Source organism: Phyllobacterium sp., from assembly GCF_037994405.1.
Taxonomy (GTDB): domain Bacteria; phylum Pseudomonadota; class Alphaproteobacteria; order Rhizobiales; family Rhizobiaceae; genus Phyllobacterium.
The window spans coordinates 1-48,229 of record NZ_JBBNAN010000500.1; the positions used below are offsets into that span (position 1 = coordinate 1).

At 55.2% G+C, this 48,229-nt stretch carries 46 protein-coding genes and 1 pseudogene; 16 read left to right on the forward strand and 31 right to left on the reverse strand.

The genetic code is table 11. The features are described 5' to 3' along the window. Nucleotides 1–134: 134 nt before the first annotated feature. From AAAC48_RS27410 to tpiA, 4 genes are all read right to left on the reverse strand, one after another. Complete coding sequence (locus tag AAAC48_RS27410) at nucleotides 135–1,763, reverse strand: CTP synthase (RefSeq protein ID WP_340657222.1); 1,629 nt, start codon at nucleotides 1,761–1,763, stop codon at nucleotides 135–137. 145 nt (nucleotides 1,764–1,908) lie between these two features. Next, complete coding sequence (locus AAAC48_RS27415) at nucleotides 1,909–2,595, reverse strand: L,D-transpeptidase (RefSeq protein ID WP_340657223.1); 687 nt, start codon at nucleotides 2,593–2,595, stop codon at nucleotides 1,909–1,911. A 198-nt stretch (nucleotides 2,596–2,793) separates the two neighbouring features. Further along, entirely contained in the window at nucleotides 2,794–3,291 is a 498-nt protein-coding gene (gene secG, locus AAAC48_RS27420; RefSeq protein ID WP_340657224.1) for a preprotein translocase subunit SecG, read from the reverse strand. A gap of 112 nt (nucleotides 3,292–3,403) precedes the next feature. Then, nucleotides 3,404–4,168, reverse strand: coding sequence for a triose-phosphate isomerase (gene tpiA, locus AAAC48_RS27425; RefSeq protein WP_340657225.1), 765 nt, complete (start codon nucleotides 4,166–4,168; stop codon nucleotides 3,404–3,406). Between the two features lie 153 nt (nucleotides 4,169–4,321). Here tpiA and AAAC48_RS27430 point away from each other — a divergent pair, with 153 nt between their 5' ends. The 6 genes from AAAC48_RS27430 (at nucleotide 4,322) to lexA (ending at nucleotide 10,677) form a co-directional block, all read left to right on the forward strand. Next, nucleotides 4,322–6,211, forward strand: a complete 1,890-nt coding sequence (locus AAAC48_RS27430; RefSeq protein ID WP_340657226.1) for a peptidyl-prolyl cis-trans isomerase — start codon at nucleotides 4,322–4,324, stop codon at nucleotides 6,209–6,211. A gap of 15 nt (nucleotides 6,212–6,226) precedes the next feature. Continuing rightward, nucleotides 6,227–7,246 (forward strand): anthranilate phosphoribosyltransferase, encoded by a 1,020-nt coding sequence (trpD, locus tag AAAC48_RS27435; RefSeq protein ID WP_340657227.1) that lies wholly within the window; start codon nucleotides 6,227–6,229, stop codon nucleotides 7,244–7,246. 2 nt (nucleotides 7,247–7,248) lie between these two features. Further along, complete coding sequence (gene trpC, locus AAAC48_RS27440) at nucleotides 7,249–8,067, forward strand: indole-3-glycerol phosphate synthase TrpC (RefSeq protein WP_340657228.1); 819 nt, start codon at nucleotides 7,249–7,251, stop codon at nucleotides 8,065–8,067. After that, nucleotides 8,064–8,555 carry a cyclic pyranopterin monophosphate synthase MoaC gene (gene moaC / locus AAAC48_RS27445; RefSeq protein ID WP_340657229.1) on the forward strand — a complete coding sequence of 164 codons (492 nt, stop codon included), beginning with the start codon at nucleotides 8,064–8,066 and terminating at the stop codon, nucleotides 8,553–8,555. Before trpC ends, moaC begins: the two co-directional genes overlap by 4 nt. Before the next feature lies 1 nt (nucleotide 8,556). Beyond that, the gene (gene glp / locus AAAC48_RS27450; RefSeq protein ID WP_340657230.1) at nucleotides 8,557–9,765 is read left to right on the forward strand and encodes a gephyrin-like molybdotransferase Glp; all 1,209 of its coding nucleotides are present in this window, start codon (nucleotides 8,557–8,559) and stop codon (nucleotides 9,763–9,765) included. Nucleotides 9,766–9,957: 192 nt separating this feature from the next. Continuing rightward, entirely contained in the window at nucleotides 9,958–10,677 is a 720-nt protein-coding gene (gene lexA, locus AAAC48_RS27455; RefSeq protein WP_340657231.1) for a transcriptional repressor LexA, read from the forward strand. 454 nt (nucleotides 10,678–11,131) lie between these two features. Here the strand turns inward: lexA and AAAC48_RS27460 are convergent, their stop codons facing one another. Next, entirely contained in the window at nucleotides 11,132–11,407 is a 276-nt protein-coding gene (locus tag AAAC48_RS27460; protein WP_340657232.1) for a hypothetical protein, read from the reverse strand. Nucleotides 11,408–11,739: 332 nt separating this feature from the next. Here AAAC48_RS27460 and gltX point away from each other — a divergent pair, with 332 nt between their 5' ends. Beyond that, complete coding sequence (gltX, locus tag AAAC48_RS27465) at nucleotides 11,740–13,164, forward strand: glutamate--tRNA ligase (protein ID WP_340657233.1); 1,425 nt, start codon at nucleotides 11,740–11,742, stop codon at nucleotides 13,162–13,164. 148 nt (nucleotides 13,165–13,312) lie between these two features. Beyond that, nucleotides 13,313–14,605: a citrate synthase gene (gene gltA / locus AAAC48_RS27470; RefSeq protein WP_340657234.1), complete on the forward strand. Its 1,293-nt coding sequence runs from the start codon at nucleotides 13,313–13,315 to the stop codon at nucleotides 14,603–14,605. Nucleotides 14,606–14,667: 62 nt separating this feature from the next. Here gltA and lpxB read toward each other — a convergent pair whose 3' ends face one another. From lpxB to AAAC48_RS27540, 14 genes are all read right to left on the reverse strand, one after another. Continuing rightward, nucleotides 14,668–15,837, reverse strand: a complete 1,170-nt coding sequence (gene lpxB, locus AAAC48_RS27475) for a lipid-A-disaccharide synthase (RefSeq protein ID WP_340657235.1) — start codon at nucleotides 15,835–15,837, stop codon at nucleotides 14,668–14,670. Then, nucleotides 15,827–16,726: a UDP-2,3-diacylglucosamine diphosphatase LpxI gene (gene lpxI / locus AAAC48_RS27480; RefSeq protein ID WP_340657236.1), complete on the reverse strand. Its 900-nt coding sequence runs from the start codon at nucleotides 16,724–16,726 to the stop codon at nucleotides 15,827–15,829. Before lpxI ends, lpxB begins: the two co-directional genes overlap by 11 nt. Next, on the reverse strand, nucleotides 16,710–17,543 hold the full coding sequence (gene lpxA / locus AAAC48_RS27485) for an acyl-ACP--UDP-N-acetylglucosamine O-acyltransferase (protein WP_340657237.1): 834 nt from the start codon (nucleotides 17,541–17,543) through the stop codon (nucleotides 16,710–16,712). The genes lpxI and lpxA overlap by 17 nt, the downstream gene beginning before the upstream one ends. After that, a complete protein-coding gene (gene fabZ, locus AAAC48_RS27490) occupies nucleotides 17,543–18,028 on the reverse strand; it encodes a 3-hydroxyacyl-ACP dehydratase FabZ (RefSeq protein WP_340657238.1) in 486 nt (161 codons plus the stop codon). The genes lpxA and fabZ overlap by 1 nt, the downstream gene beginning before the upstream one ends. Next, nucleotides 18,021–19,076 carry a UDP-3-O-(3-hydroxymyristoyl)glucosamine N-acyltransferase gene (gene lpxD / locus AAAC48_RS27495; protein WP_340657239.1) on the reverse strand — a complete coding sequence of 352 codons (1,056 nt, stop codon included), beginning with the start codon at nucleotides 19,074–19,076 and terminating at the stop codon, nucleotides 18,021–18,023. Before lpxD ends, fabZ begins: the two co-directional genes overlap by 8 nt. A gap of 53 nt (nucleotides 19,077–19,129) precedes the next feature. Then, the gene (gene bamA, locus AAAC48_RS27500; protein ID WP_340657240.1) at nucleotides 19,130–21,505 is read right to left on the reverse strand and encodes an outer membrane protein assembly factor BamA; all 2,376 of its coding nucleotides are present in this window, start codon (nucleotides 21,503–21,505) and stop codon (nucleotides 19,130–19,132) included. 229 nt (nucleotides 21,506–21,734) lie between these two features. Continuing rightward, nucleotides 21,735–22,865, reverse strand: a complete 1,131-nt coding sequence (gene rseP, locus AAAC48_RS27505) for an RIP metalloprotease RseP (RefSeq protein ID WP_340657241.1) — start codon at nucleotides 22,863–22,865, stop codon at nucleotides 21,735–21,737. A gap of 65 nt (nucleotides 22,866–22,930) precedes the next feature. Then, nucleotides 22,931–23,758: a phosphatidate cytidylyltransferase gene (locus AAAC48_RS27510; RefSeq protein WP_340657242.1), complete on the reverse strand. Its 828-nt coding sequence runs from the start codon at nucleotides 23,756–23,758 to the stop codon at nucleotides 22,931–22,933. Then, on the reverse strand, nucleotides 23,755–24,474 hold the full coding sequence (locus tag AAAC48_RS27515; RefSeq protein ID WP_340657243.1) for an isoprenyl transferase: 720 nt from the start codon (nucleotides 24,472–24,474) through the stop codon (nucleotides 23,755–23,757). Before AAAC48_RS27515 ends, AAAC48_RS27510 begins: the two co-directional genes overlap by 4 nt. 42 nt (nucleotides 24,475–24,516) lie before the next feature. Next, nucleotides 24,517–25,077: a ribosome recycling factor gene (gene frr, locus AAAC48_RS27520; protein WP_340657244.1), complete on the reverse strand. Its 561-nt coding sequence runs from the start codon at nucleotides 25,075–25,077 to the stop codon at nucleotides 24,517–24,519. 45 nt (nucleotides 25,078–25,122) lie between these two features. Next, nucleotides 25,123–25,845 carry a UMP kinase gene (gene pyrH, locus AAAC48_RS27525; RefSeq protein ID WP_340657245.1) on the reverse strand — a complete coding sequence of 241 codons (723 nt, stop codon included), beginning with the start codon at nucleotides 25,843–25,845 and terminating at the stop codon, nucleotides 25,123–25,125. Between the two features lie 87 nt (nucleotides 25,846–25,932). Continuing rightward, nucleotides 25,933–26,856, reverse strand: coding sequence for a translation elongation factor Ts (gene tsf, locus AAAC48_RS27530; protein WP_340657246.1), 924 nt, complete (start codon nucleotides 26,854–26,856; stop codon nucleotides 25,933–25,935). A gap of 117 nt (nucleotides 26,857–26,973) precedes the next feature. Continuing rightward, on the reverse strand, nucleotides 26,974–27,768 hold the full coding sequence (gene rpsB / locus AAAC48_RS27535; protein WP_340657247.1) for a 30S ribosomal protein S2: 795 nt from the start codon (nucleotides 27,766–27,768) through the stop codon (nucleotides 26,974–26,976). A gap of 197 nt (nucleotides 27,769–27,965) precedes the next feature. Next, the gene (locus AAAC48_RS27540) at nucleotides 27,966–28,730 is read right to left on the reverse strand and encodes a cell envelope integrity EipB family protein (RefSeq protein ID WP_340657265.1); all 765 of its coding nucleotides are present in this window, start codon (nucleotides 28,728–28,730) and stop codon (nucleotides 27,966–27,968) included. A 177-nt stretch (nucleotides 28,731–28,907) separates the two neighbouring features. Between AAAC48_RS27540 and AAAC48_RS27545 the strand changes: the two genes are divergently transcribed. The 4 genes from AAAC48_RS27545 (at nucleotide 28,908) to AAAC48_RS27560 (ending at nucleotide 31,913) form a co-directional block, all read left to right on the forward strand. After that, nucleotides 28,908–29,372 (forward strand): RidA family protein, encoded by a 465-nt coding sequence (locus tag AAAC48_RS27545; RefSeq protein WP_340657248.1) that lies wholly within the window; start codon nucleotides 28,908–28,910, stop codon nucleotides 29,370–29,372. Between the two features lie 2 nt (nucleotides 29,373–29,374). Further along, entirely contained in the window at nucleotides 29,375–30,094 is a 720-nt protein-coding gene (locus AAAC48_RS27550) for a glycerophosphodiester phosphodiesterase (protein ID WP_340657249.1), read from the forward strand. Between the two features lie 115 nt (nucleotides 30,095–30,209). Continuing rightward, nucleotides 30,210–31,394 carry a GNAT family N-acetyltransferase gene (locus AAAC48_RS27555; protein ID WP_340657250.1) on the forward strand — a complete coding sequence of 395 codons (1,185 nt, stop codon included), beginning with the start codon at nucleotides 30,210–30,212 and terminating at the stop codon, nucleotides 31,392–31,394. 84 nt (nucleotides 31,395–31,478) lie between these two features. Then, complete coding sequence (locus tag AAAC48_RS27560; protein ID WP_340657251.1) at nucleotides 31,479–31,913, forward strand: HIT family protein; 435 nt, start codon at nucleotides 31,479–31,481, stop codon at nucleotides 31,911–31,913. Here AAAC48_RS27560 and AAAC48_RS27565 read toward each other — a convergent pair. The 6 genes from AAAC48_RS27565 to AAAC48_RS27590 form a co-directional block, all read right to left on the reverse strand. Next, entirely contained in the window at nucleotides 31,910–32,848 is a 939-nt protein-coding gene (locus AAAC48_RS27565; protein WP_340657252.1) for a phosphatase PAP2 family protein, read from the reverse strand. The two genes, AAAC48_RS27560 and AAAC48_RS27565, sit on opposite strands and share 4 nt — an antisense overlap. An 81-nt stretch (nucleotides 32,849–32,929) precedes the next feature. Beyond that, nucleotides 32,930–33,280 carry an AzlD domain-containing protein gene (locus AAAC48_RS27570; RefSeq protein ID WP_340657253.1) on the reverse strand — a complete coding sequence of 117 codons (351 nt, stop codon included), beginning with the start codon at nucleotides 33,278–33,280 and terminating at the stop codon, nucleotides 32,930–32,932. After that, on the reverse strand, nucleotides 33,277–34,038 hold the full coding sequence (locus AAAC48_RS27575) for an AzlC family ABC transporter permease (protein WP_340657254.1): 762 nt from the start codon (nucleotides 34,036–34,038) through the stop codon (nucleotides 33,277–33,279). Before AAAC48_RS27575 ends, AAAC48_RS27570 begins: the two co-directional genes overlap by 4 nt. A 68-nt stretch (nucleotides 34,039–34,106) precedes the next feature. After that, the gene (gene clpA, locus AAAC48_RS27580; RefSeq protein WP_340657255.1) at nucleotides 34,107–36,575 is read right to left on the reverse strand and encodes an ATP-dependent Clp protease ATP-binding subunit ClpA; all 2,469 of its coding nucleotides are present in this window, start codon (nucleotides 36,573–36,575) and stop codon (nucleotides 34,107–34,109) included. Nucleotides 36,576–36,581: 6 nt separating this feature from the next. Further along, nucleotides 36,582–36,914: an ATP-dependent Clp protease adapter ClpS gene (gene clpS / locus AAAC48_RS27585; RefSeq protein ID WP_340657256.1), complete on the reverse strand. Its 333-nt coding sequence runs from the start codon at nucleotides 36,912–36,914 to the stop codon at nucleotides 36,582–36,584. A gap of 222 nt (nucleotides 36,915–37,136) precedes the next feature. Beyond that, on the reverse strand, nucleotides 37,137–37,469 hold the full coding sequence (locus AAAC48_RS27590) for a phasin family protein (protein WP_340657257.1): 333 nt from the start codon (nucleotides 37,467–37,469) through the stop codon (nucleotides 37,137–37,139). 288 nt (nucleotides 37,470–37,757) lie between these two features. On the opposite strand from AAAC48_RS27590, the gene AAAC48_RS27595 reads away from it, so the two are divergent. Together AAAC48_RS27595 and AAAC48_RS27600 are read left to right on the forward strand one after the other, a co-directional pair. Continuing rightward, a complete protein-coding gene (locus AAAC48_RS27595) occupies nucleotides 37,758–39,086 on the forward strand; it encodes a D-alanyl-D-alanine carboxypeptidase (RefSeq protein WP_340657266.1) in 1,329 nt (442 codons plus the stop codon). A 49-nt stretch (nucleotides 39,087–39,135) separates the two neighbouring features. Beyond that, the gene (locus AAAC48_RS27600) at nucleotides 39,136–39,405 is read left to right on the forward strand and encodes a hypothetical protein (RefSeq protein ID WP_340657258.1); all 270 of its coding nucleotides are present in this window, start codon (nucleotides 39,136–39,138) and stop codon (nucleotides 39,403–39,405) included. Nucleotides 39,406–39,409: 4 nt separating this feature from the next. Here AAAC48_RS27600 and AAAC48_RS27605 read toward each other — a convergent pair whose 3' ends face one another. The 3 genes and pseudogenes from AAAC48_RS27605 to AAAC48_RS27615 form a co-directional block, all read right to left on the reverse strand. Next, nucleotides 39,410–39,847, reverse strand: coding sequence for a DUF1489 family protein (locus tag AAAC48_RS27605; RefSeq protein WP_340657267.1), 438 nt, complete (start codon nucleotides 39,845–39,847; stop codon nucleotides 39,410–39,412). A gap of 163 nt (nucleotides 39,848–40,010) precedes the next feature. Then, nucleotides 40,011–41,453, reverse strand: a pseudogene (locus tag AAAC48_RS27610) (nucleobase:cation symporter-2 family protein); the annotation flags it as partial. Nucleotides 41,454–41,634: 181 nt separating this feature from the next. After that, a complete protein-coding gene (locus tag AAAC48_RS27615; RefSeq protein ID WP_340657259.1) occupies nucleotides 41,635–43,035 on the reverse strand; it encodes an L-serine ammonia-lyase in 1,401 nt (466 codons plus the stop codon). 251 nt (nucleotides 43,036–43,286) lie between these two features. On the opposite strand from AAAC48_RS27615, the gene AAAC48_RS27620 reads away from it, so the two are divergent. Continuing rightward, a complete protein-coding gene (locus AAAC48_RS27620) occupies nucleotides 43,287–44,006 on the forward strand; it encodes a DUF599 family protein (protein ID WP_340657260.1) in 720 nt (239 codons plus the stop codon). On the opposite strand, the gene AAAC48_RS27625 is transcribed toward AAAC48_RS27620, so the two are convergent. Next, on the reverse strand, nucleotides 44,001–45,218 hold the full coding sequence (locus tag AAAC48_RS27625) for an MFS transporter (protein ID WP_340657261.1): 1,218 nt from the start codon (nucleotides 45,216–45,218) through the stop codon (nucleotides 44,001–44,003). The two genes, AAAC48_RS27620 and AAAC48_RS27625, sit on opposite strands and share 6 nt — an antisense overlap. 196 nt (nucleotides 45,219–45,414) lie before the next feature. Between AAAC48_RS27625 and AAAC48_RS27630 the strand changes: the two genes are divergently transcribed. Beyond that, nucleotides 45,415–46,383, forward strand: coding sequence for a DUF1624 domain-containing protein (locus AAAC48_RS27630; protein ID WP_340657262.1), 969 nt, complete (start codon nucleotides 45,415–45,417; stop codon nucleotides 46,381–46,383). Between the two features lie 8 nt (nucleotides 46,384–46,391). On the opposite strand, the gene AAAC48_RS27635 is transcribed toward AAAC48_RS27630, so the two are convergent. Together AAAC48_RS27635 and mgtE are read right to left on the reverse strand one after the other, a co-directional pair. Then, nucleotides 46,392–46,778 carry a MerR family DNA-binding transcriptional regulator gene (locus AAAC48_RS27635; RefSeq protein WP_340657263.1) on the reverse strand — a complete coding sequence of 129 codons (387 nt, stop codon included), beginning with the start codon at nucleotides 46,776–46,778 and terminating at the stop codon, nucleotides 46,392–46,394. 125 nt (nucleotides 46,779–46,903) lie between these two features. Continuing rightward, nucleotides 46,904–48,229 (reverse strand): magnesium transporter (gene mgtE / locus AAAC48_RS27640; protein ID WP_340657264.1); only part of this gene is annotated, 1,326 nt, incomplete at its 5' end.

Genomic DNA, 48,229 nt, shown 5'->3' on the forward strand with positions numbered 1-48,229 from the left:
AGCCGTGCGCGGGCAACATCAAGGTCCGCCGTTGGCAGGACAAGATGATCAACAGGACGGGGGATGCGTGGCGTTGTGTTCATGGTCAAAGGGTGTGCCTTAATGCTGATCGCAATTCAAGTCACACCCGCCGATCAGACCAGTCTGCTTTGAGCCATTGCCGCATTGATAAATGAAGCAAACAGCGGATGCGGCTCGAACGGGCGCGATTTCAATTCCGGATGGTACTGAACGCCGATGAACCAGGGATGATCCGGATACTCGATGGTTTCGGGCAAAACGCCATCCGGCGACATGCCGGAGAACACCAGGCCGCAATCCTCCAGACGATCCTTGTAATCGATGTTCACTTCGTAGCGGTGGCGGTGGCGTTCCGAAATATCGGTCGAGCCATAAATATCCGCAATGCGCGTGCCGGATTTGAGCAGCGCTTCATAAGCGCCAAGGCGCATGGTTCCGCCAAGATCACCAGATTGCGCCCGCTTCTCCAGCATGTTGCCCTTGAGCCATTCCGTCATCAGACCAACAACAGGTTCGCTCGTTGGACCGAACTCGCTCGAGGATGCCTTTTCGACACCTGCAAGTGAGCGCGCCGCCTCCAGCACTGCCATCTGCATGCCAAAGCAAATGCCGAAATACGGAACCTTCTTTTCACGCGCGAACTTGGCCGCCAGGATTTTGCCTTCCGAACCGCGCTCGCCAAAACCGCCCGGCACAAGAATGCCATGCACTTTCTGCAGATAGGGTGCCGGATCTTCCTGCTCGAAGATTTCCGATTCGATCCAGTCGAGATTGACCTTCACCTTGTTGGCCATTCCGCCATGGTGCAGCGCCTCAATCAGCGACTTATAGGCATCCTTGAGGCCGGTATATTTGCCAACGATTGCAATCGTGACCTCGCCTTCCGGATTGTGGATACGCTGGCTGACTTCATCCCAACGCTCCATGCGTGGCTTGGGCGCCGGATCGATGCCGAACGCAGCAAGGACTTCCGAATCGAGGCCTTCCTTGTGGTAGGCCATCGGCACGTCATAGATCGTATCGACATCCAACGCCTGGATGACGGCGGAGGCCCGGACATTGCAGAAGAGCGAGAGCTTACGCCGCTCGGATTCCGGGATCTCGCGATCTGCCCGGATAAGAAGGATGTCCGGTGCGATGCCGATCGAACGCAGTTCCTTGACGGAATGCTGTGTCGGCTTGGTCTTAAGCTCGCCAGCAGCCGGAATATAAGGCATCAGCGTCAGGTGAATATAAACGGCGCTGCCACGCGGCAGATCATTGCCAAGCTGGCGAATTGCTTCGAGGAACGGCATGGCTTCGATATCGCCCACAGTACCGCCGATCTCGCACAGAACGAAATCGTAGTCCTCGTTGCCTTCAACGATGAAGTTCTTGATCTCGTCCGTGACATGCGGGATCACCTGAACGGTTGCGCCGAGATAATCTCCCCTGCGCTCCTTTTCGATAATATTCCGGTAGATCCGTCCGGTGGTGATATTGTCCTGCTTGTTGGCAGGACGTCCCGTAAAGCGCTCATAATGACCAAGATCAAGGTCAGTTTCAGCGCCATCGTCGGTCACAAAGACTTCGCCGTGCTGATACGGCGACATCGTACCGGGGTCGACGTTGAGATAAGGGTCGAGCTTGCGAATCCGCACGCGGTATCCACGAGCCTGCAGGAGTGCCGCCAAAGCGGCTGCAGCGATGCCTTTTCCGAGGGAAGAAACCACGCCGCCAGTGATGAAAACATATCGGGCCATGGGCTTATCTCGTTAGTCCTTTGCGATTGATTTGGCCACAAAAAAATCGGCTGACAAGCCGTTTTTCCAGTCCCAAATATTTTTCAATTCAAACAAAACGGCCAGACGCTAGGTCTGGCCGTTTCAACAAATTCAATTATTGCTCTTACAGAACAATAACTTCCGTGCCAACGCTGACGCGGTTGTACAAATCGATCACATGATCATTGACCATACGGAAACAGCCGTTCGAAGCAGAGCTACCGATTGTCCATGGCTGAATCGTACCGTGAATACGAACATGCGTATCCTTGTTACCCTGCGACAGATAAAGGGCACGTGCGCCGAGCGGATTGCCAGGTCCACCGTCCATGCCGTTTTCATACTTGGCGTAATGTGCGGGTTCCCGCTCGATCATTTCCTTGGTCGGAATCCAGCGCGGCCATTCGCGCTTGGTCTGGATTGTCGCAGTTCCCTTGAATTCCAGCCCTTCCTTGCCTACAGCAATGCCGTAGCGGCGTGCGGTGAAAGGCGATTCAACGAGATAGAGGAACTTTGCCTTTGGATCGATAACGATGGTGCCCGGCTTGTAGCCTGAGAATGCGACGTCCTGCGGCATGTATTTCGGATCGATGCCGTATTTCGTCTTGGCCTTACTCTGGCCTGCAGGCTTACGGATCTCGGCTACCTCGATCGGCTTGGCCGCAGCACCCGTGTCCGGAATGGCCGCAACTGGCTCAGCTCTATCACCAGCAAACGGGTTCAGAATCTTCTTGAGAATAGGTTCTGCCGAGGCCGGGCCGGTCAGGGCCAGGACAGACATTCCGATGAGCAAAGAGCGACGTGACAACATAGTTTATTTTCCCGCGTAGATTGCACAACGCCATCAGCGGCGTTTGCCAGGCCCCCAAGGCCAACCTGATATCGCGATATCCGAAGACTGACCTCTTCTCAACGCAAATCGCCGTGAAGAATATACGCCACTGATTCTTCGAGACCAAAGGTTGCGGAAGCGCAACACATTTGCCGCGCCGCCGAGCCTAGTAAAGTCTTACTGCGAATTCGGAACCTGATTTGCCGGTTGGGTCGGCGTCACCGGTGCCGTTGGTGCGGCCGGCTGTGATTCGGGCGTTGCTGGCGCTGTTGCACCAGGTGCCGCCGAACCAGAAGCTGGCGCTGTAGCAGGCGCATCAGACGTGGGAGGCGTCGTCTCCTTGGATGATGGGCCACCGAGCTGATTGAGAATGCCACCGCTCGTGGGGGGCTGCTGGCCTGCAGGCTGACTACCGCTCGTGGCTGGAATCCGCTTCAGAATGTCGGTTGGATTTTCGCCATAACGAGCCATGATGCCGAGAGCCAGCGAAGTGATGAAAAAGCCCGTTGCCAGAATCGCTGTAGCCCGTGTCAGGATATTGGCCGCGCCGCGTGCCGTCATGAAGCCGGAGCCACCACCAATTCCAAGACCGCCGCCTTCGGAGCGCTGCATAAGCACGACGCCAACGAGGGCAAGTACAATCAGAAGATGAATGACAATGACAACGGTTTGCATGGGGTATTTTCTGCTTTCTAGGTATCGGACGCGGCTCTTTACACCGGATCGGTCAATAAACCAAGCCCGTCAGACCACAGTTTTCTTAATGCAATTGCGGTTTTTCTCACCGTCAAAGGGAGTGGTATGCCTCACAGATGGCGAGGAAATCGACTGCTTTCAAGCTCGCGCCTCCGACAAGCGCGCCGTCGACGTTCTCTATTCCCAGGAGCTCTGTCGCATTGGATGGTTTGACCGACCCGCCGTAGAGGATACGCATCTTTGCGCCGTCAGCACCAAAGCGAGCAAAGAGTGCATTACGAATTGAACCATGCACTTCTCTTACATCGTCCGGAGTGGGCGTTAGGCCTGTGCCGATGGCCCACACGGGTTCATAAGCAATGATGGTGTTGATTGCAGTCGCACTGTCGGGGATTGATCCGGCAAGCTGCGTGGCAATGACATCGAGCGTTGAGCCGGCCTTGCGCTGCGCTTCCGTTTCGCCGATGCAGATAATCGCAGTCAGACCAGCGTCCCAGCCTGCCCTTGCCTTTGCATTGACGACAGCATCTGTTTCACCATGATCCGTACGGCGCTCCGAATGGCCGACGATAACATGTGATGCGCCGGCATCCTTCAACATATCCGCCGAGATGTCGCCCGTATGGGCACCGGACTTCTTGAAATGACAATCCTGTCCACCGATACTCAAAGCTTCACCCTCGACAGATTGTGCGGCTCTGAATACGAGCGTCGCGGGTACGCAGATCAGCGCGTCGATTTTCTCACCAATAGCCGAATTCGGCCGGTTGACGATTATACGCAATTCGTCAAGCTGCTCCCCAGTGCCATTCATTTTCCAGTTACCAGCAACGAGTGGACGGACATCAGGGGTCATGGTGAGTTCCTCAGAGATTGGTTTTGGCGATTTTCTCAGTCATTTGATTGCCTGACTAGCAAATTCACTTGATAAAGCAATCGACACGTGACTTGCATCACGCTATTCCCCATTTGATTCAATTAAGCCTCTTGACTGATACGGTGACTTTATATGCTCGACTCTCTCCGCAACGTGGCACAGACCTGGGTGGTCAAGGTGCTCATGGGACTTCTTGTTGTCAGCTTTGCCGGGTGGGGTGTCTCCAACACGATCCTGGGTGCAATCGGCAGCAGTGCCGCCATACGCGCCGGTCATTCCGAAGTTTCACCGGTGGATTATCGTTTGGCTTATGATCGCCAGCTTGCAGCCCTTTCGCAACGTTTCGGGCAGCGCCTAACACGCGAACAGGCTGATGCGATCGGGATCGGTCATCAGGTACAAGGCCAACTGGTTGCTGGCGTTGTTCTCGACGAACAGGCGCGCACCATGTCACTCGGCCTCTCTAAGGACCGTCTGGCGCAACTGGCTGCGGAAGACCCGGCTTTCCAGGGCGCCGATGGCCGCTTCAACCCGGCGCAGTTCGATGCGGTATTGCGCAACGCTGGCATGACCGCCCAAAGCTATCTCGACAATCGTGCACAGGTCGCGCGTCGGCAGCAGATTGTTGAAGCCGTCGCCGATGGCATCAAGGCTCCGAATACACTCCTGAAGGCTGTTGCCTTGTACAAAGGCGAATCGCGCACTGTGGACTTTGTCGCAATGCCGAAGGATTTCATAAAGGATGTTGCAGACCCCAGCGATGCCGATCTGAAGACATATTTCGAGGCCAACAAGGAAGCTTATGGCGCACCGCAGTACCGCAAGGTCAGCTATGTCAAACTTGAGCCAAAAGACATTGCGAACTCCGCGACGGTAACGCCCGAAGAAATCAAGACCGAGTACGATAAGAATATCGAGCGCTATTCGACACCTGAAACGCGCACGGTTGAACAGTTGACATTTGCGAACGAGGAAGCGGCCAAGGCCGCTCGCGACAAGATCGTGGCTGGCACAAGCTTCGAGGATGTTGTCAAGTCGGAAGGCAAGACGCTGGATGACGTACGTCTTGGAACATTCCCCAAGCCTGCCCTGCCCGATCAAGCACTTGCTGATACGATCTTTGGCCTCCAAGCCAACGGTGTCAGCGATGTCGTCAAAGGAACTTTCGGCCCGGTCATTGTTCGTGTCACCGCGATAACGCCGGAAGTCGTAAAGCCGCTTTCCGAAGTCGAAAAAGACATCCGCGAAACGATCGCGCTGACGCAGGCTGCATCGTCGATCGCCGACGTTCATGATGCCTATGAGAATGCGCGTGCTGATGGAGCCAGCATGGCCGAAGCAGCAGCGAAGCAAAATTTGAAAGTCGTAACGATCGAAGCCGTTGATCAGGCCGGTCGTGGACCCGACGAAAAGAGCATCCCTAATCTCCCATTTGACGAAAATCAGCTCGCCGCAGTGTTTCAGGCAGATGTCGGTTTCGACAACGAGCCTTTCAATCTGGGGACCAACAGTTATCTTTGGTACGACGTCGTGAGCGTTACGCCCGCGCGTGAACGCCCGCTCGAAGAGGTGAAGCAGCGTGTAATCGCAAACTGGAAGAAGGCGGAAATTGAGAAGCAACTTAACGCGAAGGCTGAAGAGGTCCGCAAGCGTGTTGCCGAAGGGACATCGCTCGATGCCATCGCGGCTGAATTCAAGTTCACCAAAGACACAAAACGCGGCATCACGCGCCAGAGCAAGGACGCCGATCTGGGCGAAGGCGGCGTAGCTTCAGTGTTTGATGGTCCGGAAGGTATTGTTGGCGTTACCGAATCCGCATCCGACGGCTCGAAGCTCATTTTCAAGGTTACAGAATCGATCGAGCCGGCGAATGTCGGGCCGGAAGCTCTGACGACTGTTGAACGGGATGCCTTGGGTTCACGCCTCGCGGATGACCTGCTCGACCAGTTGGTGGCACAACTCCAGACGGTCTATCCTGTCACTATCAACCAGACCGTCATCGATCGGGCGCTTGCCCGCTAAGCCGAGAGACAAAACATGGCTGAACTGAAGCGTTTCATCGGCATTGCAGCGGCGGGAAAGGCGCTTTCTCGCAACGAGGCTATTGAGGCTTTCGACATCATGATGTCGGGACAGGCGACACCGGCGCAAATCGGTGCATTGTTGATGGCATTGCGCGTGCGTGGCGAAAACATCGACGAGATCGCCGGTGCGGTATCTGCCATGCGCTCGAAAATGCTCAGAGTCACAGCCCCTCCCGATGCCATCGATATTGTCGGCACGGGCGGTGATCAGTCGGGCTCCTACAATGTCTCGACTTGCGCGGCTTTTGTTGTTGCAGGTGCGGGTGTTCCGGTTGCGAAACATGGTAATCGCGCGCTGTCGTCTCGTTCCGGTGCCGCCGATACACTTGCGGCGCTCGGCATCAACATCGAAATCGGTGCGGACCTGATTGCGACATGTATCGAACAGGCCGGGATCGGATTCATGTTTGCTCCGATGCATCATCCGGCCATGAAACATGTCGGGCCGGCACGCGTCGAACTTGGCACGCGCACCATCTTCAATTTGCTTGGACCGCTCACCAATCCGGCAGGGGTCAAGCGCCAGCTGGTTGGTGTTTTTGCTCCCGAGTGGGTCGAGCCTGTCGCGCATGTCCTGAAGAACCTTGGATCTGAATCCGTATGGGTAGTCCATGGTGACGGACTCGATGAAATCACGACCGCAGGCGTGACCAAGGTAGCAGCCCTTGAGAACGGAACAATTCGTACATTCGAGATCGATCCGGAATCGTTCGGTCTCCGGCTCGTCGACCCACAGGATCTGAAGGGCGGCACAGCTGACGAAAACGCCGTTTCGCTGCTTTCTGTCCTTGATGGGGCGCATGGCGCCTACCGTGATATCACCTTGTTCAATGCCGGGGCTGGATTGGTCATCGCCGGCGTTGCGTTTGACCTTAAAACCGGCATCGAAATGGCCGCCCATTCGATCGACAGCAGTGCAGCCAGAAATGTGCTAAAGAAACTCGTCCACGTGTCGAACAGCGGGGCTAGCTGAGCATGGTTGATATTCTTCGTAGGATCGAAGCCTATAAGCGCGACGAGATCACTGCTGCCAAGGCGCGTGTTGCCGTCGATGATTTGAAGGCCCAGGCGAAAGACCAGGATGCACCACGCGGCTTTCTCTCTGCCCTGCAGAAGAAGCGCGATGCGGGAGACTTTGCTCTCATTGCCGAGATCAAGAAGGCTAGCCCCTCGAAGGGCCTGATCCGTCCGGATTTTGATCCGCCGGCATTGGCCAAAGCTTATGAGATGGGTGGAGCTGCATGTCTTTCGGTTCTGACGGATGGCCCGTCGTTTCAAGGTGCGCCGGAATTCCTGAAAGCGGCACGTAAAGCGACACAACTTCCCGCGCTGCGCAAGGATTTCCTGTTCGACACCTATCAGGTTTACGAGGCCCGCAGCTGGGGCGCTGATTGCATTCTCATCATCATGGCAAGCGTCAATGATGCTATGGCGAGAGCGCTCGAAGAAACCGCAATGTCACTCGGCGTGGACGTGCTCGTCGAGGTGCATGATGAAGCCGAACTGGAACGCGCTTTGAAGCTGGCTTCGCCCCTACTCGGCATCAATAATCGTGATCTGCGCACGTTTGAGGTTGATCTCGCGGTATCTGAGCGGCTCGCGAAAATGGTGCCGCCCACCAAGTTTCTGGTCAGTGAGAGCGGCGTCTTTACCCACGCTGATTGCCAGCGTCTCGCTAAATCCAACATAGGCACGTTTCTCGTCGGCGAAAGCCTGATGCGCCAGGATGACGTAGCCGCCGCAACGAAAGCGCTATTGCACGGATCCGTGGAAAAGCAGACGGACGCGGCATGAACAGTAGACTTACCCATCTCGACGAGACGGGAGCCGCACATATGGTGGACATTGGCGGCAAGGTGGAAACGGAACGCGTAGCGATCGCCGAAGGTTCTGTAAGAATGCGGGCGGAGACGCTCGACCTCATCAAATCGGGCAATGCGGCCAAAGGTGATGTAATCGGGACTGCACGGATCGCCGGTATCATGGCGGCCAAAAAGACCCATGAGCTGATCCCGCTCTGCCATCCATTACTATTGAACAAGATTTCCGTCGATATTGAATCCGACGAAGCGTTGCCTGGATTGCATGTCGTTGCAACAGTGAAGCTAACTGGCAAGACCGGTGTTGAGATGGAAGCGTTGACGGCCGTCTCTGTGGCATGCCTCACCATTTACGATATGGCAAAAGCTGTCGACAAGAGCATGATTATTCAGGACATTCGTCTCTTGCAGAAGAGCGGCGGCAAATCGGGCGATTGGTCTGTCAAAGCAAGCGAGACGTAGAATGGCAGGACTTCTTCCCGTAGACGAAGCGCTGGCACGTATTCTCGCTGACGCCGGGAAACTCGAGCCAGAAACCGTTCCGCTCAGTGCAGCCGGCGGCCGCGTTCTCGCGGCGGAATTGCATGCCAAGCGGCAGCAACCGCCCTTTGCGGCCTCGGCCATGGATGGGTACGCAGTGCGCGCTGTCGATGTCGCAAGTGTACCGACGACGTTGAAATTGATTGGGCAGTCTGCGGCCGGTCACGCTTTTTCCGGCGTGGTGAATGCGGGCGAAGCTGTGCGGATATTCACAGGTGCGCCGGTGCCGGAAGGTGCCGACAGCGTCGTGATACAGGAAAATACCATCCTTGAAAACGGACGTGTCAGCATCATCGAGACCATCGCCGCCGGTAGGAACATCCGCAAGGCAGGATTGGATTTCAATGAAGGGGATTTATTGCTCGAAGCCGGGCGCGTTCTCGATCCGGCCGCTCTCGCCCTCGCCGCCTCCGCCGATTATCCAACCGTTCACGTGATCCGGCAGCCTCGCATCGCCATCCTTGCGACCGGCGATGAACTGGTCAGCCCGGGCGAAGCTTATCGATCGGACCAGATCATCGCTTCCAATAGCTTCGGCTTGGCGGAAATTGTGCGTGAGGCGGGCGGTGTCCCGATTGATCTTGGTATCGCCGAAGACCGGCTAGAAGCTTTAAGCAATGCGCTAGATCAAGCGACTGCTGGCAAGGTGGACATTCTTGTTACTCTTGGTGGCGCTTCGGTCGGTGATCATGATCTGGTGCAGCCAGCGCTGGCAGCACGGGGAATGGAACTCGATTTCTGGAAGATAGCCCTTCGCCCCGGCAAACCACTGATGTTCGGACGTCTCGATGGGATGAAAATACTCGGTCTGCCCGGTAATCCGGTGTCCAGCCTCATATGTGCTCATATTTTTCTGACACCGCTTATCCATGCGCTGACGGGCTTATCACACCAGCCAAATCTCCGCGTCGCCGTGCTCGGAAGCGACATGGCGACGAATGACCAACGACAGGACTATGTTCGCGCCCGTGTCACAAAAAGTCCCGACGGGACCCTGACAGCGACACCATTTGCCATCCAGGATTCGTCGATGTTGAAATTCCTCGCTGATGCCAACGGTCTGATCATTCGCGAACCACATGCTCCGGCTGCCAAAGCCGGATCGACATGCAGCGTATTGATGCTGCGATAGCCAGCTTACGAACCAGTTCCGCGCGCAATTGTTGCTCTTTCGCGGCAAATGCGGGCAAAAAATACGCGCCTTGCCGTAAAAACGCATTCGGTTCAGCGGCGTAAACCACATATTAAGCCTTGTAGAACACAACTGGAACAGATAGTGTTTGTTCTGGTTTTGTTTTTCCGATTCCGTGCTGAAGGATCGCCGATGCTCACGCGCAAACAACACGAACTCCTGCTCTTCATTCATGAGCGCCTGAAGGAAACGGGCATTCCTCCATCATTCGACGAGATGAAGGATGCCTTGGATCTCGCGTCGAAGTCCGGCATACACAGGTTGATCACGGCGCTGGAAGAACGCGGCTTTATTCGCCGGCTTGCCAACCGGGCCAGAGCGTTAGAAGTCCTACGTCTGCCGGACTCCATTGCACCGGGCCTCAATACCCAGAAAAAATTCTCGCCAAGCGTCATCGAGGGCAGCCTTGGGCGAAACGGAGCTCCACCGCGGCCACAGCCGCGCTCGGCGGATGACGTTAACGCATCCACCGTTGTCAGTATTCCGGTGATGGGACGCATCGCCGCTGGTGTGCCGATTTCCGCAATCCAGAACCAGACTCACATGATTGGCCTGCCACCGGACATGATCGGCAATGGCGAGCATTATGCCCTTGAAGTTAAGGGTGATTCGATGATCGAGGCGGGTATCTTTGACGGAGATACCGTGGTCATCAAGCGCAGCGATACCGCTAATCCAGGCGAAATCGTTGTTGCGCTGGTCGATGACGAGGAAGCGACACTAAAGCGCTTTCGTCGTAAGGGTGCCTCGATCGCGCTCGAAGCTGCAAACCCTGCTTATGAAACCCGGATATTTGGACCGGATCGCGTCCAGGTTCAGGGCAAGCTGGTTGGTCTGATCAGGCGCTACTAGTCTGGTTCCTCGGCCTTCTGGGAATTGGGGACTATTCCGGGCCCGGTCTTGGCGCGTTTGCGAGGCTGGTATTCTCCAAGGTTGCGGGCGGCGCGCGAATACGTTCGATACGAATTCCACGGGCGATCGGGCGATCCGACCGCATAGGTCGCGATGGCAGCAGCAAGTCGCTCGGCCTGTGCCGTACTTGCCTCTGCGACGCCCCGTAGAGCTGAGACATTCCCTCCTGGACCGCTTGCGGGCCTAACCTGTTTGTGTTGGGCGGCCCGATTTCGGCGGCTCCTCTCAATTCAATGCGAGATCGCGTTGGGTAATCACCAGTACACTCTCTTCGTTGCAAGCTGCCTCGCTACCTGCAAAGGCCAGAATGACAATATCCGCCTCGGCGCAAGCGGTTGATCTTTGTGCAGGATCATTTGTATGCGTCACAATAAGGCCGCCTTGCTCACGCGCACTAAACAGTCCGTTCTTTGGTAACGCGCGTCGTGACCTCCGATCCGAGCATCCTGGTGCTGGCCCGGATGGTTTCAAGCTTGCCAAAGAGCATGCCGGCAACGATCGCGGCCGCAAAAAGAAGAACGGGCCTGATCGTCGGCCGGGCGTGAGCAAGCGCGTGAAGACCAACAAGCACGGTCAATCCCGGCGAGATGGCGCTGCGCCTCGGTTCCACACCAGAGTTGAAATAGACAATGGCGCCGGTACCTGCGAAAACCGGCAAGAATAAAAACACTGTGCCGCGTTCAACTTCGCTGTTGTATGCGGTGGGAATCGCAATAAGTGCTGACCGAATGTATGATCGTGCAAGTTGTCTGCGTTCGCGCAATCTTGCCGGGAAGCGATTGTCATCGAAGTTCGCTGCTACAAGTTTGAGTCGAGATCGTATTGTCAGCATTTCCGGGAGGAAGAAGAGCCGCTCGCTTGTCTTCGTTTTGGCGACAGGACCTTCCATTTACCTCCCCGTTCCGCCAATGCCCTTGCACAGCAGCGGTGCTATGCTACATGAACGCCAGATCAATTCGATTGGACGTTCGGCTAATAGGCCGGGCATTCCCTGGAGTACCTATGCCATCCTCAGTTGTTACCCGTTTCGCCCCCTCCCCAACCGGCTTCCTGCATATTGGCGGCGCCCGTACAGCGCTGTTCAACTGGCTGTATGCAAAGCATACGGGCGGCAAGATGCTGCTTCGTATCGAAGACACGGACCGCGAGCGTTCCTCGGAAGCTGCGGTGGCAGCCATTCTTGACGGTCTGAAATGGCTTGGCCTCGATTGGGATGGCGATGCCGTATCACAATATGAGCGCGCACCCCGTCACCGTGAAGTAGCAGAAGAGTTGGTCGCCAAAGGTAAGGCCTACTATTGCTATGCCTCGCCGGCCGAACTCGACGAGATGCGCGAGAAAGCCCGTGCCGAGGGACGTCCGCCGCGCTATGATGGCCGCTGGCGTGATCGTGATCCCAAGGAGGCTCCCGCAGGAATCAAACCGGTTATCCGTATCAAGGCGCCGCAGGACGGCGAAACTCTGGTGCGCGATCAGGTGCAGGGGGATGTGCGCTTTCCGAACAAGGACCTTGATGATTTCATCATCCTACGCTCGGATGGCAACCCGACCTATATGCATGCGGTTGTCGTTGACGATCATGATATGGGAGTCACCCACATCATCCGAGGCGATGACCATCTGACGAATGCAGCACGCCAGACCGTGATTTATGACGCTATGGGTTGGGATGTTCCTGTGATGGGCCATATACCGCTCATTCATGGTGCTGATGGAGCCAAACTCTCCAAGCGTCATGGTGCCCTTGGTGTCGAAGCTTATCGAGCGATGGGCTACCTGCCCGCAGCGCTGCGCAACTATCTTGTCCGCCTTGGCTGGAGCCATGGTGATGACGAGATCATGTCCGACCAACAGATGATCCAGTGGTTTGAAATCTCCGATATCAATCGCGGCGCGTCGCGCTTCGACTTCCAGAAGCTCGAGGCGATCAATGGCCATTACATGCGATTCTCCGATGACGCAGATCTGGTCAAGGCCATGATCGACATCCTGCCGGAGATTGAAGGCGGTGCCAGAATCCTGGCACGCTTGAACGACACGACGAAGGCGCAGTTGCTAGCCGCGATGCCGGGGCTGAAGGAGCGTGCAAAGACACTTGTTGAACTTGCCGATAGCGCGAACTATCTCTTTGCGCAGCGGCCACTCGTACTTGACGAAAAGGCCTCAGGCCTGCTCAACGACGAAGGTTTGAGCGTGCTTTCCGGTGTCCTGCCCGTCCTTGCGGCCGTCAAAGACTGGACAGCGGAAGCCCTCGATGCTGCGGTGCGTGTGCATGCGGAAAAGGCCGGCCTGAAGCTTGGCAAAATTGCGCAACCTCTGCGTGCCGCATTGACCGGAAGAGCAACATCTCCGGGTGTTTTTGATGTCCTGGCGGTCCTTGGAAGAGAAGAATCCATAGGGCGGATCGAGGATCAGATAAAAGGTTAACGGTATGCAGATTTGGGTGCATTTTTGCATTGCAACATCGTGCCTTTCGAGTACGGTGTCGTGCCTGACAAGATCACGGTCAGAACCTCGGTTGAGGTAAGTGCTTTTGCGCTGGTAAAGCGCAAGTTGAAGCAAGAAAGGAACGGCAATGTCTGAAAACAGCGTCAACATCGATCTGAATGGTCACCAATTCGCCTTACCCATAAAAAAGGGGACCATTGGACCGGATGTCGTGGACATTGGGACTTTATACAAGAACACGGGTGCCTTCACATACGATCCTGGTTTCACATCCACGGCATCTTGCGAGTCGCAGATCACCTATATTGACGGCGATGAAGGTATTCTGCTGCACCGCGGCTATCCGATCGAACAACTGGCCGAACACGGCGATTTTCTGGAAGCCTGCTATCTGCTGCTCTACGGCGAACTGCCGACAAAGAGCCAGAAGGCAGACTTCGACTTCCGCGTAACGCACCACACCATGGTTCACGAGCAAATGTCGCGCTTTTTCAGCGGCTTCCGCCGCGATGCGCACCCGATGGCCGTCATGGTTGGCTGTGTAGGCGCCCTATCCGCGTTCTATCACGACTCGACAGATATTTCTGACCCGCATCAGCGCATGGTCGCTTCGATCCGCATGATCGCGAAGATTCCGACCCTAGCGGCCATGGCCTACAAGTATCACATCGGTCAGCCATTTGTTTATCCGCGGAACAATCTCGATTTTGCGACAAACTTCCTGCATATGTGCTTTGCTGTTCCCTGTGAGGAATATGTTCCAAACCCTGTGCTTGCACGTGCAATGGATCGCATCTTTATCCTGCATGCCGATCATGAGCAGAACGCTTCCACCTCAACAGTTCGCCTCGCAGGTTCTTCGGGCGCAAATCCGTTTGCCTGTATCGCTGCTGGCATTGCCTGCCTCTGGGGACCTGCCCATGGTGGTGCAAATGAAGCGGCTCTCACCATGCTCGGTGAAATCGGCACTGTAGACCGCATCCCGGAATACATCGCCCGCGCCAAGGATAAGAACGATCCTTTCCGCCTGATGGGCTTTGGTCACCGCGTCTACAAGCATTATGACCCGCGTGCCAAGATTATGCAGCAGACGACACGCGAAGTTCTTGCCGAGCTCGGTATCAAGGATGATCCACTGCTCGATGTTGCGATGGAACTTGAGCGTATTGCTCTAACCGATGAATATTTCATCGAAAAGAAACTCTATCCAAACGTCGACTTCTATTCGGGTATCACTCTGAAGGCGCTCGGTTTCCCCACCACCATGTTCACCGTGCTATTTGCCGTGGCACGTACGGTTGGCTGGATTGCTCAGTGGAAAGAAATGATCGAGGATCCGCATCAGAAGATCGGCCGTCCGCGGCAGCTCTACACAGGTGCGACACGGCGGGATTATGTGAACGTCGAAGATCGCAAATAATCTTTGTCCAAAATGACAAAAAAGGCGCCCATCCGGCGCCTTTTTTGATGGAGCAGAGCGCTTCACTTCACCAGATCAAGCACCTTATCTGCTGCAATTGCACCAGCGGGCCGGTCGGTTTGCATCACTCTGGCAATCTTGTCGAAGCTTTCAAGCTGCGCGGTGCGCCGATGTCCAGGTACCAGTAACTGCTCCAGCTGGCGCGTCAGCGATCCCGCCCGCACAAACTGGTTGAAATATTCTGGGACAACGGGTTCATCCGCAATGATGTTAGGGAGCGCAGCACTCCAGATCGTAATGCGCGGAGCAAGGAAGGTTCGCGCCAGCCAATCCGGCTTGTAGGACAGGACCGTAGGAATACGGGCGAGCGCCAGCTCAAGCGACACCGTTCCAGACGCGGCTAAAGCAGCATCAGCCTCAGAAAAGGCTCGTAGCCGTTCCGCTTCGCCCACGACAATATGAGGCTGCACCTTCCAGCCCGCGGTCAACTGCCGAACGAGTGGTTCAACCTTTGGCAAGGTCGGCAAAGTGACCTGGATCCGGTTGCCGCGGCCAACAAGAAGTTCGACCGTCTCGCCGAACGGTCCAGCAAGGCTGGTGATTTCCGATCGACGTGAGCCCGGCAGAACCACCAGGTTTTTTTCTTCCCGGTCGCCCAAGCCGGCATCGCGAGCGCGGTTTCGCTTTGCTGCCTCCAGAAGCGGTGCGTGAGAAACAAGTCTGTGGCCGACATAGGTTGCAGGTGGGCCGTCGAGATCCTTCAGCGCTTGAACTTCAAAGGGCAGAATCGCCAGTACGTGGTCGATATAGGAGCGCATTGCTTTAGCGCGTTCCGGTCGCCACGCCCAAACGGACGGGCTGATATAGTTGATAATGGGGATCGAAGGGTTGGCCACCCTCACCTTGCGGGCAACACGGTGGGTGAAATCCGGGCTATCGATGATCACCAGACAGTCGGGCCTCGCCGAAACGATTGCATCGGAAAGCTGCGAAATGCGGCGGATGAGTTGTGGTAGTTTGCGGACGATAGCGCTTAAGCCCACGAGGGCGATTTCGTGCTGGTCGAACAGGCTATTGAGCCCGAGCGCCGCGAGGTGTTCTCCTCCAACGCCGGTCAACGTCACATCACCTGCATATTGCCGTCGAAGCGACTGGACCAGATCAGCTCCAAGCAGATCGCCCGACTCTTCACCTGTAACAATAGCAAGGCGCAATGGTCTTTCAGCTGCCATCTTGCACCTGCTCGAAGGTCTCGATAAACAGCCCCGCTTCGTTGGCGGCCGCGACAGTTTCTGCGTAGCCAAGGATGAGCGTGCGACCCGCCTCGACAGCAATGCCTTTTAGTCCCGCTCTCATGGCGTTTTCGACGGTACTGACGCCAATGGCGGGCAGGTCGGCGCGCACCTCCTGTTGCGGCTTGGCGCATTTGACGAGGACGCCGCCCTTGCGATTGATGCGCTTCGCCCGCCGCAGCTCCGCCACGCGCTGCAACATCGCGTCTGTGCCCTCTACACCTTCCAGTGCCACAACGCGGCCACCAACGGCGATCGCCGCTTGTCCAATGTCGAGGGCTCCAATCATGACAGCGGCCTCTCGTGCCGCGCGCATATTTGCGACGCTGCCCTGATCAGCGCGTTTGCGCGTCATAGTGCCCGGAGCCGGCGCGAGGATATCGGGAACAACCTCATGAGCACCTACAACCCGGAACCCATAGGATTCGATCGTCGCGATGACTGCGCGCAAGAGACCATCGTCACCAAGCCGAAAGGCGCGCAGAAAACGATAGAGTGCGACGAGATTGCCATTGCCAGGTCTCAGGGCCGCACGAAATTCGGGCCTATGCCGAATGCCGCCAGCCAGCACCACATTCGAAATTCCCTCGGCCTTGAGGATCTTGACGAGGCCGCCGAGTTCCACAATGGAAATTTCAGCGTGTTCGCCGTCATAAAGTGCGGGCTCTGCCTCGCCCTTGATCGCAACAATAAGTGGATTGCCGCCCTGTTTGCGCAAGCTTTCGGCGACAGCGACCGGCAGCAAGCCGTTGCCCGCGACAATCGCCGTCCGGCCCGCTATGGCGGCGGGCAAATCAGTTCTTGGCGTTTTTTTAGCTGTTGTCGTCACGGTCACTGATCTCGATTGCGGAATCGAGTGGCGGCGTGCAATAGGCGCGCTTGGTATCAGTGGTGATGAAATCGATCAAATCTGCCACGGCGGCTGACTCGGGGAATGCAGTGCGTACATCGTCTGCACGGCTTTTGATCGATTTCGTACGATCGAACAACATGCGGACTGCGTGGCGAAGATTGTGAATCTCGGGACGAGCCATGCCCGAACGCTTCATGCCAATGATATTCAATCCGCCAAGGTAGGCGTGATTGCCGATCGCCATGCCATAGGGCACGAGATCGCTTGCAAGCGCCGCAAGGCCACCGATAAAGGCGTGATGGCCGATGCGCACGAACTGATGAATGCCGGCGCCACCGCCAATGATGACATTGTTGCCAATGGTCACGTGCCCGCCAATCATCACATTGTTGGAGAACGTCACGTTGGCGCCAATGACGCAGTCGTGGGCTACGTGCGCATAGGCCAGGAACATGCAATTATCGCCAACCGTCGTGATTCCACGGCTAGCGTCGGTGCCGCGGTGCATGGTAACGCCTTCACGGATCTCGCAATTCTTGCCAATAATCAGGGTGGTGTGGCCGCCTTTGTGTTTGGTGTTCTGCGGATCGCCTCCAAGGACGGCGTTGGGATAGACCTTCGAGCCACTGCCGAGCGAGGTCGGACCCATAATGACAACGTGGCTCATCAGAATGACGTCGTCGCCAACGACTGCTTGTGAACCTACATGGCAAAATGGACCGATGCTTACTCTGTCTCCAATTTTTGCGCCTTGCTCGACGATGGCCGTCGGGTGAATGCTAGAATTGGACATCAGGCCCCAGTCTCATCTTCATCAGGAAAGCTCACCATGGCCGCAACTTCGGCCTCTGCAACCTTGACGCCGTCTACTTCCGCTACGCAGCCATATTTATGAATGTTGCCGCGCTGCTTCAACTTTGTCACACGCAACTTGAGCTGATCGCCCGGAACTACGGGCTTCCTGAACTTGGCTCCGTCGATCGTCATGAAGAAGACCTTGCCAGGCTTGCCACCGCCATTGTGGAACAGGACGATCGCACCAGCTGTCTGCGCCATAGCCTCGATGATCAATACACCTGGCATGATCGGCAATTCGGGAAAATGACCGGCGAAATGCGGTTCGTTGATCGAAACGTTCTTAATCCCGGTGGCCGACACATCGCGATCGATATCAACGATACGGTCAATTAGAAGGAAGGGATAACGATGTGGCAGATTTGCCAGGATTTTCTGGATGTCCGCGACGCCGAGGCTGTCCGCTTGCACATTGTCACTCATCGCCACTGTTCTCCTTCTTGGTTCGGGTCATCGCACGTACACTCGCGATCTCACGGAACCATTGCTTGAATGGCTGAGCAGGCGCGCCCGCCCACCTTTCGCCATCCGGAATGTCATTCATCACGCCGCTTGCAGCAGCAATCTCCACCCGCGAACCAATGTTAACGTGATCCTTGATGCCAACGCTTCCACCCAGCATCGTCATATCGCCCAGCACCACGCTACCGGAAATGCCACATTGGGCGGCAATCACGCAATGCCGCCCAATTCGAACATTGTGGGCAATCTGCACAAGGTTGTCGATTTTAGTCCCCTCGCCGATGATCGTATCGGCAAGCGCCCCGCGATCAATCGTCGTGTTGGCGCCAATCTCCACATTGTCCTGGATAATCACGCGGCCAAGTTGCGGCATTTTTTCCATTCCGGCTCTGCCGGATACGTAGCCAAAGCCGTCCTGACCTATCCGGACACCCGGATGCAACAGCACGCGGTTGCCCAGAAACGCATATTGTATGGACGAATTGGGCGCTACATAGCAGTCACGGCCAATCTTGCAACCATTGCCAATGACAACATTGGCCGCAATCACCGTACCCGAACCGATCGAAACATTGCTTCCAATGATTGCGCCAGGCTCAATGGTTACGTCATCTTCGATCTCAGCCGATGGATGAACAATCGCGTGGCTTGAAACGCCGGTCTGACCGCTCCACAAGTGCGCATTAACTGCATTGGGATAGAGTGCACGGCCGATGGCCGCAAAATCCTGCTGGGGATGGCGGGTTACAATGATGGCTACATTCTTGGGAATGCTCGACTTGACTTCGTCGGTGCATAAAACACCGGCTGCCTTCAGCCCACCAAGGTCCTGGGCGTTCTTCTTGCCTTCTATGAAAACGAGCGCATCGGGTCCAGAATCAACAATCGACGCCAGTCGTTTGACTGGCCGATTTGCCAGAGAACTGTCGACAAGAACACCATTGGTCAGATCCGCGATCTGACCAACAGTCACGTTAAGTAGTGGCTCATAAAAGATCGGATCGGCCATCGACTAACTTTCTCCCCCGGGGAAAGTTGCTCCCCCGGGAGGTCAGCAATCTATCAGAATTTGCTCGACATGCCGAAGTTGAAGTTCTGCACCTGGTCGCCCTCAACCTTCTTGACTGGTACGGCGTAATCGAAGCGCAACGGGCCGAATGGCGATGCCCACATGATACTCGCGCCGACCGATGCACGCCATTCTGATCCTGTCGTGCCTTGCGCCTCTGGAAGGTCGTTGCCATAGAGCGTCGCGGCGTCCGCGAACACGGCACCACGAATGCCAAGGCTCTCAGGAATCACCGGCATTGGGAACTGTGCTTCGGTTGAGGCATTGAAATAGGTCGTACCGCCGAGGAAGCTACCCTTTGCGTCGGCAACACTGGTATCGCGAGGACCAATACCGGCATATTTGAAGCCGCGGATCATTTCCTGGTTGTTCTTGAACATGTCGAACACACGCAAGTCGTCGTCACCGAAGCCCCTGATGTAACCCGCACCGACACCCAAGAGACCTACGATATCCATCTCGTCGGACAATGTCTTGTAGTACTGACCCTTGAAGGTGGTCTTCAGGAAGTTCGCGTCGCCACCAATGCCGGCATATTCCTGATTGAACTTCGCAAAGATACCATCGTGCGGATTCTTCGTATCATCGATCGTGTTGTAGGTCAGCGACCAGCTGATCGATGACTTGATCCAGGGACTCTCTTCTGCAGCATCGATATAGGCTTGCGAAATCTCCGTCGGATCTGGGATGTTTGTGCCCGGGATCATAGCCGCGCTACTGATATCGTACGTTTCCTGCGTGAGGTTGTAGGCGACACCAGCGGTCAAGGCTTCCGTGATCGGCAGGCCGAAGCGGATAGTTCCGCCGGTGAGGTCGGTCTCGTACTTGTCGCTGACGTTGGACTGACGCTTGAAGATATCGAAACCGGCCGCGATACGCTGACCAAGGAAATAGGGCTCGGTGAACGAAAGAGAATAGGAACGGTTGTTGTCGAGACCAGCACCTGCGGCGATACGAACATACTGGCCGCGGCCGAGGAAGTTACGCTCCGTGATCGATCCTTCCACCGTCGGACCGGGAGTTTCACCGCCAGTCGTATAACCACCGCCGATGGAGAATTCACCGGTTGACTTCTCAACGACGTCAACAACCAGAACCACCTGGTCGGGCTGAGAACCAGGCGCAGTTGAAATGTTGACAGTCTGGAAGAAATCCAGGTTTTCAAGGCGGCGCTTGGCGCGCTGAATCAAGACCTGGTTGAACGCATCGCCTTCACTGACGTCGAACTCACGACGAATAACGAAATCACGAGTCTTTTCGTTACCTCGAATTTCGATACGCTCAACATAGGCGCGCGGACCTTGATCAATCGCATAAACGACTGAAATCGTATGGTTCTCGAAATTGCGATCGCCACGGGGTTCAACTTTGGCAAAAGCATAACCCTGACCAGCGACGTTTTCGGAGAGCTTGATGATCGAATCTTCGACTTCCTTGGCGCTGTAGGTTTCGCCTTCCCTGGTCTTGACGAGACCGTTCAGCCGCGCCGTATCGACACCCTCGACCGAACTTTCGATCTGGACACCACCGAATTTATATTTCTCACCCTCTTCGACCGTGATGGTGATTGTGTATTCATTGGTGGCCGGATCGAGGTCCGCAGTCGAGGAAACGACGCGGAAATCGGCGTAGCCGCGATTGTAATAGAAACGACGCAACGCCTCTTCGTCGGCGCGGAGGCGATCTTCGCTGTAAACGTCATTGCGTGTCAGCCATGAAAGCGGATTGGATCTCTTGGTGGAAATCACATCACTCAAACGCCGATTGCCAAAGGCCTGATTGCCGACGAAATTGATCTTGGCAATCTTCGTGCGCTCGCCTTCGTTGATCTCGAAGACAACGTTAACACGCCCCTCGCCAAGGTCCATGGTGCGAGCATTTACGGTGGCGTCGCTACGGCCAACATTGCGATAGGCGGCGCGAACGGCTTCGACGTCAGAATCAAGAGTTGCCTGATCGAACGCAGCACGTGGCTTCAGCTGTACGGCGTTCTGAAGCGCAGGATCCTTGATCTTCTTATTACCCTGGAAAATCACCTGATTAACAACCTGATGTTCAGAAACCTGAACGATCAGCGTGCTGCCAGACTGGCTGATACGCACATCGCCAAACAAACCGGTACCAAACAGGCGCTTGGTCGCCGCATCAATGTCCGCGTTTGAAAAAGGCTTGCCAGGCGTGATGCCGAGGTTGTCGCGAACTGTCTGGGCATCCACACGTGTATTACCACGCACTTCAATGCGGCTTACTGTTGCTGCCTGGGCTGCTGTTACACCTGCCATCGTTGTTACGATTACACCGGAACTCACCAGAGCCGCTGATATGGCGAGCGCCGACGCTGCACCAACGAATTTTGAACTTGCCGCCATAGGCCTTCTGAACCTTCGTTTCTCGTTGTCCCCGGGCGAGATCCCGGACTAAGCACTTACTCGCACACCGTCATAGCCGGTTTTTACATACACGCAAGGCTTACGGTTAAAATCTGTTTACTTCACACGAAAGCGTGGCATCCATGCCACGCCAATCGGAGCTTATAGTAAACAGATCATATCGGTCCGCCAGCCTAAGCCTCTAATTTTCACTAATGTTTAATTGTTCCTATCGGCAGGCAAAAAGGTCATTAAACACCACAAAGCCCATGAATCCCAACACCAGCAGAAAGCCGAACCGGAAGAATATCTCCTGAATCGCTGGCTTAACCGGCCTGCCGATGATCGCTTCCGCCGCATAAAAGATGAGATGCCCTCCATCGAGTGGCGGCAATGGAAAAAGATTGAGCAAACCGATGCCGATGGACAACATCGCTGTGAGCTGAATGAGCCAGTCGATGCCCTGGCTCGCGGCTTGCCCGGCCATTGTTGCGATCTTAACCGGACCGCCCAACTGGCATTTATCCTCGCGACCGGCAAAAAACCGGCCGAAGAACTGTCCCGTACGGGCAATTATGAAGCCGCTTTCCCGCACAGCTTGAACAACTGATTCGACAGGACCGTATTCAATCCTGCGGAAGTTGCCGAGTTCCTGATTGTTTACGACACCAATGACGGCGATCTTTATCGTGTTGCCGAGCGGGTCCTTTTGTTCGGTAAGCTCAGGAGTCGCAGTCAGTTTGACTTCCTGACCGTTGCGCTCCACGACGAAATTCAGCGAATCGCCAGCTCTCGAAGAAACGATGCGCTGGACATCAGAGAAAGTTTCGACTTTATCGCCATTGACACTGACAAAGCGGTCGCCGGGTTGAAATCCGGCGAGAGCAGCTGGGCCGCCGGGTCTGACCTCTGCCACCATGGGATCGGCGACCATTTTGCCATAGAGGGCAAAAAACACCGAGAAGATGGCTACCGTCAGCAGTATGTTGAATGCCGGGCCTGCAAACACGGTTGCGGCGCGTTTCCACACGGGCTGTGTGTGAAAAGCCACAGCAAGCTCCTCCGCACTCATCGCCTCCGGCGCCGCTGCGGTTGAACTTGTCACACCCTCGTCGCCGGCAAACTTAACGTAACCACCGAGCGGAATAGCAGAGAGCTTCCAGCGCGTACCCCTGCGGTCATTGAACCCAATGAGTTCCGGACCGAAGCCAACGGAAAATGCCTTGACGCCGATTCCGCACCAGCGCCCGACAAGGTAGTGCCCCATCTCATGGACAAATACCACGACGGTCAGCACTATCAGAAACGGTAATACAGTACCAATCAACACGCTTTGAGTACCGAACAGAGTATGCAGCATATCGGTCAAGTACCTCCGGGCTGCAATCAATCGAACGACCCACTCGGGCCCCGGAAGCTAGCCGTCTAGAAAAGAATGTCGTAGGGCGTTTCTGGTGTCACCAGAATTGCTCCGATGACGTATAGCAATGCCGCAGCAGCTACAAGCCCATCGACCCGGTCCATCACGCCACCGTGACCAGGAATGAGGTGACTTGAGTCCTTTACGCCAAATTTCCGCTTCACCCAGGATTCGCCGAGGTCGCCAATCTGCGCAATGATCGAAAGCAAGAGTGCGATGAGCGGAATGGGAACGCCGCCTGCCGGGGTGATGAAGGCGGCGCAGGTGACGCCTGCCGCCACGCCTGCCGCAGCTCCACCAATTGCTCCCGCCCAAGTCTTGTTTGGTGAAAAACGCGGCGCGAGTTTAGGTCCGCCAAGGGCCCGTCCATTGAAATATGCAAAGATGTCCGTGGCCCAGACGACAGCAAAGATAAACAAGATCGTGGCAAAACCGTCACCTGTGTCGCCGCGCAACAGAGTCAGCGCAATGGCGGGGAAGCCTGAATAGATTAACCCGAATGCTGGCCAATAGCCGAATGCGCGGCCGCCAACTGCGATCACTAATGCAGCGCCGGCAAACAATATGCCGATCACCAATAAGACGTGCTGGATAAAAAGCAGAACGATTAGCACAAGTAGCAGGGATGCCCATGCGAACCCGCGCGTCAACGGCGTCGATCGCTCCGCCGTTATGAGTTGCCATTCATAAAATATGCTGAGCCCGATTGCCGATGCGAGAATACCGAAGGCAATTCCCCCAACCCAAGTAACAGCCACTGCAACAACAATGAGGACAACCGCGCTAAGAACGCGCTTTTGGAGATTCGATAGACCGTTCTTAATAATGGTCACAGAGCGATTTCCTGCGCCGTCACGCCACCGAACCGGCGTTCGCGCATCTGGAATGTTTCGATCGCCTCCACAAGATTTGATGGCCGGAAGTCTGGCCAATAGCATGGCAAGAACATGAACTCTGAGTAGGCAGCCTGCCAAAGCAAGAAATTGGAAAGGCGCATCTCGCCGCTGGTGCGAATGATCATATCCGGATCGGGAATGTCCGCGGTATCCAGCCTCGTCGTAATGGCTTCAGGTGTGATGTCGTCATTTGCTAGAACACCGGATGCAACATCGGCGACCAGACGCTTTACCGCGCGGGTAATCTCGTTGCGTGAACCATAATTGAACGCAATTACGAGAGTGAGCCCGGTATTTGTTTCGGTAAGCGCCTCGGCTTCGGTCAGAAGGCCACGAATGTCCTTGGCCAAGCCCTCACGCTCACCGATGATCCGTACCCGGACGTTTTCCCGGTGCAGGTCAGCAAGATCGCGCCGGATGAAAAGTTTAAGCAATCCCATCAGATCTGAAACTTCCGAGCGCGGTCGGGACCAGTTTTCAGATGAGAACGCAAACAGAGTCAAAAATGGGATGTCCATCTTTCCGGCAGCGCGGATGGTCTCGCGCAGCGCTTCGACACCTGCCTTATGGCCTGCTGCCCGCGGTAGGCCCCTCGCCTTTGCCCAACGGCCATTTCCATCCATAATGATGGCAATGTGGCGCGGATTGGACATGAGCTTCAACCTCCAGTAGAAATACAGGGCTATTGACCGGCCCTAAACTTGCATGATTTCTGCTTCTTTCGCGGCAACGACCTTGTCCATTTCAGTAATGGTGTCGTCAGTCAGCTTCTGCACCTTCTCGGACAACGCCCGGTTATCGTCCTGACTGATATCGCCGTCCTTTTCGAGCTTCTTCAACTCATCCATGCCATCGCGGCGCACATGACGTGCGGCAACCTTAGCATGCTCGACGTATTGGTGGGCGATCTTGACCAATTCCTTGCGACGCTGCTCGTTCAGCTCCGGCAAAGGAATACGCAAATTGGTACCGTCGGTAATTGGGTTAAGACCAAGTCCGGAGTCGCGGATCGCGCGTTCAACCTTGCCGACCATGGACTTGTCCCAGACAGACACGGTCAGCATGCGCGATTCTGGTACAGTGATATTTGCAACCTGGTTGAGCGGCATCTGGGCACCGTAGGCTTCAACCGTGATCGGCTCCAGCAAACTCGCCGAAGCGCGACCAGTGCGCAGCCCATTAAGATCATGTCTCAAGGCCTGCACGGCACCATCCATGCGGCGCTTCAGGTCGTTTAAATCGAGTGCATCACTCATACTTAATGCTCCTATATTCTAGACAGGTTCACCGGGAAGGACCGATCAACTGTCCGAAACGACCGTTGCGCGCCCTCTACCCTGCAAAACTTCCGCAAACCCACCTTTCTCGTGGATCGAGTAGACGATTATTGGGATATTGTTCTCACGTGCAAGAGCAACAGCCGTTGTATCCATTACGGCTAGTCCGCGATCAAGTACATCTTTATGGCTCAGGTGATCAAACCGCACTGCATTGGGGTCTTTTTTTGGATCAGCGGAGTAAATTCCGTCAACCTGGGTTCCCTTGAACAGCGCATCGGCGCCGATTTCCGCCGCGCGCAGCGCAGCTGCCGAGTCGGTGGTAAAGAACGGATTGCCGGTACCGCCGGCAAAGATCACTACCTTGCCCATGTCCATGTAAGCTGTTGCCTGCCGCTGTGAGAACGTTTCACACAACTCAGGCATGGCGACGGCAGAAAGTACGACGGTATCGATGCCAATTTTTACGAGGGAGGTGCGCAACGCCAGCGAGTTGATAACTGTCGCAAGCATGCCCATGTGATCGCCAGTTACCCGATCGCCACCTTTGGACGCAACGGCAACGCCGCGGAAAATATTGCCGCCGCCAATGACAACGCCCACCTGGACGCCAAGAGCGCGCGCTTCAGCAATGTCGCTGGCAATGCGATCGGCCACCGCCACATCGATTCCGAACCCCTGATCGCCCATGAGCGCTTCGCCGGAGGCCTTGAGCAGAACGCGTTTGTAGACAGCCGTACCAGTCATGGAACCTTCCTCAGAGTCGTTGCAATTCCGGATACACGAAGGGCATCGCGTTGTCACGCGATGCCCTTTGATTTCATTCGTGTAAGATTACTTCTTCACAGCTGCAGCAACTTCTGCTGCAAAGTCGCTTTCTTCCTTTTCAATACCCTCGCCCAGGGCGAAACGGACAAAAGCCGTGATCTTAGCCGGGGCGCCAATCGTCTTTTCGGCTTCCTTGAGAGCCGCTTCGACGGTCAGGTCCGGATTGATGACAAAAGCCTGCGAGAGAAGGACAACTTCCTCATAGAACTTGCGCATACGGCCATCCACCATCTTCTCGATGATGTTTTCCGGCTTGCCGGACTGGCGCGCCTGATCCGCGAAGATCGCCTTTTCACGCTCGACGGCCGCCGGATCAACGTCGGCCGAAGTCAGTGCAAGCGGATTTGTCGCAGCAACATGCATTGCCACCTGGCGACCGAATGCCTGTGCAGCGTCCACATTGCCGGTGGTTTCGATTGCAACCAGAACGCCGAGCTTGCCGAGACCATCGGAAACGCCGTTGTGGATGTACGTTGCAACAACGCCCTGGTTCACAGTCAGCGCAGCCGAACGGCGGAATGAGAGATTCTCACCGATTGTACCAACAGCATCCTTGATCGTGTCGACAACCGACTTGCCGGTTGAAGGATAAGGAGCAGCGGCAACCGCAGCCGTAGAACCGTCCGTGGTTAATGCTACATTGGCAACATTGCGCACGATGTCCTGGAAGGCATCGTTGCGGGCCACGAAGTCGGTTTCTGAATTGACTTCAACCACGACAGACTTCGTGCCGTTTGAAGCAACGCCGACCAGACCCTCGGCAGCCGTTCGGCCAGCCTTCTTGTCGGCCTTGGAGATACCCTTCTTGCGCAGCCAATCAACAGCGGCTTCCATGTCGCCATTGGTTTCGGCAAGGGCTGCCTTGCAGTCCATCATGCCAGCGCCGGTAAGGTCGCGGAGTTCTTTTACCTGTGATGCAGAAATGCTCATTGTGTCGCCTCTTCTCAAAGCGAAGGCATACTGGGGAAACCAGCATGCCAACTTTGCGGCGCATCATGCGCCAATCATTGTGTTTTTAATCACCCGATAAGACGGGTGTATGAAGCCTCAAGCGGAGGCTTCACCTTCCTGTGCAGGAGCTTCAACCGGAGCTTCGAGAGCTGGCTCGGTAGGAGCCTCTTCCTGAGCACCGATGTCGATACCCAGCGAACCCTGCTGACGGGCGATACCGTCGAGAGCTGCCTTGGCAACCAGATCGCAATAGAGCGAAATAGCGCGGGAAGCATCGTCATTGCCTGGGATCGGGAAATCGATCTGGTCGGGATCGCAGTTGGAGTCGATAACGGCAACAACCGGAATACCAAGGCGCTTGGCTTCCTGAATGGCAATTGCTTCCTTGTTGGTATCGATGATGAAGATGAGATCCGGAATCGAACCCATGTTCTTGATACCGCCAAGAGCGCGGTTGAGCTTCTCGCGTTCACGGTCGAGGTTCAAGCGCTCCTTCTTGGTGAAGCCCTGGGCTTCGCCGGAAAGAAGCTCGTCGAGCTTGCGCAAGCGCTGAATGGAATTCGAAATTGTTTTCCAGTTCGTCATCATGCCGCCGAGCCAGCGAGCATTGACGTAGTACTGGGCCGAACGGGTTGCAGCATCGGCAATGATGTCCGAGGCCTGACGCTTGGTGCCGACGAACAGAACACGGCCGCCGCGGGCAACGGTATCCGAGACCTTCTTCAGTGCAGTGTGCAGCAGCGGCACTGTCTGGGCGAGATCGAGAATGTGAATATTGTTGCGGTCACCATAAATGTATGGTGCCATTTTCGGGTTCCAGCGATGTGTCTGGTGGCCGAAGTGAACGCCAGCTTCAAGGAGCTGACGCATGCTGAAATCAGGCAATGCCATCTCTTATTTTCCTTTTCCGGTTTAACCTCCACAGGAAAGAGGCGGGAGACCCGCCACCGGAGGCCATATCGGATTTCTCCCGATATCAACCCAAATCCCGTGTGTGGAATGCAGCGGCTGTTAATGGATATTCGGCACAAACGCAAGGGGACAGACGTCAAAAGCCGGTTTTAAGCCGATATCGGCCAGCATAGCGCCTATTTCTTACATTTCGGCGTATCAAACAGCTGCAAATTGACCAATTTCCCGGTCATCGAGAAATCGCCGTAATCCATTTTAAGATCGCGTGTGACACCGTTGCGATACATCTTGAAATTGATCCTGTAGCTCGGGAGTCCCTCGGCTTTCTCGCTCTCGTCGAAATAGGCGATCGAGACCGGCCAAGTATTTTCCTTGGCGAGTGGCCCCATATTCTTGATCTCCTCATCAGAATCGGAAACGGCAGATTTACCGATGACGACTGTTGTTGCCATCACCTTGTTGGCGTCCTCCGACCCATCGAAAAGCTTCGTCTGGTAGAAGACCTCTCCTGCAAGAGCCTTCTCGATGAGTTGCTGCATGTGGCGCGTCGGGAACTGCGACAGCTCAAGATCTTCCTTGGTCGCTTCCGGTTTCGTGAGTGAAATTTCCGTCTTGTCCTTCAGCAGGGCAGCGTCGCCACGCACTTCTTTGGTCAAGCTCTGGTCGACGAATGTCTTATTGACGAACCGGAACTTGCCTCCATCTCCGGATTCGAACGTTGTCGTCTGCTGATCGGTTACCCGTTGAGGCTGCTCTTCCATATCAACGCGGGTGACAAAGCGAAAATTCGTGGTGTAGCCTTCGCAATCTGATCCATTGAATTCATAGACCATCCGGCCAGTAAGCCCAGTAATTCCGCTGCTATCCTGTGCGCTGTCCAGCTTCAGATCGTAGATGGCGCGGTGCGGAACGAGCGTCGCGGTTCCAGCGGCGTATGCCATGGTTGAGGTGGTCAGACCCAAGGCGCCGAGGCTGAAAACGAGGGCAGATAAAACGCGCATAGACAGGATTCTCCAATATTCGAATGCGCATATTAAAAAAACTCTTGGCGGAAGCGAGGCAAAAAATGCAACTTCCTACATAATTGACGCGATTCCGGCATGGAAGGAAATGCAACCATGAACAGCACGATCGAAACCCGCCTTCAGGATCTGGGCATAACACTTCCTGTCGCGGCGGCCCCAGCGGCGAACTATGTGCCGTTCGCCCAGAGCGGCTCCCTGCTCCTAACTTCCGGACAATTGCCACTAGCGGGCGGCAAGTTGATCCATACCGGTCTCTTGGGCACAGAACTCAATGTTGCGCAGGGCCAGGAAGCGGCAAAAGCCTGCGCCATCAATATTCTGGCACAAGCAAAGGCAGCACTTGGCGATCTCGAAAAAATCGCCAGGATCGTCAAAATCACAGTCTTTGTCGCATCGACGCCAGATTTCACCGAGCAACATCTTGTCGCCAACGGTGCCTCCGATCTTTTGGTTGCCGTCCTTTTAGATGCAGGCCGTCATGCACGCTCGGCCGTCGGTACGGCTGCCCTACCTTTGAACGCGCCAGTAGAAGTCGAAGCGATCATCGAGGTTCGTTGATCATGACGTCAATTGGCTGGTTGACGAAAGTGCCGATTGCGCATCGTGGCTTGCATGATCTGAACAGGATGCGTTGGGAAAACACGCTCTCAGCCTTCGATGCGGCGGCAAGTGCGGGCTTTGCCATCGAATGCGACGTGCATCTGTCGGCCGACGGTAAAGCCGTTGTATTCCACGACGGCACCCTCGACCGCGTGACAGGTCAGCAGGGTAACATTGACGAGTTGACGGCGAAACAGGCTGGCAAACTGCGCGTTGGCGGAACGGACGACCATGTTCCGACGCTCGAAGAATCCCTTAAACTCATCGCTGGACGCGTGCCGATCGTGATCGAATTAAAGGGTATACCCGGCCGTGACGACGGACTGGTGAAGGCTGTTGCTGATGACCTTGCTGGATATGGCGGTCAGGCCGCGATCATGTCTTTTGACCATCACCTCATCCGATTGTTTGACAAAGATGCGCCGGGGATACCGGCCGGCCTGACCGCCGAGGGCCTTCGCGTTCAAGAACTTGAGGCACATTTCTCGATGCTGGCGCACGGGATCGACTTTGTTTCTTACAATGTCCATCACCTCGAAAACCGCTTCGTTGAATTTGTCCGTGAAAGGCTTGGCCTGCCGGTCATCTCATGGACAGTACGGAGCTTCGACGACAAAGCGGTGAGCGATGCCCATGTCGATCAGATCACTTTTGAAGGATTTGATCCTAGAACTGCATGAAAGTAGCATCAGCGAAACTGCCTCTTGTTTCAGCGTACGGAATGCCTAGCTTTATTGCAGTGCAGCCAGGCCGGTCTCCATCCTGCCGCAAGAAGTCGGGAAGCCCATATCAAAAATGCTGAATTTTGATCGAGGCGATTTCACCTTGCGCGTTTGCGAGGGTATCGGGGCGTTCACTGTCGACGAATGGTCGGGCCTTTGCGGAACCGCGCGCGGCGCGTCAGACTATAACCCCTTCCTGTCGCACGCTTTCCTGTCATCGCTTGAGGACTCTGGTTGCGTTGCTCAGAAAGCCGGGTGGCTGCCGCAGTTCCTCCGGCTCGAAGATGACAGCGGTACTCTGATTGGTGCCGTCCCCTGTTATTTGAAAAGTCACAGCCAGGGTGAATATGTCTTTGACCATGGTTGGGCGGATGCTTTCGAGCGGGCCGGCGGACGCTACTACCCAAAATTGCAAGCCAGCGTGCCTTTTACTCCGGTGACCGGCCCTCGCCTGTTGGTCAGTCGCGACTGGGACGGCAATGCAGTTCGTTCCACCCTCACCAACGGCCTGCGACAGTTGGCCAATCAAATCGGCGTTTCATCCGCTCATTCAACCTTCGTGAACGATGATGATTTGCGGGCGTTCGCCGAGGCAGGGTTCCTGCACAGGATTGATCAGCAGTTTCATTTCTTCAATGAGGGATATGGCTGCTATGATGATTTTCTTGAAACGCTCGCGTCGCGAAAGCGCAAGGCATTGCGACGAGAGCGGCGGGAGGCGGTCGCGGATGACATCACCATTGATCGCCTGACCGGACACCAGATCACGCAACGGGTCTGGGATGACTTTTTCACATTTTATATGGACACGGGCAGCCGTAAATGGGGCCGGCCATATCTCAACCGCAAATTTTATGCCCTGATCGGCGAGCGTATGCCTAATGACATCATGCTGGTGATGGCGCGGCGCGGCGGCCACTACGTTGCAGGCGCGATCAATTTTATCGGGTCTGACCGCCTATTCGGCAGACATTGGGGCTGCATCGAGGATCACCGTTTCCTGCATTTTGAGGTTTGCTACCATCAGGCAATCGATTTCGCCATCGAAAGAAAGCTACGTGTGGTCGAGGCCGGTGCCCAGGGCGAACACAAGCTGGCGCGCGGTTATCTGCCAGTGACGACCAACTCCGTCCATTATATCGCCCATGAGGGTCTGCGGCGTGCAATTAACGATTTTTTGAGACATGAACGCAGCGACGTGGCGCTAATGAGCGGCGTTCTGAATGAACATACGCCGTTCAAGAAATCAGACCATTAGTGCCATCATTCGAGCTGGCATGCTTGACTGCATTATCAGTCGTGGCAAACATCGGGCTCAATTTCCGGAATCGACAGGTGCCACATGGGCCAGCTCTATGATGACAACAATATATTCGCAAAGATTTTGCGGGGGGAAATTCCATCCCACAAGCTCTATGAGGACGCGGACACCTATGCTTTCATGGATGTCATGCCGCAGGGCAAGGGTCATTGCCTCGCTATAACCAAATCCCCGTACCGGAACATCCTCGACGCAACACCCGATAGCCTAGCGGCAATGATTGCCACGACACAGAAGCTCGCGCGCGCCGTCAAGGCAGCCTTCGATGCTGATGGTGTAACTGTCATGCAGTTCAACGAGCCCGCTTCCGGGCAGACAGTTTTTCATCTGCACTTCCATGTTGTTCCGCGCTTTGAAGGCGTCGCGCTCAAGCCACACACAGGCCAGATGGAAGATAATGCCGTGCTAGCTGCCAATGCTGAAAAAATCAGAGTGGCGTTATCGCAGATTCGTTAGGCCGGAACAGCGGGCGTTTCAAATGCCCGCTTCGTGAGCGGCGCAGTTGGTGACTTGTAAAACAGGCCTGCAACATACCAGCTGCCGAAGGCAACCACCACGCCGGCAATGACGTCTGTCAGATGGTGCCCACCTTCGATCGGCGTGGCAAACAGGATCAGCATGTTCAACATGGAGACCGCCCAGAACCAGTAGGGTATGTCCAAAAAAGCCAAGATCAATAATCCGGAAAGGGTCCCATGATAGGATGGGAAGGCAATCACCCCCCTCATCGAGTCGAGCGAAATGAATCGAGCAAAACCGGATCTCAGGTCATAGAAAGTTTGTTTATAAGCGAGATCCACGACAGGTCTTTGTATTCCCCAAAGAGCTTCCGACGGCCGTAGCGTGGCCAGAGCACCAGCCGATGGTAGAATTGCTGAGACAAAAATGCAGACAAGTGCCCCCAGCATGACAGCCGCAACAAATTGTTGCGTGCGCTCTATCCTACCGACGAGCCCGAGAACGATGATAGCAAGTGCCACTTGCGCGAGTATTGTCAAATAAGCCACTGAATACACGAGACCCAATAGCGGCCGCTCGCTGACATATGCAACATAAGCAAGCCAATCGAAACCAATCTTGGCATCAAGTCCGATAAGTTCTGCGTCGATCAAAGGACGGTCGAGCGACGTAACAAGGTAGCTGAGCACGCTAGCAGCGGCTGTAAAGGAAAGAAGGATCGTCGTTTCTGTGCACACGACCTCGAAGGTCCGCATCGGTCGCTTGGTACGGTATATAAACGCGACAACGCTGCAAAACATGGTCACTGCGATGACCTTGAGAGCGCTCTGAACGTCGAAACGAAAGTCGGTCAACGCGATCCAGACTGCGTCGATCGCCAATAGTCCAATGACGATCAATACTTTGGAAAATGTCTGGCTATCGGATCCCATTTCGAGGGCGCTCCCCATTTAGCTTGATGAACTCTACATTGGGGGAATTTGAATCGCGTTAAGCGATTGGCTTAATTAAGACTAAAAATGAAAACTGAGTCCGCCGACCAGGATCACTTCGGCAACGATGACGCTTACAATAACGCGCCGTCCGAGAAACAGATAGGCCAGGAATCCGGCTGCAGCGGCACCGATACGCAGGAAGATGGATGACTCGGCCAGAGATCCGCTTGGATAAAGGATCAGTTGCGCGATGACACCTGCAACAAGCGCGGTCGCGACAGCACGTACAATAACAAGCGCCTCGGAGTCCTCGCGAACGCGCCCACCGATCAAGACCCCAATAAATCGCCAGATGTCTGTCGGCAGCCAGCCCGCCAGCAGGATGAAGAGATACGGCCACCACCAATCAGTCAGGCTCTGCCAGGTCATGACATCTCGTCTCTTGCCCTTACCCAGCGCACATAAACCATCGTAAACGCGCCCCCTGCAAGGCCGGTCAGCAACAGATCATAGGTAGGCGCGAACTGGTGGATAATCGGAAAGAGCAGCAATCCAGAAACCATTGCAACGTGGATCGAACGATCACGCGCAGAGCCCCAAAGCGAGGTGAGGAAATACATTGGTGTCAAGAAGAACAGCGCCGCAAAGACGATAGGAGGAAAATCCGTCGATAAAAAATAGACAATTGCGACGACGAGTGTGTTTGTCAGAGTCAGTGTCACGCCTAAACCGGCAAAATAGCTGGTCCGCATATTGCGTGGAACATGCTTGAGGCGTTCCATACCCATAACCCAAGCCGTTACAGCAATGAAATGTGAAAGGAGAAACAGGGCTATTCGGCGTGTCTTCGGTCCGCGCATTTCCGGAACGAAGGCTGCCACCATCGGCATCAGGCGTATTGAAGACAAAGCGACAGCAATAGCGGCACCGACCAAGGAATAGCCACCCGAAATCGCGCCAATCAAAACAATGTTGGCTGGCAGAGCCCAGATGGCGGCGACCATAAAGGTGGCCTGAGCGAGCGACACTCCATTCTCGCTGGCCAACCCGGCAAATCCCACATGGGCGGTCATCAAGATCAGCGCCGGGACGCTGATAATCAACGACGCACCCGACAAGAACCACGATAAGCGCGTCTTGAGGTCTTCAATATCTGCTTGTTCGGAGGGCAAACCGGAATCAGCCATGTATTCAGCGATAAACAGAAGAATAGGCGCCAGCAAGAAAAAGGCCGCTTCCAGGCGGCCTTTTTTGGCTATTTCTTGCGTGGCACTTTGGGCACGGAGGCTTTGCGCGACGGCTGAATCACCGATTGGCTGGTCGTGAAACCGACTCCGGCCCTCTCAAGCGCTGGCTTCTTCGGAACGGGCTTCTTCCGTGTCACCGGCTTCTTGTCGACTGGCATTTCCTTCTTCGGCTTCACCACCACCTCATCGGCGACATAGTCAAGCACAAGTCCTTGCGAACCGTCGGGCTTTGCGGCGACCGAAACACGGACCGTGCCACCCTTCTTCAACTTGCCAAACAACACTTCATCGGCCAACGGCTTCTTGATGTACTCCTGGATGACACGCGCCAGCGGACGGGCACCCATCCTGTCGTCATAACCCTTGTCGGCCAACCACGCGATCGCATCTTGCTGCAGGTCGAACGTGACACCGCGATCAGCAAGCTGCGCCTCCAGCTGAATGACAAACTTTTGCACTACCTGGTGGATAACCGGGACCGGCAGTGCACCGAACGGAATGATCGCGTCGAGACGATTGCGGAACTCCGGTGTGAACAACCGGTTGATCGCCTCCATATCATCACCTTCGCGCCGGGATGACCCGAAGCCGATGGCAGCTCTAGCCATATCGGAAGCGCCCGCATTGGTGGTCATGATCAAGATGACATTGCGGAAATCGATCTGTTTGCCGTTATGATCGGTCAGCTTGCCATGGTCCATAACTTGCAGAAGGATGTTGAATAGATCCGGATGCGCTTTCTCGATTTCATCGAGGAGCAGGACGCAATGCGGATGCTGATCAACGCCATCAGTCAAGAGGCCACCCTGATCGAAGCCGACATAACCGGGAGGTGCACCAAGCAGCCGTGAGACCGTATGACGCTCCATGTATTCCGACATGTCGAAACGCAAAAGCTCGACGCCAAGTGACAGGGCCAATTGCTTAGCAACTTCCGTCTTGCCTACGCCGGTTGGTCCGGAGAAAAGGTAAGAACCGATGGGCTTTTCCGGCTCGCGCAGACCAGCACGAGCCAACTTGATCGATGACGACAACGCCTCAATGGCCAAATCCTGGCCGTAGACCACGCGCTTGAGTTCCGCCTCAAGGTTGGCAAGAACAGCTTCGTCGTCTTTCGAAACGGTTTTGGGCGGAATGCGAGCCATCGTGGCGATTGTCGCCTCGATTTCCTTTACACCAATCGACTTCTTGCGTTTGCCTTCCGGCAGCAGCATCTGGCTCGCACCAGTCTCATCGATTACATCAATTGCCTTGTCCGGCAATTTGCGATCGTTGATGTAACGGGCAGAGAGTTCCACGGCGGACTTAATCGCTTCCACCGTGTATTTGACCTTGTGGAAATCTTCAAAATAGGGGCGCAGCCCTTTCATAATCTCGATTGCATCCGGGATTGACGGTTCGTTGACGTCGATCTTCTGAAAGCGACGAACCAGAGCCCTGTCCTTCTCAAAGAACTGCCGGAACTCCTTGTAAGTGGTTGAACCAATGCAGCGAATCGATCCTGACGATAGTGCTGGCTTCAACAGATTTGATGCATCCATCGCACCGCCAGACGTGGCCCCGGCACCGATTATCGTGTGTATCTCGTCGATGAACAGGATCGCGCCCGGAAATTCTTCCAGTTCCTTGATGACCTGTTTCAAGCGTTCCTCGAAATCACCACGGTAGCGGGTTCCTGCGAGCAATGTTCCCATATCCAGCGAAAATACCGTCGCATCGCGAAGAACGTTCGGAACCTTGCCTTCGACTATGCGCTTGGCGAGGCCTTCCGCGATGGCAGTTTTGCCTACACCCGGATCGCCGACATAAAGCGGATTGTTCTTCGAGCGGCGGCAAAGAATCTGAATCGTGCGGTTAATCTCTTGATCGCGGCCGATCAGCGGATCGATCTTGCCGGCCTTGGCCCGATCGTTGAGATTGTTGCAGTAGGCTGTCAGCGCGTCCTGTTTCTTCTTGGCGCCTTCCTCAGCCTCCGACGAGTGGCTCTCTTCACTACTGCTTTCGGTACCCAGCGGCGTCCGCGGTTCAGATGCGCCTGGGCGCTTCGAGATCCCATGCGAAATATAGTTGACCGCGTCGTAGCGGGTCATTTGCTGTTCTTGGAGGAAGAACGCAGCATGGCTTTCCCGCTCTGCAAAAATAGCCACAAGGACGTTGGCGCCGGTCACTTCCTCGCGGTTGGAAGACTGAACATGAATGACTGCGCGTTGAATAACACGCTGGAACGCCGCGGTCGGCTTTGAATCTTCATCATAGCCAGTGACAAGATTGTCCAGCTCATGATCGACATAGTCAGTCACGGTGCGCGTTAATTGAGCAAGGTCAACGTTGCAGGCACGCATGACGCTGCTCGCATCCTGATCATCGATCAACGCAAGGAGCAAGTGCTCCAAGGTCGCATATTCGTGATGATGCTCGTTCGCAATTGTCAGCGCTTGATGGAGGGCCCGCTCCAGACTAGGTGAGAAAGATGGCATGAAACCTCACTTTTTCTCCATCACGCATTGCAGCGGATGTTGGTTTTGTCGCGCATAGTCCATGACTTGTGTCATCTTGGACTCCGCAACCTCATAGGTAAAGACACCACATTCTCCGACCCCATGATTATGTACATGGAGCATGATGCGTGTAGCATCTTCTCTGTTCTTCTGGAAAAACCGCTCCAGAACATGAATGACGAATTCCATTGGAGTGTAGTCGTCATTGAGAAGCAACACGCGATAAAGGCTAGGCTTTTTCAGTTTCGGCTTGGTTCTGGTGATGACGGCTGTTCCCCTGCCGGGACCATTGCCACCGCCCTTGTCCTCGTCCTGCATAGTGGGTAGAAACCGCTTCATCTCATTCGATACCCGCATCCTGATAGCACCGTGTTGCCCCATGCATTCTATGTAGGTCGCAACGCGCTAATTTTAAGCCCTCTCTCGAAGCTTGCAATATCAAGTTGCGGTTGCAAAGTCCGAATTAGCCTCCGCCAATAAAAAAAGACCCGGTTGCGCGGGGAACCGGGTCTCTTCATTCGAATGGAGCAAAAGCTGGGTTTATTTCGCGACCTTCGCTACGGCAGTTTCGTAGGGTTTGTATGCCTCTTTGGCGAGATCAGCATAGAGTTCGCCGAACTTCGTCGCCTGGGCAACAAACGCCTCATAGGCCTTCTTCGAAAAAACGCTCTGAGTTTCGAACGCTTGCTCCGGCGACTTTATCGAAGCGAGTTTTTCAATCAGTACGGAGCTTTCCTCGAAAGACTTCTTCGAGTAATCCGCGGCTTCATTGGCGATGGTCTGCAAACCCTGCGTAAGGGCCGATACGCTCTTCATCGCGCTGGCGATGAATTCCTTGCTGGAATCATTCAGAGTTTCGAAGGGAGTGGCCATGATGGATCCTTCCACGCGTTGATTATTGGGAGCGGCATTGATGTAGTGTGCACTGCACAAAAAGTCAAATTTATGTTGCAATGCAATATCTTCTTAAAAATTAAGCCAAAAGCCCCAGAAAACGTAGGCGTCACAGTTACCATAAACAGTTTGGTAACGCTGATCAGGCTAAAGTTCACCGATGCGTTCTGATGCCTCAGATCGTTCGATTGAAATCCCTACACGCATATCGAGCAGGTGTTGATTGTGCTTTATCCGGCCCGCCAAAACTACAAACTTATCAAAAAGATGGCTCATGCATTTCTTGCTCTGGCGATGGTCTCAGGGATAAGCCTTGCCGGTATCAATGAAGCGTCGGCTGACACAAAAGCCGCGGCTATTGTGGTTGATGGCAATACCGGAAAGACGCTCTATTCGTTAAACGCGGATGCTCAGCGGTTTCCCGCATCGCTAACCAAAATGATGACGCTCTATATGCTGTTCGAGGCAATGGCGTCCGGTAAGGTTTCAAAATCGACGCCCATTCCGGTTTCGGCTTATGCCGCTGGCCAGCCGCCGACGAAGGTAGGATTCCGCCCAGGGCAGACCATCAGCGCCGAGGCGGCAATCCTTTCTCTCATCACCAAATCAGCGAACGACTCAGCTACCGCGATTGGTGAATACCTCGGCGGATCAGAACAGCGTTTTGCTGTCATGATGACCAACAAGGCGAGGCAACTTGGCATGCGCAACACCCAATTCCGCAATGCCAATGGCCTGCCAAATCCGCAGCAGCGGTCGTCGGCGCGAGACCTTGCCCTGCTTGGCGTCGCACTTCGGGAACATTTTCCGCAGTATTATGACTATTTCTCTACACGCAGCTTTAGTTACCGCGGCCGTCGCATCGTTGGCCATAACCGTCTTCTGGGCAAGGTGCGCGGCGTCGACGGTATCAAGACAGGCTACACCCAGGCATCTGGCTTCAATCTTGTGAGCTCGGTCAATGTGGACGGCAAAAAGCTGGTCGCAGTCGTCATGGGTGGGACTAGCGGTGGAGCACGCGACGCGCAAATGGCCAAGCTGATTGAACAATATCTTCCCGCTGCATCGCGCCGTGATGGCGGCAACCTGATCGCATCGCGCAAGAACAGCAAGGTCGACGTCGCTGCGCTCGAACTGCCGGATAATGACGAGGCGCCTGTACCGCTTCAGCGTGAAGAGGCCGCAGCACAAACGGCAGATGTCGTAACTGCCTACGCAGCTCCCACCCCTACTCCATCGCCGGCAGCTCAGGTTCTGGCAGTTCCGACACCATCGCCGAAGGTCGAGGTTGCTGAAGGCGACACAGCCGAAGTTGATCCCGTAACGACCGCATCGGCACCAGCAACAGGGTGGATGGTGCAGATTGCTTCCGTTGGGAGCGCCGAGGAAGCAAAGGCAATGCTGTCCAAGGCAGCAGCGCAGGTCGGTGGCCCAATTGCCTCGCTTTCGCCCTACACGGAAAAATTCGAGAAGGGCTCAACAACCTATCACCGCGCGCGCTTCGCCGGCATCCCATCAGCCAAGGCCGCGAACAATGCGTGTGCTGCCTTGAAACGCCAAAATTTCAACTGCTTTGCGATTGCACCGCAATCGTAAGGCACGCGAACCGAAAGACCCAGATTGTACAGTGTAGAGGGTTTTGCGAATGTCCAGTGTCACTGAAATACATGGTTCGGCCAGCCCGAGGATCAGGGAAGCCAATCCGCTCTTTGCCGGCATCCACGTGTTGCAGCAGGCGGCTCTACGCCTTGCTGATCTTCGACATGGCAATCCGGCATTCAAGACGATGGATCTGGTGAACATCCTGCTCTGTCAGGCGGCAAGAACCCGTCGCGCCGCGATGCCACCGGCACGGTTGCGAATTCGGTCAGATAGCCGCAATGGCATCACGCCGGTTAGATTGCGAATTTGCTGAGATTTTAGAGCAGACCCAACGAAGCCAGTTCGTTGCGCAATTCCGGCGGCAATTTGGCCCGGCCAGTTTTGCCCTGCCCTTCATCAACCGGCGCATCGTCGCTGGTTAGATAGCGCCAGCCTTGGAACGCCCGGCGTGGCTGCCATTCCGTCGCAATGATGCGCGGTTCAAGCACGAGATGACAGCGTGAGATCCCCTCATCGTCAGTAAATGTCCTGATGTCGGTGAGTCGCTGCCGGCACTGGATGTTGCCTTTGATCACCCAGTACAGCGATCCACCGTCAAGCAGTTCCTCAATACGTTTGGGTACCATGCGCGTTGTATGAAACTGTTCCGGCGACAGCCCGGCCCTTCTGCGCTCATCAAGGCGAAAATCAATCCATGCCGCCAGATCTTCGATCGCGGTACAGCCTACGCATAATTTTACGAGATTGAGGGTCATAGAGAAGCATTTACGCTTTCGGGTGATGACGTCAACCATAACGCTTAGCTTCTCCACACCATCAGGCGCCGCACCAGGCGGCGCCAGAGACAACTTTCTAACTCGTCTGGCCCGCTGTGGCCGCGACGGTTGACGTTCCCAAATCGTGCTTGGAAATGATTGCATGAAATTCCGGCGAAACAACCGGCACTTCAACGCCGTTCGCATCATAGAGCTTGCCATTGAGGAAATAATCCCCGTCATGCAACAAGGCGATATCCTGATAGCGCAGCGTACGTTCCGTCCCCGCCACAAAGACCGACTGTTGATCCGAGTTGCCAGCCGTCAGGTGGTTGAATACGAGGTTTAATGTAATTGCCATGATAGCCGCCGAACTGATCCCTGAATGGAAGATGGTGGCAAACCACGTTGGGAAGTGATCATAAAAATTGGGCGACGCGATTGGTATCATGCCGAAACCGATGGAAGTCGCAACGATGATCAGATTCATGTTGTTGCGGTAGTCCACTTTGGACAGCGTCCGAATACCGCTCGCGGCGACCGTGCCGAACAGGACGATACCCGCACCACCCAAAACAGCGCTTGGAACCGCGGCAACGATCCGCCCCATCACCGGTAGCAGACCGAGTGTCACCAAGAATAATCCACCGGTCGCCACAACATAGCGGCTTTTTATGCCAGTTACGGCGACCAGGCCAACGTTTTGGGCGAATGCGCTTTGAGTGAAGGAACCGAAGATCGGAGCGATCAGGCTTGAGAGCATATCCGCCCGCAGACCATCGCCGAGCCGACGCGAGTCGACCTTCGTCTCGATTATTTCGCCAACCGCCAGAATGTCCGCAGACGTTTCAACCAGGGTCACCATGATGACGATGAACATCGAAATAATCGCTGCGATCTGAAATGTTGGATAGCCAAAGTGAAACAGCGTCGGGAATGCCAGAAATGGCCCTTCACTCACCTTGGAGAAATCGGTCATTCCAAGAAATAGTGCGATGGTCGTGCCAATGATCATCGCCAACAGGATCGAAAGTCGCGAAATCGTCGCACTCCCCATCTTGCTCAGTAACAGCACGATGACCAAGGTCAAAGCTGCCAGTTCGATATTGGCCATGCTGCCAAAATCCGGTGCTTTGCTATTTCCACCCATCGCCCAACGCGCAGCGACAGGCATGAGGGTCAAACCGATCGTCGTGATTACAATACCGGTGACCAATGGCGGAAAAAATCGGGTAATCCTTGAAAAAACCGGCGTGATCAACAGCCCGATCAGCGAGGCCGCCATAACGGCTCCAAGCACTGCCTCCATCCCTCCGTTACCGGATATGGCCACCATCGTCGCCACTCCGGAAAAAGAAACTCCCTGGACAAGTGGCAGCTGGCAGCCGAAGAAGGGCAGACCCATAGTTTGCAGAATCGTGGCCAAACCGCCTGCAAATAAAGATGCAGTGATCAGCAGGCCGATTTGGCTGGATGACAGTCCCGCGGCCTGACCGAGGATGAGCGGAACCGCTATGATCCCGCCATACATCGTCAAGACGTGTTGCAGGCCATAAGCGAGGTTTGCGCCGATGCCCAGGTTTTCGTCTTCTGGTCGCTGCCGCATAGAATGCGCAAGTGAATTTGATGCCAAGGTAGTGTCCTCCCAATACCTTTATGCAGCCCAACCAGATTTTGCTGATCAGGCGGGAGGAAACTATGGCAGCTTTTTTGGGTTTGACTGTATTTGATTTATTGAAACTGTTTACGCCTACGCTAAGGGATTGCCCGCAACGTCGCGGTATTTCTCAGCACTCAACCACATTGACAGCGAGGCCACCAAGGCTGGTTTCCTTGTAGCGCTCGTTCATATCCACACCCGTCTGGCGCATCGTTTCAATGCACGCGTCCAGCGGTACGAAGTGCGTACCGTCGCCCTTGACGGCCAGCGACGCAGCCGTAACCGCCTTCACGGCACCGAGTGCGTTACGCTCGATACACGGGACCTGAACCAGTCCGGCAACCGGGTCGCATGTCATGCCAAGGTGATGCTCGAGCGCGATTTCGGCGGCATTCTCAATCTGTTCGGGTGTTCCACCGAGGACGGCAGCAAGTCCTGCGGCAGCCATAGCGGAAGCTGAGCCGACTTCGCCCTGACAACCAACTTCAGCGCCGGATATCGAGGCGTTGTGTTTGATAACGCCGCCAATTGCAGCCGACGTTAGCAGGAAGTCACGAATACCATCTGCGTCTGCATCGTCATGGAAATGCAGATAGTAGCGCAAAACCGCCGGCACAACGCCAGCGGCACCATTTGTCGGCGCCGTAACAACCCGTCCTCCGGCGGCATTTTCCTCATTCACAGCCATGGCATAGACCGACAACCAGTCGTTGGCGAGCAATGGGTTGACGCGATTCTGCCGCCATTCTTCCTGCAGGCGGTCGTGTAGATAGCGTGCGCGCCGCTTGACCTTGAGCCCGCCGGGCATGATCCCCTCCTGCTCCAGCCCGCGATCAATGCACGAGCGCATCGCCGACCAAATACGGTCGAGCCCGGCATTCAATTCGTCGCGGCTCATGAAGACTTCTTCGTTGTGCCGCTTCATCTCGGCAATGGATAATCCGCTTTCCTTGGCCATGCTCATCATCTGGGCGGCATTGATGAAGGGAAATGGGACTGGAACTTCTGCTTTGGGAGCCGTGCGCGTCTTTGCCGATTCCAGCTCTTCTTCTGTCACGACAAAACCACCGCCGATCGAATAGAAAATGCGCCGCAACAACAGGCGGTCATCGGCGTCATAGGCTTCAAACGCCATTCCATTGGCATGTCCCGGCAGTGGTGTGCGCCGATCCATAATGAGGTCGGTCGCCGGATCAAAGCGATAGGACGGATGGCCTTCTGGTGAAATACGTTTGTTCTGCTTCACTGTCTCAAGCAGTGTGTCCATCTGGTTTGGATCGACAGTCGCAGGCAACAAACCACAAAGGCCAAGGATAACGGCGCGGTCCGTGGCATGACCTATTCCGGTGAAAGCGAGGGAGCCGTGTAAATGCACCCGAAGCCTGTCAACCTTGACACCGGTCGGTCGTGGCCATTGGCCACTCTTGAGTTCCTCGAGAAACAGACCACCGGCAGTCATCGGTCCCATGGTGTGAGAACTTGAAGGACCAATGCCGATTTTATAAAGATCGAAAACCGACAGGAACATCAGGCACCTTTGTTTGGGCGAAATCGCTAGCTTCACATAATGGCTGGTTGCTCGCAATTGCTGCAGCCCGCCGCCGACTTTGCCTTGCGTTTCTACGACATAGATCTGCTGGAATAAAAGTCAAAAGAAAACGTGCATAAACGAGCTTTCCTTTCTAAACCGATTGATTGTCGATGACGGTTTAACGAGATTTGCGAACCGATCGAATTACCGTACATTCGCAGCAACAGTTGCGCTCACTGAGAAAAGAAATGGAAGCTGCTCCGAATATTTCCTATTGGCTCGACGCTGCGGCCCTTGCCTATTTCTTCATTGTCTGGGCGCTTTACTCCCACACAACGGCCAACGGTTTTGCCGGCAGGAAATCACTGACATACGAGATGAACCAGGCACGACGTCAGTGGATGGCGACCATGTCGACCCGCGAACTACGTATGATCGACACCAGCATCATGATTGGCCTGCAGCAGGGCACTGGCTTCTTTGCGTCGACATCAATTCTGGCGATCGGCGGATGCTTCGGCCTTCTGAATTCGTCTGGCCGCGTCCTGACGTTATTTCACGACCTGCCATTGTTGGGCGAGACGACGCAACAATTGTTTGAAACCAAGATTCTCGGACTTCTCGTGCTGTTTGCCTATGCCTTCTTCAAATTCGCTTGGTCGTACCGGCTCTTCAATTATTGCTCTATCCTCATTGGCGGCGTACCCATGGCCCGCGACAAGGGGCCCGAGGATCCTGTTGTTATCGCCAGTGTCAATCGTGCCGCGGGGATCAACATTCAGGCCGGCCAGCATTTCAACAGCGGGCTGCGTGGCATCTTCTTTTCCATCGGTTATCTCGGGTGGTTCCTGCACCCATTGGTGTTCATGGTCACGACGACCCTGGTGGCCATTGTCCTGTTACGCCGGCAGTTCTTTTCGACGGCGCGCGATGTCCTGATGCAGAACAGCGTGAGTGGCGATCTATAGACCGCGTGGCAGATAGCGCCAGACGAAGATCGCGGTGAACACCATTAGGCAAGCCAGCGCGATGAAGATCGCACCGAGGTCGAAAAATGTGAGGATGATCGAATAGAAGAACGCCGGTAAAATCTCGGAGAAATCGAGATAGGTTCGGTACACGGCCGTCATCTGTGCTCGCTCGTGCGGATGGACTGCACGAATGAATGTCGTCGAGCCAAGTGTGTCGATTGCCACACAGAAAAACGCCCCTACGAGGAGCATGACCGCGGCGAGCATTGGCAATGCTTCGCCCGCAAGGCCCGCGCCGATCAAGGCGGCTGCAAGTAGCACGAACACACCTGAAATTGTGCGTGACAAACCCTTTGCCATTCCCACTTTGCCCCAAAGGATGGAGCCCAGTAGGAACAGGTTACCGAGTGAGACCAGAAGCCCGCCCGCAAGGGTTCCCTGTCCGGTCGCCACCATCAGAATCGGACCATAGACGAAGAACGTACTCCAGTAGCAGGAGCGCGAAAACGCAATCAGCCATGCCAGCCGTAGCCGTGGCTGCACGACGAAGCGGCGCACATTGGCGATTGGATTGGCCGGGCGGCTCGGGCCCTTCTGTAGCGCTGGATTGTCACTGAGCCGGAAATACCAGAAAAGTGTGAGCAGCAGCAGCGAAAAGCCTATGGAGAGGAGGAATGGCGCGATCATTCCAACGCGGGTGTAGAGAAAAACGCCAAGGAATGGTCCGCCGGTCCAGGCAAACGTGGCGGTCGCCATCCGGACGGATTCTGCACGGACCAGTTCACCCTTCTTGATGTGGTCCATAATGTAAAGACTGAGTGTGATTGACAATGTTCCGGCGCCGAAGGTCCGTAAGAACAGCCCCGCCGCCTGCCCTGGCAACGTATCCAGCGCGAAGGCGCAACAACCCAACATCAAAGATGTCGCACCTGCCGTGTAAACCCACCGACGCGGGATGCGCACAATCAAAAGCGGAATCGACAGGGTCGAGATCAATCCGAGCAAGGACATGCCGGTGTATAGAATGCTGACGCTACGTTCACTTTGGAGAAGATCATAGGTCTGAATCGGAACGACGCTGGTGATGATTGCCCGCGCCATCGATTCAATGCCAAAGAGAATGGCGAACACTCGCGCCGTTGGACGCTTGGTCGTGGTAATCCAGATAGGATGGCGAACTTGATTGATCACTTGGCTGACTGTGGGCATGATTCGAGCGTCGACGAGAGTTTCGAGCGCCGCTTCAGCGATAGCAGTCAATCAAGCGACATAATATGTCTGTTTCATAGAAACCTTTGAATTGTGTAACAAAAACCTTCCAAGGCAATCACCTGCAAGGCCATGGATTTTGCTAATCATGTCGCCTAGCCTGCGGCAACTATTATCTAACGTGAGATTCTGCCCCATGGCCCAAGCCGAGACTTTGAAACCTCCTGCAAAGGCTCGCCTCGGCAAACTGGATGTGTTGCGCGGCCTAGCCCTCATCGCCATGGCGACCTATCACACGGGCTGGGATTTTGAGTTCTTCGGCTACCTCGAACCTGGCACGACGGGGCATGGAATATGGAAGATATATGCCCGCGTCATAGCCTCGACGTTTCTGGTCCTGGTTGGCTTCAGCCTTGTGCTTGCCCACCGCCAACAGATCCGCTGGCGGGCCTTTGGCATTCGGCTTGCCCAAATCGTAGCAGCAGCGCTGGCGATAACGCTCGTCACTTTGACCATCACGCCTGAGAGCTTCGTCTTTTTCGGCATTCTGCATCAGATCGCTGTGGCCAGTGTTCTGGGCCTGCTTTTCCTGAGGTTACCGGCGCTGATCATAGCCATGGCCGCAGTGGCTGTCGTTGCTGCCCCGCATTATCTGGTCTCGTCCACCTTCGATGCACCGATCTTCTGGGGATTGGGGCTGTCGGAAATACTCATTCGATCAAACGATTACGTGCCGGTCTTCCCCTGGTTTGGCGCTGTTCTGGCCGGCATGGCAATTGCCAAAGCCATGCAGCAATTCAACGCATTGAAGTTCCTTGCGGGCAGTATCGCACCCCTCTGGCTCGACCGGTCACTGCGCTACATTGGCCAGCACAGTCTTGCCTTCTACCTCATCCACCAACCGGTCCTTATCAGCTGCGTTTTCTTGATATCGCAGCTGTTTCCCCCTGCGGTTCCGACGCCGCACGAGGTATTTGGACAGGCCTGCGTCCAAAGCTGCCAGAATGGCAACGACAGGGCATTCTGCGAGAGGTTTTGCGATTGTGTGATTGGTCAGACTGAAAAGCAGGGTATTTTTGGCGACGTCTTTGCTGGCAGGCGCGATCAGAGCGATCCCCAGATGGAGGAAATCGCCGGCGTCTGTACGCAGCAAAGCCTGCAGTAGCAACGCGCTTACGTGTTGACGCCGAGCTCTGCCAGCCGTTCGATGCAGGCCTCCTCAACCTGATCGAGTTCAGTCAGGGTTTCCTCGATGTCGCGACGCTTCTGGCGCAAATCCGCGCGCTTCTCCTCCACCCGTTTCATCAAAAGGTGAAGCTGGCCCGTCTCACCGGGCGGCTCGTTGTACATCTGGACGATCTCGTGAATCTCCGCGATGGAAAAGCCAAGACGCTTGCCGCGCAGGATTTGCTTAAGCAGATGACGATCCGACGGCCTGAACAGTCGCGTGCGACCACGCCTCACCGGATGGATCAGGCCCTCATCCTCGTAGAACCGTAATGTCCGCGTCGATACGCCGAACTCTCGCGTCAGTTCGGTAATGGAATAATATTCGCGCATGCCAGACACTGCTCTCCATTCTCCCGATCATATCGATTGAATGTATTGCCCACGCAATTACGTAAAAGTCAATTGCACGATTGTATATGGTTGAGGACTTTAGTGCACAACAGTCACGGAGGGTGCTATTTGAAGCCAAACCACCATGTGGCCAAGCCAAGAAACGATGAAAAACCAACGACATCGGTTACGGTCGTTACAAACACCGCGGAAGCAATGGCGGGATCCGCTCCGAAACGATGTAGCAACAGGGGGATTAAAATTCCACCCAGAGCAGCTGCAAGCATGTTGATAATCATCGCCGCTGCGATGATTCCCCCTAGATTACCGTTGCTAAACCAGAGACCAGCAACCATGCCGATCATGATCGCGAAGATAACCCCGTTGATCAGACCCACAGACGCTTCGCGGCGAATAATGCGACCTGCATTGTAGATATCCATGTCACGCGTGGCGAGCGCTCGCACCGTCACCGTCATGGTCTGCGTGCCAGCATTGCCGCCCATCGATGCTACAATCGGCATGAGAACGGCCAATGCCACCATTTGCTGGATGGTGGCATCAAACAATCCGATAACCGATGCTGACAGAATCGCCGTAAACAGATTAATCACCAGCCAGGGCGTACGCGAGCGCGACGTGGAGAGAACCGAGTCAGAGAGCTCTTCATCGCCAACACCGCCAAGGCGCATGATGTCCTCTTCGGCCTCTTCCTGGATGACATCGACGATGTTCTCAATGGTCAAAACACCAACAAGACGCTCATTCTCATCGACGACTGCAGCAGATAGCAGATCATATTGCTCGAAGATTTGGGCCGCTTCTTCCTGGTCCATTGTGGCCGGGATCGCATGGCGGGTTTCATGCATGATCTCCTCGACCTTGACATCGCGCCGCGTCCGCAAGATGCGATCAAGATCCAGAGCGCCTAAAAGGCGGAACATCGGATCGATCACGAAAATCTGCGAGAACGATTCCGGCAGATCATCATTGTCGCGCATATAATCAATGGTTTGCCCGACAGTCCAGAATGGTGGGACCGCCACGAACTCCGTCTGCATGCGGCGACCGGCGGTTTCTTCCGGATAGCCCAGGGAGCGGCGCAAGCGAACTCGTTCGGTGAACGGCAGCTGGGCCAGAATCTCATCGCGATCTTCCTGGTCGAGATCCTCGAGAATGTAGACGGCGTCATCGGAATCAAGCTCTTGGACAGCCTCGGCGATCTGTTCGTTGGGAAGAGCGTCGACGATCTCAAGCCGGACCGCCTCATCTACTTCGGTCAGCGAGGCGAAGTCGAATTCGTCACCCAAGAGCTCGACAAGTGCTGCTCGCTGATCAGAGTGCAACGCTTCGAGAACGTGGCCAAGTTCGGATTGGTGCAGCTTGCCGACATGCGACCGCAGAAACAGAACGTCCCGATCCGCGATAGCAGCGCCGACGCGGGCTAGGTA

What these genes read in the sequence shown, in the direction of transcription:
- AAAC48_RS27550 (WP_340657249.1), top strand. Translation starts at nt 29,375, where the DNA reads ATGACGTCAATTGGCTGGTTGACGAAAGTGCCGATTGCGCATCGTGGC.
- AAAC48_RS27540 (WP_340657265.1), bottom strand. Translation starts at nt 28,730, where the DNA reads ATGGCATACGCCGCTGGAACCGCGACGCTCGTTCCGCACCGCGCCATC.
- lpxB (WP_340657235.1), bottom strand. Translation starts at nt 15,837, where the DNA reads ATGGCAGCTGAAAGACCATTGCGCCTTGCTATTGTTACAGGTGAAGAG.
- AAAC48_RS27565 (WP_340657252.1), bottom strand. Translation starts at nt 32,848, where the DNA reads ATGGGATCCGATAGCCAGACATTTTCCAAAGTATTGATCGTCATTGGA.
- lpxA (WP_340657237.1), bottom strand. Translation starts at nt 17,543, where the DNA reads ATGTCCAATTCTAGCATTCACCCGACGGCCATCGTCGAGCAAGGCGCA.
- moaC (WP_340657229.1), top strand. Translation starts at nt 8,064, where the DNA reads ATGAACAGTAGACTTACCCATCTCGACGAGACGGGAGCCGCACATATG.
- AAAC48_RS27570 (WP_340657253.1), bottom strand. Translation starts at nt 33,280, where the DNA reads ATGACCTGGCAGAGCCTGACTGATTGGTGGTGGCCGTATCTCTTCATC.
- fabZ (WP_340657238.1), bottom strand. Translation starts at nt 18,028, where the DNA reads ATGAGTGACAATGTGCAAGCGGACAGCCTCGGCGTCGCGGACATCCAG.
- AAAC48_RS27600 (WP_340657258.1), top strand. Translation starts at nt 39,136, where the DNA reads ATGTCCAGTGTCACTGAAATACATGGTTCGGCCAGCCCGAGGATCAGG.
- AAAC48_RS27620 (WP_340657260.1), top strand. Translation starts at nt 43,287, where the DNA reads ATGGAAGCTGCTCCGAATATTTCCTATTGGCTCGACGCTGCGGCCCTT.
- rpsB (WP_340657247.1), bottom strand. Translation starts at nt 27,768, where the DNA reads ATGGCATTGCCTGATTTCAGCATGCGTCAGCTCCTTGAAGCTGGCGTT.
- gltX (WP_340657233.1), top strand. Translation starts at nt 11,740, where the DNA reads ATGCCATCCTCAGTTGTTACCCGTTTCGCCCCCTCCCCAACCGGCTTC.
- AAAC48_RS27635 (WP_340657263.1), bottom strand. Translation starts at nt 46,778, where the DNA reads ATGCGCGAATATTATTCCATTACCGAACTGACGCGAGAGTTCGGCGTA.
- secG (WP_340657224.1), bottom strand. Translation starts at nt 3,291, where the DNA reads ATGCAAACCGTTGTCATTGTCATTCATCTTCTGATTGTACTTGCCCTC.
- lpxD (WP_340657239.1), bottom strand. Translation starts at nt 19,076, where the DNA reads ATGGCCGATCCGATCTTTTATGAGCCACTACTTAACGTGACTGTTGGT.
- AAAC48_RS27515 (WP_340657243.1), bottom strand. Translation starts at nt 24,474, where the DNA reads ATGTCCAATCCGCGCCACATTGCCATCATTATGGATGGAAATGGCCGT.
- tpiA (WP_340657225.1), bottom strand. Translation starts at nt 4,168, where the DNA reads ATGACCCCTGATGTCCGTCCACTCGTTGCTGGTAACTGGAAAATGAAT.
- AAAC48_RS27430 (WP_340657226.1), top strand. Translation starts at nt 4,322, where the DNA reads ATGCTCGACTCTCTCCGCAACGTGGCACAGACCTGGGTGGTCAAGGTG.
- AAAC48_RS27560 (WP_340657251.1), top strand. Translation starts at nt 31,479, where the DNA reads ATGGGCCAGCTCTATGATGACAACAATATATTCGCAAAGATTTTGCGG.
- AAAC48_RS27625 (WP_340657261.1), bottom strand. Translation starts at nt 45,218, where the DNA reads ATGCCCACAGTCAGCCAAGTGATCAATCAAGTTCGCCATCCTATCTGG.
- tsf (WP_340657246.1), bottom strand. Translation starts at nt 26,856, where the DNA reads ATGAGCATTTCTGCATCACAGGTAAAAGAACTCCGCGACCTTACCGGC.
- AAAC48_RS27595 (WP_340657266.1), top strand. Translation starts at nt 37,758, where the DNA reads ATGGCTCATGCATTTCTTGCTCTGGCGATGGTCTCAGGGATAAGCCTT.
- AAAC48_RS27575 (WP_340657254.1), bottom strand. Translation starts at nt 34,038, where the DNA reads ATGGCTGATTCCGGTTTGCCCTCCGAACAAGCAGATATTGAAGACCTC.
- trpC (WP_340657228.1), top strand. Translation starts at nt 7,249, where the DNA reads ATGGTTGATATTCTTCGTAGGATCGAAGCCTATAAGCGCGACGAGATC.
- AAAC48_RS27590 (WP_340657257.1), bottom strand. Translation starts at nt 37,469, where the DNA reads ATGGCCACTCCCTTCGAAACTCTGAATGATTCCAGCAAGGAATTCATC.
- AAAC48_RS27415 (WP_340657223.1), bottom strand. Translation starts at nt 2,595, where the DNA reads ATGTTGTCACGTCGCTCTTTGCTCATCGGAATGTCTGTCCTGGCCCTG.
- AAAC48_RS27615 (WP_340657259.1), bottom strand. Translation starts at nt 43,035, where the DNA reads ATGTTCCTGTCGGTTTTCGATCTTTATAAAATCGGCATTGGTCCTTCA.
- trpD (WP_340657227.1), top strand. Translation starts at nt 6,227, where the DNA reads ATGGCTGAACTGAAGCGTTTCATCGGCATTGCAGCGGCGGGAAAGGCG.
- AAAC48_RS27605 (WP_340657267.1), bottom strand. Translation starts at nt 39,847, where the DNA reads ATGACCCTCAATCTCGTAAAATTATGCGTAGGCTGTACCGCGATCGAA.
- frr (WP_340657244.1), bottom strand. Translation starts at nt 25,077, where the DNA reads ATGAGTGATGCACTCGATTTAAACGACCTGAAGCGCCGCATGGATGGT.
- pyrH (WP_340657245.1), bottom strand. Translation starts at nt 25,845, where the DNA reads ATGACTGGTACGGCTGTCTACAAACGCGTTCTGCTCAAGGCCTCCGGC.
- AAAC48_RS27555 (WP_340657250.1), top strand. Translation starts at nt 30,210, where the DNA reads ATGCTGAATTTTGATCGAGGCGATTTCACCTTGCGCGTTTGCGAGGGT.
- lexA (WP_340657231.1), top strand. Translation starts at nt 9,958, where the DNA reads ATGCTCACGCGCAAACAACACGAACTCCTGCTCTTCATTCATGAGCGC.
- AAAC48_RS27545 (WP_340657248.1), top strand. Translation starts at nt 28,908, where the DNA reads ATGAACAGCACGATCGAAACCCGCCTTCAGGATCTGGGCATAACACTT.
- clpS (WP_340657256.1), bottom strand. Translation starts at nt 36,914, where the DNA reads ATGCAGGACGAGGACAAGGGCGGTGGCAATGGTCCCGGCAGGGGAACA.
- rseP (WP_340657241.1), bottom strand. Translation starts at nt 22,865, where the DNA reads ATGCTGCATACTCTGTTCGGTACTCAAAGCGTGTTGATTGGTACTGTA.
- AAAC48_RS27410 (WP_340657222.1), bottom strand. Translation starts at nt 1,763, where the DNA reads ATGGCCCGATATGTTTTCATCACTGGCGGCGTGGTTTCTTCCCTCGGA.
- AAAC48_RS27630 (WP_340657262.1), top strand. Translation starts at nt 45,415, where the DNA reads ATGGCCCAAGCCGAGACTTTGAAACCTCCTGCAAAGGCTCGCCTCGGC.
- bamA (WP_340657240.1), bottom strand. Translation starts at nt 21,505, where the DNA reads ATGGCGGCAAGTTCAAAATTCGTTGGTGCAGCGTCGGCGCTCGCCATA.
- glp (WP_340657230.1), top strand. Translation starts at nt 8,557, where the DNA reads ATGGCAGGACTTCTTCCCGTAGACGAAGCGCTGGCACGTATTCTCGCT.
- gltA (WP_340657234.1), top strand. Translation starts at nt 13,313, where the DNA reads ATGTCTGAAAACAGCGTCAACATCGATCTGAATGGTCACCAATTCGCC.
- clpA (WP_340657255.1), bottom strand. Translation starts at nt 36,575, where the DNA reads ATGCCATCTTTCTCACCTAGTCTGGAGCGGGCCCTCCATCAAGCGCTG.